The sequence below is a fragment of the Bradyrhizobium sp. UFLA05-125 genome, assembly GCF_059803515.1.
This window is the reverse complement of record NZ_JBANBJ010000011.1, coordinates 1-56,764: the sequence shown is the minus strand read 5'-3', so window position 1 is coordinate 56,764 and position 56,764 is coordinate 1. Positions and strand designations below refer to the sequence as shown.

The window sequence follows — 56,764 nt, the reverse complement described above, 5'->3', positions numbered from 1 at the left end:
TTATGTGCTGCCGGCGCCCTCGGCCGTTTTGCTGACTCTCATCAAGGACTGGGCGGTGCTGTCGCAATCGCTTGTCACCACCTTGCTCACTACGCTCGAAGGTTTTATCGCAGCCAGCCTCGGCGGCATCGCGCTCGCGCTGCTGTTCAACCAGTCGAAATGGGTGGAATATTCGCTGTTTCCCTACGCCGTGATTCTCCAAGTGACGCCGGTGATCGCGATCGCGCCGCTGCTCCTGATCTATCTCGACCAGCAAACCGCCGTCGTGGTCTGCGCCTTCATCGTTGCGTTTTTCCCTGTCCTCTCCAACACCACGCTCGGGTTGAATTCGGTCGACCGCAACCTCGCCGGACTGTTCCAGCTCTATGGCGCCTCGAAGCCGCAAACCCTGCGTTTTCTTAAATTGCCCTCGGCCTTACCCTATGTCCTCGGCGGCCTGCGCATTGCAGGCGGCCTGTCGCTGATCGGCGCCGTTGTCGCCGAGATCGCGGCGGGAACGGCAGGGGCCGGATCGGGCCTTGCCTACCGGATCGCCGAATCCGGCTATCGTCTCAACATACCTCGCATGTTCGCGGCGCTGCTTTTGCTGTCGCTTGCCGGGATTGTCATCTATGGGGTGCTGGCGCTAATTTCCCACCTCGTTTTACGGCGCTGGCATGAAAGCGCCCTTGGAAAGGAAAACTGATGACGGCCGCTCCGATTTCTTCCGAGAAGATCGATCTTCTGATCTATGGGCCGGTGCGGCCGATTCTCGAAAACGGCTTCTCAGACCATTTCGTCGTGCACAAGGCGGAGACGCGGGCCGACCTCGAGCGCCTGACGCCTGCCGTGCGCGAAAGAATCCGCGGTATCGCCGTGACTTACCACACCGTGCGGGCCGACAAGGATTCGCTGTCGCATTTCCCGAAGCTGGAGATCGTGGCGAATTTCGGCGTCGGCTACGATCACGTCGATACGGCGTATGCGCGCGAGCACGATATTGTCGTCACCAATACGCCGGACGTTCTGACGGAAGAGGTTGCCGACGTTGCGATGGGCCTTCTGCTTGCCACCGTGCGCGAATTCATCCCGGCCGACCGCTATGTACGCGCCGGCCTTTGGACGACCCAGAACTATCCGTTGAGCGTCGGCTCGCTGCGCGATCGCAAGGTCGGCATCGTCGGCATGGGCCGGATCGGACAAGCGATCGCGCGCCGGATCGAAGCCTCGCTGGTGCCGGTCGTTTACCACTCGCGCAATCCGTCCAAGGATGTTTCCTACAAGCACTATCCCGATCTGATCGAGATGGCGAAGGCCGTGGACACGCTCATAGTCATCGTGCCAGGCGGCGCCGGCACCAACAAGATGATCAACGCCGAGGTATTGAAGGCGCTCGGTCCGCGCGGCGTGCTGGTCAACGTCGCGCGCGGCTCCGTCGTCGACGAGCCTGCGCTGGTTCAGGCGCTGAAATCCGGCACCATCCTTGCCGCCGGTCTCGACGTGTTCGCTGCCGAGCCGAACGTGCCGGATGAGCTCAAGACAATGCAGAATGTCATTCTGCTGCCACATATCGGATCGGCGTCCGTGGTAACGCGGAACGCGATGGACCAGCTCGTGGTCGACAATCTCAAGACCTGGTTTGCCGGCAAGCCGCCGATCACGCCGGTCCCGGAAACCCCTGTGAAGAGTCGCGGATGACACATCTTCGGGTCGGTGCGTGGGCAATCGTCGCGGCGCTGGTCGCCGTGACCGGTGTTGCGCAGGCGCAGGACACGACGACCCTGAAGAAGGACATGGTCGGGCAGTGGGAGCTGTCCACCACCGAGCGCAGCAAGACCTGCGTGGTGACGCTGAAGGGTGACGCGGCCGGCCAGGCCTCCAAGCTCGAGCTGGAGCCGGCCTGCAAGACCGCGCTGCCTTTCACCAAGGACATCACGGCCTGGAGCATCAAGGGCCTCGACATCGTGCGGCTCCAGGATGCGACCGGCGAATCCGTGATCGACTTCACCGAGGTCGAGGCCGGCCTCTTCGAGGGCCTGCGGCAGGGCGAGGGTGTCTACATCCTGCAAAATCTCGCGGCCGCCCGCTCGATGGCCAAGTCGATGGACCAGATGATCGGCGACTGGTCGATGGTGCGCGGCAATGGCCAGCCGGTCTGCACGCTCGTGCTGACCAACACCGAAGCCGGTCCCGACAATTTCCAGGTCTTCCTCAAGTCGAAATGCGACGCCGAGATCGCGCAGTTCAACCCGACGCAATGGCGGCTCGAGCGCGGCCAGATCATCCTGATGTCGAAGGCCGGCGAAGCCTGGCAGTTCGAGGCCGATGACAACGCACAATGGCGTCGCGTGCCCGATACCGCCGATCCCCTGATCCTGCTCCGGCAATAGGCCAAAAGGAGCCTTCGTTGGCCGGATGCGCCGGGAACCAGCCGGGTGGAATGGCCGTTGGCATCACAGTGATGACTGTGGTGGGATTTTGCGATGGCCAAGCGCGTGCTTGCGATCGGCATTGAACCCGGCAGCGCGGATTACAGCGCGTTCCCGCAGCTCACGCCTGAGCTGGTTCGCAACTACATCGACGCACAGCTCCTGCGTCTCACCGATCTCGGCTATGGGGTCACGAGCTGCCTGATCGATCTCGACGAGACGGCGGAGGTGGCGGTCACGTCAGCCCTGCGCGAGGCGAGCTTTGACTGCGTGGTGATCGGCGCCGGACTGCGCGAGCCGAAGGAGCGCCTGCTCGTGTTCGAAAAGGTGCTCAACCTCGTGCACCAGCTCGCGCCGAATGCTGCAATCTGCTTCAACACCAACCCGGGCGACACGGCCGACGCCGTGCAGCGCTGGATCGCGCCGTGACGGCGGGCCGCCTCACTTCGGCAAGGGCGAACCGTGGTGCTGGGCCACCAGCCATTTGCCGTCGACCTTGACGAAAGCGAGCGTCAGGCGGAAGGGCAGCACGGTGCCGTTGGGAAGCGTGAAGTCGGCAAAGCCCGAGCTGAGCACGACGTCGGGACCGGCCGCGATCGCCTGCTGATCGCCCATCTTGACCTTGATGCCTGCGGGCAGCTTGCTGAAATAGCTGCGCACGCCGTCGGTGCCGGTGAAGAGCTGCGCGGTCGAGCCGAACAGCATCGCGTCCTTGGTGTAGAGCGCGGCAAACTTGTCGGCGTCCCCGGCATTGTAGACCTGCTCCCAGCTCGCGCGCGTCGCCACCGCGTCCTCGTTCGGTCCGGCCTTTGCGGCGGAGATCGTCAGCAGCACCAGGCCGATCAGCATCAGAAATCGACGCATCATGTCGCTATCCCTCATGAATGAAATATCTGGAAATTCCCAGCCGCCGGTTCGGCTCCCGCGCCATCCTACGTTTTGTAGCATGCGCGTTCCTTTGCCGATATGAAATCTGAGACCATGGCGACGCCGCATGGCGCCTCACGCCTGGTGGGGCGTGATTGTTCTGGCCCGAATCCCCAGCCGACGATATGAATGGCCGCGTCACACTGGAGGATTGAGATGCTTCGAGGACTTCGGACGGCAGGACTTGGAATGGCGGCCTGCCTTGCGGTTGCGATGCTGGCCCCGGTACATGAGGCTGCGGCGCAGGACGCCATTGGCGGTGCCATCATCGGCGGTGTCGGCGGAGCGATCCTCGGCGGTGCCGTTGGCGGCAGCCGCGGTGCGGCGGTCGGTGCGATCGTCGGCGCCGGTACCGGCGCAGCCATCGCCTCTGAAGGCGAGCGCCGCCGCTCCGGCTACTACGCCTATCAGCGCGGCTGCTACATGCAGCGCCCCGACGGCGCCTATGTGCGGGTCGATCCCAGATATTGCTACTAGAGCGGCGTCGTCGCTCGATCTGAAGCCGGCGTCTGGTGACGCCGGCTTGGAAACTTGAGTTGTCAGGCAGCACTCAACGTTCGCCTCGCCGCGAGGCGTTCTCGCAATGAACGCAGCCGATCTCCCGCAGGGCGCTTGAGGTGATGCCACCTCGCGAGGGCGCTATGCCCCCACCTTCGCCAGAACGTCCGCGCGCAGAAAGCGCTCGATGAACAGCATAAACAGCACGGATGGTACCAGGAGGATCAGTGCCGTGATCGAGGCGACCTGGTAGTTTCCGCCCATCGCCGCATTGTAGAGCAAGAGCGGCAGCGTCGTGACTTGCGGGACGCCGACGAAGAACGTGCCGGTGAACTCGTCCAGTGATTCCAGGAAGACGAAGATGCCGCTGGCGATGACACCCGGCGCTGCCAGGGGGAGCGTCACCGTGAAGAAGGTGCGCAGCGGCGAGGCGCCGATGTTGCGGGCCGCGAGTTCGAGATCCCTGTCGACTGCCGCGAAAGCCGCGGCCGCGATCCACACGGAATAGACCAGGCCGTGAGCGGCGTGGACCAGCACGACGCCGAGCACCGTGCCGTTGATGCCGAGACCATAGAAGATCCGCGCCACGTTGATGTAAATCGCCACCGAGGGAAAGGCTTGGGGCAGCAGGAATACGATCATGAACAGAGAGCGCACCGGCAGCTTCAGGCGCGCCAGCGCGTAGCCGGCCGGCACGGAGAGCGCGAGAGCGACGACGACCGTCAACACCGCAATCGAGACCGAGGTCCCGAGCGAGGCCATGGCGTCGCCGGTCGGGCGGAAGACCTGCTCCCAGTAGCGGGTGCCGTAGGTGACCGGCAGCTTGTATGGCGTGTACCACCGCTCGGCCACCGACCACAGCGCCAGATTGGTGAGCGGACCGATCAGCGCAAAGGCAAAGGCCGCAAGGACAACGCCGGCCAGCGAAGCGCGCAGCAAGGACGCGAAGCGGCTCACGGCGTGCTCTCCTTCGCCATGCCGTGCCGCAGATAAAGGATCGCAGCACCGGCGCTGATCAGGTAGGTGATGACGCCGAGCGCATTCGCCGTGGCATAATCGCCGTAGGAGTTGATGCGGAAGGCCATGTCGACGGTCAGCATGGTCGGTTGCGAACCGGCCACCATCATCGGCACGGAGAGCACCGAGAGCATCGTCACGAAGGACAGGACGAGCGCAACGAGCAGCGTCGGCATCGCCTGCGGCAGCGCCAGCTCGATCAGAACCCTGAGCCGCGAGGCGCCGAGATTGCGCCCGGCCTCGAGAGTCGCGCGGTCGAGCGAGGCCAGCGCGCCGGCGAGCAGCAGGGCGACGAATGGGGTCTGCTTCCACACGAAGGTGATGATGATCCCGCGCCAGTCGAGATAGCTCACTGCCTGCAACGGCTCCAGCAGGCCGAGCGAGACGAAGGTGTTGTTCATCAGCCCGTTCTTGGCCAGGAAGGTGCGCATGCACTGCGCGGCCACGATGAAGGGAATGAACAGGGGCCATCGGTAAAGGGCGCGGAACGTTCCGACGATCCACGGGTTCTCGCCGAGCGTCAGCGTGCCGGCGATGGCGACTGCCGCCAGCGCCGTCAATAGGCAGGAGGTCAAGACGATGACGATCGTGAAGAGGATGTCGCCGGAATAGAGTTCGAAGGCCTTGCCGAACGCCTGCAAGGAGAATCCGCCCTCAGGACCGGTAAAGGCCGAGACGAGAGAGAAGCAGAGCGGATAGAGGAACAGCGCCGCGACGAGCGCGAGGCCTGGCGCGATCAGCAGCAATGCGAGCTGGCGTTGCGACAGGCTCATGATATGGCGCGGCGTTCCGAACGCTATCCGGCAAGGCTCCCCTCAGTTCGCGACCTTCTTCTCGTAGCCCTCGAGAATGTCGTTGAAATAGGGCGCGATCGGGAAGGGTTTTGCGTTCTTGGACAGGTCTGCAGGGGTGATGTCGGTGAAGAGCTTGTCCCACGCCGCCTTGTCGAGCTTGCCTTCGAGGTTCTTGGCGTCGATGCCCGGATACCAGTTGAACCTCTTGACGATGCCGTCCGCCTGGACCTGCGGGCTGGTGGCGAGCGCGATGAACTCCTCTGCGAGCTTCGGCTGCGCCGCTTTCTCCGGCACGGCGTAGTACATCGGCTGGCCGGGCATGCCGGGCGAGGTGAGCTTGAGCTTCATGTTGGGCGGCAGCTTGCCGTCAGCCTGCCAGGAATAGAACATGTCCACCCAGACCGGGCCCATCGCGATCTCGCCGCGGTTGAGCATGTCGAGCGTGCCGGCATTGCCGGGCGTGATGACGATGTTCTTGTTGAAGTCCTTCAGCTCGCTGAAGGCGGCGTCCCACTTGGCCTTCTCGGCCGGGTCATACGGCCCTTCGATCAGTTTGCCGGCGTCGCCGCCGAAGGCATAGATCCAGCCGGCGACGAAAGCCACGCCGGACATGCCGCCCTTGATGCCATTGTAGCCGAACTGCTTCGGGTTCTTTTTCACCCACTCCTTCAGTTCGGCGAAGTTGTCGGGCGGGTTCTTGAGCATGTCGGCATTGTAGGCGAGCGCCGTCTGCGACTGGAACATCGGGATGACGTAGCCCGAGACGTCGGCGCCGAGCGAGTTCTTGGCGGTCTCGCTGGAAACCAGTTTCGCGGTGTCGACCTTGTCCGTGTATTTCGCGAGCAGCCCTTGCTTCACCATCGTGCCGGCGGCCTTCTGGTGGATCACGACCACGTCGAAATCGGTGGTCGCGGCGCCTTTCTGGGCGTCAAGCTTCTCAAAGATCTTCTGGGAGCCGGCATCGCCGGGGCCGGTGCCGACGGAGATGACCTTCACGCCGGGATGGCTCTTCTCGAACATCGGGCCGAGATAGTCCTTGACGTAGTCGACCATATTCTGGTCGCCGGCCGAAGCGACGTTGAGGGTCTGTGCGGCGAGCGGCGACGCTGTGAGCAGCGCGGTGAGGGAGCAGGTTATGGTGAGAATGCGCATGGGTCTGGTTCCTGGTCAGGCGGCGGTGGCGGCTTCCGCCGCGGGGAAGATGTGGAGGCGTCGTAACGGGATGCGCAGGCCGACGGCGGCGCCCGGTTCATGGCGCGCTGCGTCGTCGACCGTGATCTGCCGCCCGACCGCCTCGACACGATAGCGATAGAGGCCGCCGGGATAGCTGCGCGCGGCGATGCGCCCGGGCACGAGGAGATCCCCCTGCGGCAGCGCATCGGGCGCCTCCAGGCTTGCCACGTCATCGCGGAAATAGGCTACGGCCTCGCCCGTGGGCAGCGCTGTGGCGTCTTCGTGCGCGAGCCGGGCGACCGCGGGACCGGCACTGACGGCGGTCCCGTCCTCGTTGCGCGCGACATGCACGGGCAGGACGTTCTCCGCACCCATGAAATTGGCGATAAAGGCGCTCGCCGGCCGATCGTAGACCTCTTCGGGTGTGCCGACCTGGGCGATCCGGCCCGCCTGCATGATGACGAGCCGGTCGGCCATGGTCATGGCTTCCTCGCGATCATGCGTGACATGGATGGCCGTGACGCCGAGCCGCTGCTGGATCGCGCGGATTTCGTGGCGCATCGTCATCCGGATCTTGGCGTCGAGATTGGACAGGGGCTCGTCGAGCAGCAGGATGCGGGGATCGACCGCCAGCGCCCGGCCAAGCGCGACGCGCTGCCGCTGCCCGCCCGACAGTGCCGTGACCTTGCGCTGCTCGTAGCCGGTGAGGCCCAGCATCGCGAGCAGCGAAGCCACCTTGGCGGCGATCTCGGCTTTGGCGGTGCCCCGCAGCTTCAACCCGTAGCCGATGTTCTGTAGCACGGTCAAATGCGGCCACAGCGCGTAGGATTGAAACACCATCGCCATGTCACGCTTCTCCGGTGGCAGCAGAGCGACGTCACGGTCACCGACCACGATCGAGCCGGAGTGCACCGGCACGAAGCCGCACAACGAGCGCAGAAGGGTGGTCTTGCCGCAGCCGGAAGAGCCCAGGAGAGCGGTGAAGGTGCCGGGGGCAAAGTCGAGGCTGACGCCGTGCAGGACTGGTGTGCCGCCATAGGCGACATGCAGGTCTCGCACCCGGATAGCCGCACCGGCGCACGACACGCCATGCGTTTCAGCCTGCACGATTCGTTCCCTCCACGCCGATGTCATTTTGCCAGAATGGAATTGTCCTTCCATTCCGCGACCGGCTTGGAATAAACGTAGCGATCCGTAGCGTGCTGATGCAACAGATTTGTGAACGCGAGATGTGTGAAGCGATGCCTGCCAACGAGCAATCGACCTGGCTCATGCCAGACACCGACGACGAAGCCTTCCTCCCGTGGTTGATCCTTGATGTTGCGGAGCGCTTTGGCACGCCAGCCGAGGTTGCTGGAAGATGACGCCGGCGGAGCTCGCAACGCGGCGTTATGCCGTCCAGGGCCTTGTCGCCGAGGCTTGGCGCCTGGCGCTGGACTATTTCAACAAGCAGGAAAGCCTCGGCGTCACCATGAAGGGCGCTCAGGACTGGCTGACGGTTGCCGACGGAGCGGTCGAGGATTTTCTGCGACAGCGACTGGCCGTGCTCTTCCCAACCGACACGGTGATCGGCGAGGAGGGCGGCGGCGCAGCAAGCGATGCGGTCTGGATCATCGATCCGATCGATGGCACCGCGAACTTCGCCCGCGGCGACCGCCACTGGTGCATCTCGATCGGATTTTTGCTGAACCATGTTCCGACCATCGGAATCGTGGCCGCACCGGCGCTGGACGAGCTCTATGTCGCTCAGCGCGGACAGGGCGCAACGCTGAACGGGCGGCCGATCACCGTCTCGGCCACCGACGACCTCAAGCGCGCCTATGTCGAACTCGGCTGGTCGAGCCGCATTCCCTTCGAGCACTACCTCGCCGTCCTCCAGCGCGGCTACGCCGCCGGCTGCGCGGTGAAGCGCTCTGGCTCGGGCGCGCTCGGGCTTTGCCACGTGGCGAATGGGCGCACCGACGCCTATCTCGAGCTGCACATCAATGCATGGGACGTTGCGGCGGGCATCGTCATCGCCAGCGAGGCGGGCGCATCGATCAATGATTTCTTCGCTGGCGACGGCATCAGCAAAGGAAACCCGATTCTCTGCTCCACGCCCGCACTTGCTTCCCAGCTACGCGAAATCGTGGGAATTTCCTAAAGCGCGATGAGATTGGGATGAATCATCATCGCGCTTTAGCTTATTGTTTGAGCATGATCTTTTCGGAAAACCGCTTCACACTTTTCCGGATCGTGCTCTAGCAGGATCCCCTCAGGGTGCCTTGTCCGGCTTCTCCGGCATGATCTGGAGCAGCGGCTCGGGTCCGATCGAGATCTGGCCGGCGAATGGCCGGTCATGCGCGGCGATCAGGAGCACGGAAGCCGAAACGCCGGTCGCGAACAGACCCATCGCGATGGCCGCCGCGAGGCGGTTCTCGCAATGGACGAGGCCGATCACCACGAGCGCGCACGCCGCCTGCAAATACAGACACCACCATTTGACGGCATTCACCGCGGCAAGGCTGATGATGATGCGCTGCCGGCGCGCATCGAGCGCCTGCTCCAGCGCGTTGATGAGCTCGCGCTGCACGGTCGCCTGACCCGTGCCCTGCGGCGTTATCGCGACGACGAGCTGCAACGCCTCGGCGAGCGTCGACGGCGTCGCTTTCAGGGAGACCTCCCGCCGCGCCATCATCGGCCACTCCACCGTGGCGGCCTGCCAGACATAGTCGCGCACCAGAGCGCGCAGGCGCACCTCCTGCTCCGCAGGCAGGCCGGCGGCGAGCAGCTCGACGCTCCTCAGGGCGCTGGCCTCGCGGCTCACCGCAGCGCTCGCGCGATCGCTATCGCCCCACACCTGTGCCGCCGTGAAGGCGACGAACAGGCCGAAGATGATGCCGAGCACCGGCAGCATGCCCGGCGAGATCGTCTTGAGCGACTTGGTTCGCGCCTCAGTCGCGAACAGCATCACCGCCGCGAACACAGTCGTGGCCAGAAAATAGGTGAAGCCGAAAATCACCAGCGCCATCCACGGCACCGGCAGGTTGTGCAGCCAGTCGCTCATTTCATCTCATCACTTGCTTGGAAGGTCTTCAGATCAACCGCAAGCCGCGCAGGCTCGCATGCCCGCCTTTGCCTACGATGATATGGTCGTGCACCGCAATCCCCAGCGGCTTTGCGATCTCGATGATCGCCTTGGTCATCTGGATGTCGGCCTGCGAGGGCGAGGGATCGCCGGAGGGATGGTTGTGCATGAAACCAGGGCTTCTGGCATCGTATTGATCAGACGATAGTTTTCGTAAACGCAAACAGAGCGGGGGACGTTGATAGGGGACTGTATGCGGTGATCGTTTTTGTGATCATCACGTTGCCTCACGGACGCTCTCGCAAAGCAGTTTTTTGATCACTTGCGGTCACCGACGCAAGTCGCCTCTGGCCCAACAGCAGACACTCGAAGCTCATCGAGCAAGCTCCGAGATGGGCCAGTAGCGGAAGCAATTTCATTTGTAGCAGCGCATGGGATAGGCCATCATCGGCTCTGCATGACCCGGCTTTTTGAAACAGCGGAAATGAGGATGTCCGAGTAGATCGCGAGTCGGCATTTTGCGCACGAGAATGGGCGCAACGCGATCGACCGGTTGGCGGATCGAACGCTCATGTGCAACATGTCAGGTAATTGTCGTCCGGGAATTGGGCGACGGCGTATGGCGATGCATCGAACAAACCATCCGGAGTGATCCCGATCGTGGACGGCAGCGGACTCTTGTCTATCGATCTCGGTCTGCGCGGCGCGGCGGTCGGGTTGTTCTTGCTGCTCGCGGCCGTGGCGCTGCGGGATCGCCGTGACGGCGTGGTCGCGTGCCTCGGTGCCGCGCTGGCGGTCGCCGCCGCGGCGTCCGTGATCCGTTCGGCGCCGACTTTCCCGAGGGTGTGGCAATGGTGGAGCTTGATTCTGCTCGCGCTGGCCTCCGGTGGCCCGGTGATCTTCTGGCTATGGGCGCGGGCGGCGTTCGATGACGACTTCGTACTCCGGAATTGGCACGGCGCCTTGTGGGCAGCGATGGCCGGTACTGAACTGCTGGTCGCCGGCGGGATCGTCGATTGGCCCGTGCCCGGACAGGGGCTCGACCGCGCGGTGCTGCTTGCCTCTGTTGGCCTGGGTCTACTGGCCGTCGTGCAGACGCTCGCGACCTGGCGGGCGGACATGGTGGAAGGACGACGGCGGCTGCGGCTGGCCGTCCTGATCGGAACGTCCACCTATATCGCCATCATGTCGTTCCTGAATTTTTCTCCGACGGAACTGGCTTCCGGGTCATCGATCGCGAGTGTTGCCGGCGCCTTCGGCGTTTGCACCCTCGCAAGCCTTGCCGCATGGAATCTCTTGCGGGCCGCCGGCGGGCCCGAAGGCGCCAGGTTGCGCACGGCGGCTGAAATCATCGGCGCCGTACCTGCCCAAGTATCAGAAGCGCAAAACAGGCCCGTGATCGAGCCGGCCTTGTTGCGCCGGCTGGAGAAGCTGATGGTGGTCGAAAGGGCCTATCGGCGCGAGGCGCTGACCATCGGCGCGCTGTCCGCCGAACTCGCTGTGCCGGAATACCGGCTGCGGCAACTGATCAATGAGGGGCTCGGTCATCGCAACTTCAATGCGTTCCTCAACCGTTACCGGATCGAGGAGGCCAAGGTGGCCTTGGGCGACCCCGACCAGAAGGAAGTGCCGGTCTTGACGATCGCCATGGACACCGGATTCCAGTCGATTGGGACATTCAACCGCGCCTTCAAGGCCGCCACCGGCCTGACCCCGACCGAATTCCGGCAGCTGGCCATGGCTAGCAATACATCGAGGCCGCCGAAAACGAGCGCCAGTTCGGGAATTGCCAAGCCGATCTGAGAATCTGACCAGTCGAATTTCAGGATTTGGCGAGAGGGAACCACGAATATGGGGCAGATTCAGCGAGGCTTTGTCTCGCTGAGGTCCCCAATGAAAATCATCCAGGCATCATGCACGGCCGCGCTCGCACTCTGTCTAGCGGGTGCGGCGCTTGCTGACGATTTGCAGACCGTCGGCGATCCCAACTTGACAGGCTTTTCGGCGCGGCGACTGGCGCGCATGACCTCCTGGTTCGAGGCGCAGACCAAAAACGGCGATCCCTCCGGTTTTGTCGTGGCGGTCGCCCGCGGCGGCAAACTCGCTTATTTGCAGCCCATCGGCTTTGCGGACCACGACAAGAAAATTCCGATGCGGCCGGATTCGATCTTTCGCATCGGCTCGATGTCGAAACAGATCACCAGCGTCGCCACCATGATCTTGGTCGATGACGGCAAGCTCGAACTTGACGCCCCCGTGGCGCAATATTTGCCGGAGCTCACGGGTATGATGCGGGTCGTCAAGAAGGATCCGGCCACCGGGGATCCGATCATGATGGATCTTGCGCGGCAGGACTTTGAACCGGCGAAGCGCGCGATGACCATCCGCGACCTGCTTCGCAATACGTCCGGTCTCGTCTATGGCATGGGGGATTTCGCCGATGCCGGATTTGGCAATGCGGCGGTACATCTGCTTTACGGCGCGCGAGCACCCTTCCGGCGCGACAAGCCGATCGCTCCTTTCGTCGCCAGTCTTGGCAGCCTGCCACTGCTGCATCAGCCGGGCGAAGTCTGGGAATATTCGCTGGGTTACGATGTTCTCGGTCGCGTCATTGAGGTCGCGTCGGGCCAGACTTTCGACCAGTTTCTGCAAACCCGCCTATTCGCGCCGCTCCGCATGGTCGACACCGGCTTCTCTGTGCCGGAGGACAAACTCAACCGTCTCGTCGCTGTGCCGGGCGCGCAACCCCCGCCGCTTTCTGATGGCGATGTCGGCAAGCCGCAAACGTTCTTTTCCGGCGGCGGAGGAATCGTTTCGACGGTCCCCGACTTCCTGCGCTTCTGCCAGATGCTGCTCAACGGCGGCGAGCTTGACGGCGCGCGAATTTTGGCACCGGAAACGGTCCGGCTGATGATGACGAATTCGATGCCATCCGACATCCACTTCGCCGGACACGAAGCCGGACCGGCCTATGGAACGGGTTGGGGGCTCGGCTTTGCCATTCGCACCAACCCGGATTTCAGCTTTATCCCCGGCGCGGTCGGCAGCTTCAACTGGCAGGGAAGCTGGGGCACGTTTTTCTCGGTCGACCCGGTTCAAAAGCTGATCCTTATCATGATGATGCAGCGGGTGCAGTACAGGGACAACGGTTTCTTTTTCAACGCGATCCGTCGCCTGCCTTATGCGGCGTTGAAAGTTCCTGAAGTCCCCGCGCCGATAGCGCCGGCGCCATTGAGCGCTACCGCTCTCACCGAATATGTCGGACGCTACGTTTTCGGAGGGTCCTCAAGTTCGCTGGACAGACAGATCCTGGTCGCCGACGGTATCGGCTGGACCGGCCTTGAGTCCGTTGTCGCTGAGACCGGCGGCCTGAGAGTGATCAAACCGGTCGACGCAGGTCCTGCCGCGAGGGCTGGCGTCATGGCGGGTGATCTCATCACGGCGATCGGCGACACGTCGACGAGGGGGCTGACGCTGGAAGCGGCGCTTGGCCGGATTGCAGGTCCGGTCAACACGACCGTCAAGCTCAGAATCGTCAGGCAGGGGCAGAACGATCCGCTGTTTGTCGCCTTTGCCCGCGAGGCGGTCCCGCTGCGCAGTGTGCAGCTTCAAACGAGCGTTGCGGACGGCAAGCTCGTCGTGAAAGCAACAGGCAGCTGGTCGATCCTTGATTTCGACAGGGGCGAGACTGTGCCGGTGGCGGCCCGCGCGAAGGACGAATTCCAGGTCGAGAGCGGCGATCATACGAGGATCGCCTTCGTCAGAGACGCCGCCGGCAAGATCAACGGCGCGGTGCTCAATCCCGGACCATGGGAGCAACGCGGCGCACTGGCGCATTAGGATCGCGTCAACAGCTCCTCAGATCAGCCGCATCCCCTTCAGGCTCGCATGGCCATTCTTTCCGACGATGATGTGGTCATGCACGGCGATTCCCATCGGCTTGGCGATGTCGATGATCGCTTTCGTCATCTGGATGTCGGCCTGCGAGGGCGAGGGATCGCCGGAGGGATGGTTGTGCACCAGGATCAACGCGGTCGCCGATAATTCGAGCGCGCGCTTGATGACCTCGCGCGGATAGACCGGGGTGTGGTCGACGGTGCCAGTCTGCTGCACCTCATCCGCAATGAGCTGGTTGCGCTTGTCGAGGAATAGCAGCCGAAACTGCTCCTTGTCGGCGAACGCCATGCTCGAGCGGCAATAGTCGATCACCTCGTTCCAGGACGACAGCGCGTTGCGGCTCTTGACCTCGCCTTTGGTCACGCGACTTGCCGCTGCCGCAATCAGCTTGAGCTGGTTGATCGCGGCCTCGCCCACGCCCTCGACCTCGCGCAGCCGCGCCACCGGCGCGTGGATGACCTCGGCGAACGAGCCAAAGGTCTTGATCAGCGTCTTCGCAAGCGGTTTTGTGTCCCGCCGCGGCAGCGCAGGAAATAGCGCCATCTCCAGCAGTTCATAGTCGCTCAGCGCATCCGCACCGGCGCTGTAAAAACGCTCGCGCAGCCGCTCGCGATGGCCGTGGTAGTGCGGCGAATCTGACGGTTCGGGCTTTGGATCGCTCGACTTGGCGGGCATCGCGCGCGCAGCATCGCCGCGGAACCGCGATTTTGCAACCATCAATTGCGGGACGGCTCGCCGCGGCGGATCGGTTCGTCTTGTCTGACCCGACGTGCGTGCTTCCGCCCTTCTCCTTCGCAGCAATTTGGCGCGATTTGCCGGGCTTTACTCGCGACGAAGGCACACGTGGGTCAAATAGTTGAATGACGATCATCATGGAGCGAGGCCAGCCAAGGCGCTGCGGGACAGGGCAACTGCGACAGCAAAGAGGATACCCACAATCCTCCAACCGAAAAGGAACTTGCAAATGAATATCGCGACGACCATCCAGGCGGCAGAAGAGCTCAAGCCGGATCTGCTCACCGAGACCATTGTATCGAAGCTCGCCAAGCCGGCGACCAGCTCCGATTTCGACCTTCACGGCTCAGTCAATGACGTCCTGAAGGACGTTGGATTATCGGCCGCAGACAGCGGCGGCAAACTCACTTTCTACGGCCGCGACCCGATCATTCCGAGCCCGTTTCGGTTTGGCACGATCGCTGCGATCGCCCTTGCTGCCAAAGCGACGGCCGCCGCGGCGGTTTGGCAATCCCGCACGGGCGAAGGACAGGACATTGCGGTGGATGTCCGCAAGGCGCTCAAGCGTTTCTCGGGCTTTTTCGACCTGAAGTGGGAAACCATCAATGGACGTCCCCCTGCAATGGGCGAAGATCCGCTCAACCCGTTCTTCGCAATCCCGCTGTTTCGCGAAACGAAGGACGGGCGCCACATCGTGGCCCTGAACATCTATCCCAAGCTGAACGCCCGCGCGCTCGATCTGCTCAAGTGCAGCGTAAGCAGTGAAGCCGTGCAACAGGCCATTCGCGGGTGGCGGGCGGATGATCTGGAGAACGCCGGCGCAGAGACCGGGACCGTCTTTGCGAAGGTGCGCAGCTTCGAGGAATTCCGGAAGGAGCCCCAGTACACAGACGTGCTTTCCCGAATGCCGCTGATCAGCGTTGAGAAGATCGGCGATTCCGAACCGATCCCCTTCACGAAGGATGGAAAGAGCCCGCTTGATGGCATTCGCGCCTTCGGAATGGGGCATGTGATCGCCGGAGCTGCCATAGGCAGAGATCTCGCCCAATACGGCGCCGATGTCCTCAACATCTGGCGGCCCGGCGACAGCGAGATCGAGGCCTTTGCGTGGGACGTGCAAGTCGGGATGCGTCAAACCATACTGGATCGATCCAAGGAAGACCGCGCGAAATTCGATGAGCTGCTGAAGGATGCCGACATCTTCTTTGCCAACAAGCGCCCTGGCTATCTTGAGCGCCATGGCCTCGATGCCGAAACGCTCGCCGCGCAGAAGCCTGGTCTGATTCATGCCCAGGTCCTGCTCCACGGCAACAAGGGCCCATGGAAGGATCGTCCCGGCTTCGATGAAATCGGTGCAGCTGTTACGGGCCTGTTCGCCATCGAAGGCACGCTCGCACAACCCAAATCGCCGCCCATCATCCCCATCGTCGATAATGTCGTGGGCTGGCTCGGCACAGTCGGTGTCCTCGCGGCGCTGCGCCGACGAGCCGTCGAAGGCGGCAGCTACCGGGTCACTGTTTCCCTGACGCGAACCGTGCTGTGGCTGTTTTCACTTGGCATCTTCGACAAGGCGTACGCCAAGGCGACTGCCGGATCGTCCGACGAGCACGCGAACGTTCCTCCGGATCTGTTCACGGCGGAGACGCCGCTGGGAACCTATCAGGGGATGACCGACCAGGTGGTCTTGTCGAAGACACCCGGCTCCTTCCGGACGGTGCTTGTGCCGCGCGGCTCAAGCAAGCCCGAATGGCTGGAGCGTTGAGACCATTGCGGTCCCGCGAAGCGGGAAATGCATCGGGGTCTCCCATGAAGGACGTGCTGAACGTGGTCACGTTCGTCATGGGAGCCCTGTGCCTCGCGGTGTTCGTAATCGCCGAGAAGCCAGATGCGCTCAGATTCAGCGGCCTTGCTTCAGTCCCGGCACCAGCGCGGCAAGCCGGTCCTTGATCTGACGGCTGAACATCGGCCCGCCCGCGGGCGGCGGTCCCGGCGGAGGTCCGCCGCGCGAACCGGGTGGCGGCGGTGGCGGGCCGGCGCGCCCGACCGTCGCGTCAACGCGGCGGTCGACGCCGAGCATCAAGCTCGCCACGTAACGGTCTCGCTCCTCCTTCACTGCGCAGAAGGCGCGATGCTCGGGGTCGGAGCGCTCGATCACCATGTCGTTGGCGTTGATGATCGTGCGTTGCCGCGCGCGGTCCTTGTAGGCGGGAACGTTGGTGTAGATGAACTCGTTCAGCGCATCGGGCAGGTAGGTCTGTCCGGTCAGCACGTTCTTCTCGTCGAGGAAAACCTTGAAATGGATATGCGTGGTGCGGCCGTCATACCAGCCGGGATAGATCGTGTTGAACGTGACCCAGCCGGCGTAGTCAGTCGCTTGAGTGCCGCGCAAGAACGTTTGGCCGGTCGCGTCGTTGTGGCTATCGCTCTGGCCCGGAAACGCCGAATAGAGGCCCCTTGCGTCGCAGTGCCAGATGTCGACCCTCGCGCCCCTGATCGCCGTGCAGGGCCCGGCCTCGATCACACGCAGCCGCAGCGTGAGGGGAATGCCTTGCTTACCCTCGGTGATGTCCGTGCGCAGGAGCTTTGGATCGGCGTAGAACGGCCCTTCCTCTGCCTGCGGCGTCAGGATGCAGGTGGGCTCATCCGAGGCCGCGGCGGGCTCGGACGCCGCCTGAGCGGGGGTTTGCAGCAGGCCGGCGGCACTGGCCGATACAAATCCGAGAAAGCCGCGGCGCGTCGACGTGCTCACCAAATCTCTCCTGTTGCTCTGGCGACAGATCGTCATCGGCGAACGGAATGGCAAGATCAGGCTTTGAAGATGGCGATAATCAGCCCGGAGGTTTCTTAGCGTTTCGCGCCGGCAGGGGCACCGTGACGGCAACCACGCCGGCGAGAATGAGCGCCATTCCGGCAACAATGGACCAGGTAAAGCGCTCGCCGAGCCATGCGGTGCCAAGCGCCACCGCGAAGCCTGCGCGCAGGTAACTTCCGCTGGTCGTGCCGAGCGGGCCGATTGTGTGGATCAGGTGGAAATAGATCACCATCGCCAAGGCCGCGCAGACGACCGCGAGCACGATCACCGCGACGATCGCCTGCGCCGGTGGCGGCGCCAGCGTCCAGGGTCGTTCAAGGATGGCGGCCGCGGGCAGCATCAGGATCGCGGCGCAGCTCATGGCCCCGGCTGCCGCGACGATTGCGGGAAGGTTCGAGAACCGCTGGCCCCATAGCGGCGCGAGCGCGTAGCAGAGGCTCGCGCCGAGCACGGCCATCTGGGCCAGCGGCGCCGCGGTGCCGAACCCGGACAGCGCATCGATGCCCATCGTCACGGTGACGCCCGCAAGGCCGAGACCGACGCCGATGATCTTCTGGCCGCTGATCGCCTGTCGCCCGCGCCCCGTCATCAGTGCGATCGCCAGCACGAACATCGGCGGGGTCGCATTGAGCACGCCGGCAAGGCCGCTCGCGATATGCATCTCGCCCCAACTGATCAGGGTGAAGGGAGCTGCGCTTTGCAGCAGCCCTTGCACGACGAAAGCCGCCCACACCGATCCCTGGCTGGGAAGGGCGTGCCCCTGCGCGCGAGCGATCAGGACCAGAAGGATGGCCGCGATCGTCACGCGCGCGGCAACCATCGTGAATGGCGGAATCCCGGGGATCGCGACCTTGATCAGCGTGAACGAGCTGCCCCAGATCAGGGAGAGAAGCAGCAGGAGCCCGATCTCGAACGCGAGTGTGGTCTGTCCTGACGTTGTTTGTTGCGCCTGCGTGTTCATGCGGTCTGCTCCGGGATCTGTCGGCACCATGATCCCGAAGCCGCAGTGCAGGCTGGCTGAATTTGGACCTCATCGCCCGATCGAGTCCGATTTCAGCTACTCGGCGAGCTCTGTCGAAACTATGATTGCACCATGGCGAAGACGTTGGCGCAGCGGCAAACGCTGCCACCTCATCTCGACTGGGAGACCTGCGATCGGGCACGGCTGGCGCGCGCCCGCGCCTTCGACGGCCTGTTCTTTTCCGGCGTTCGTTCGACGCGCATCTACTGCCGGCCGATCTGCCCGGTTCGTCCGGCGCGCTCCAAGAACGTCACCTTCTATGCGACCGCCGCCGCCGCCGAGCGGGCCGGCTTTCGTCCGTGCCTGCGCTGCCGGCCGGAAACGGCGCCCGGCTCGCCGGCCTGGATGGGAACCGCCACCACCGTTGCGCGCGGGATGCGCCTGATCAATGACGGCTTTCTCGATGGGGCGTCGATGACGCAGCTTGCGGAAGCCCTTGGCGTCGGGCCGCGCCATCTTCTGCGCCTGTTCATGCGTCATGCCGGCGCGAGCCCAAGCGAGATTGCAGCAACGCGCCGCGTGCAGGAAGCCAAGCGCCTGATCGATCAGACCGACATGAATTTGGCAGAGATTGCGTTTGCGGCCGGCTTCGGCAGCGTTCGGCGCTTCAACGATGCTTTTGCGGCGACGTACAAGCGGCCGCCGTCGTCATTCCGCCGGTGATAGGTGGCGCGATGGAAGCGGTCGCGACAGGTCAGCCGATCTGCTTCTCGCCGTGCCGCTCGGACAGCGTGAAAATCTCGACACCGGTGGCGGTGACGCCAACGGAGTGCTCGAACTGCGCCGACAGCGAGCGGTCGCGGGTCACTGCAGTCCAGCCGTCGGAGAGGATCTTCACATGCGGCTTGCCGAGATTGATCATCGGCTCGATGGTGAAGAACATGCCGGGCTTGAGCTGCACGCCTTCGCCGGGCCGGCCGATATGGATGATGTTCGGCTCGTCGTGGAACATGCGGCCGAGACCATGGCCGCAGAAATCGCGCACCACGCTCATGCCCTGTGGCTCGACGAAGCTCTGGATGGCGTGGCCGATGTCGCCGGTGGTGGCGCCGGGCTTTACGGCAGCGATGCCGCGCATCATCGCCTCATAGGTCACTTCGATCAGCCGCTCGGCCTTGCGCGCGATCGGGCCGATCGCATACATCCGGCTGGAGTCGCCATACCAGCCGTCGACGATGAAGGTGACGTCGATGTTGACGATGTCGCCTTCCTTCAGCGGCCGGTCCCCGGGCATGCCGTGGCAGACCACGTGATTGAGCGAGGTGCAGGTCGAGTAGCGATAGCCGCGATACATCAGCGTCGCCGGATAGGCGCCATGGCTGAAGGCGAACTCGCGGACGAACTCGTCGATGCGCGAGGTTGGGACGCCCGGGCCGACGATGTCGGTGAGCTCATCGAGACACTTGGCCACCAGCGCGCCTGCCTTGCGCATGCCGGCGAACGCATTCGCGCCATGCAGCTTGATCTGTCCGGTTTTGCGCAAGGAAGTGTCGGTGGCTTCGACGTAGCTCATGAAAGGTATTCTTTTCGGCGGAAGCGTTTGATTTCTGGTCCTAATTTAATGATCGCTGGCCTTCATGCAAGCCAAGCTTGGCGGCCTCGCGGCCAAAAGCGGGCTCAACTCGGGACTTCTACGGTGGTTTCGACCGGCAGCGCGCCGCCGCGGACCCGGATTTCCCGCACAGGGTAAGGAACCCGGATGCCCTCGCGCTTGAAGGCGTCCCACAGCGCCAGCATCACGTCGCTCTTGACGTTGTCCATGCCGTCGGGGTCCGCGATCCAGAAGGTCAGCGAGAACTTCATCCCGGCCTCCGCGAATTCGGTCAGGATGCAGTTCGGTGGCTTGCCCTTTTGCGCGCGCGGATGGGCGGTAGCGGTTTCGGCGGCGAGCTTGCAGACGAGCCGCGGATCGGCGTCGTAATTGGTGCCGAAAGCGATCTTCACCAGCGTGTTTTTGTCGGTGTAGGTCCAGTTGACGACCTTCTGCGTCACCAGATCCTCGTTCGGCACCAGGAATTCGCGGCCGTCGCCGGCGGCAACTGAAATATAGCGGGTCTTCATCGCGCTGATGCGGCCGGTATTGTCACCGATGGTGACGAGGTCGCCTGGCTTCACCGACTTGTCCGCGAGCAGGATGATGCCGGAGATGAAGTTCGCGACGATCTTCTGAAGGCCGATACCGATACCGACGCCGACTGCGCCCGAGAATACCGCGAGCGCCGACAGGTTGATGCCGACGGCGTCGAGCGCGATGATGATCGCTACCGACAACAGCCCGATGCGGATGATCTTGATCAGCAGCACCTGCACGGACGGCGTCAGGTCGGCCGTTGAGTTGATCCGGCTCTCGGCGAAATTGCTGGCGATGTTCGTGAGCCAGAGCGCGATGATCAGGAGCGCGCCGGCCTTGATCAACAAAAGCGGCGTCAGTCGCAATCCACCGAGCACGATCCCGAAGGAATCGAGCAGATCGACCGTCGCGTCCAACTGGCCGATGATGGAAAGGGCCGCGACGAACCACGCCGCGACCGACACCAGCTTGACGATGAAGGCGTTGCGCAACACCGAGGTCACAAGCCGTATCACGAGCCAGGCGAGGCCGAGCTTTGCAGCGACCATCAGGAGATAGCTGCGGCTCGGCCAGGTCGAGTGGTACATCACGAAGCGCTCGACGATGACCAGGAAGGTGAAGACCGCCGTCGAGGTGCTGCCGACCAGCACGCGAATGAAGTGGCGCAGCGGCAGCGGCCAGCGCATCGCGAGCGACGTCATGTCGATGCGGTTGCGGATGGCGGCCTCGGAGGCCCAGGCGATGCCGGCCGCTCCCAGCACCAGGCCGAATTGCAGGTAGAACCAGGGCGAGGTGATCTCGGCGCCGACGCTGCGCGCCGTCGTCTGCAAGAACTCCATGAGGTCTTTGAGGTCCATGTCTCTTTGAGGTCTGTGTCTATCGCGCGGGTTCGTTGGAGGCAGATCGAGAGGATTTGATTCGAGGCAGCGGCAGAATCCCACAAAGGGCGCGGCCGGACCATCGATATACCGGCAGGTCACATGAGTTAAGGCCGCAAAATTAAGGGCAGATTGCCGCGAGTGGCAGAAATGGGTTGGCGGGCAAGTGTGGCGACGATAAGGATGCAGTGCAGGATGATTTCTGGCTTTCACTTCGCCCCGCTTGCGGGGAGAGGTCGGATCGCATCGCAAGATGCGATCCGGGTGAGGGGGAGCTTCCGCGAGTCCATCCGTCACCGTCCTTGCGGAGACTCCCCCTCACCCCACCCTCTCCCCGCGAGCGGGGCGAGGGAGTGCGAGGCCGGTGGCTCCTCAACCTGAATCTCGTCAGCTTTTTGGAGTGACCAGCAGCACCACATGGCGTCCCTCGACTCGGTCAGCATCGCGATCCTGCTCGGCGCCGTTTTGGTGATGGCGGGCATCCTGTCGAGCTTGCTCGCGTTGCGCTTCGGGGCGCCCCTGCTGCTGGTCTTCCTTGGTATCGGCATGCTGGCCGGCGATTCCGGCCCCGGGCAGCTCCAGTTCAACGACGTGCGGACGACCTATCTGGTCGGCTCGGTGGCGCTGGCCCTGATCCTGTTCGACGGCGGCCTGCGCACGCGCTTCCAGAGCATCCGCACGGTGTTGGCCCCGTCCGTGGTGCTCGCGACCGTCGGCGTACTGCTGACCGCGCTGATCACCGCGCCGTTCGCAAAATACGCGCTCGATCTCAACTGGACAGAGTCGCTGCTGGTCGGCGCCGTCGTCGCTTCGACCGATGCTGCTGCGGTGTTCCTGCTGGTGCATACGCAGGGCCTGCGCCTGCGTCCGCGGGTCGGCGCGACGCTGGAGGCGGAATCCGGCACCAACGATCCCTTCGCGATCTTCCTCACCCTCATGCTGGTCGAATACATCTCGCTGGGGTCGAGCTCGCCGGGCCACGTCTTCATGGAGTTCATCCAAGAGGCCGTTCTGGGCGCGATCGTCGGCGTGATCGGCGGGCGGCTGGTGGTGATCGCGCTCAATCAGGTGGCGCTGCCGCAGGGCCTGCATGCGCCGTTCGTGACGACGGCGGCGCTCGTCATCTTCGGCGGCTCGCAGATCATGCACGCCTCGGGGTTCCTCGCGGTCTATCTCGCCGGCATCATCATCGGCAACCGGCCGACCCGTGCACATAATTCCGTGGTGACGTTCCTGGACGCCGCGACCTGGCTCGCACAGATCGTGATGTTCGTGCTGCTCGGCCTGCTCGTCTCGCCGCAGCGGCTCGGCTCCAGCGCCGTGCCCGCGATCGGCGTTGCGCTCGTCCTGATGCTGATTGCGCGGCCGCTCGCGGTGTTCCTGTGCCTTGCACCGTTCCGCTTCAACTGGCGGGAAAAGGTCTTCATCGCCTGGACGGGCTTACGCGGTGCGGTCGCGATCTTCCTGGCGTCGATCCCGATGCTGGTCGGGCTGTCAAAAGCCTATCTCTATTTCGACGTCGCCTTCGTGGTCGTCATCATCTCGCTGCTGTTGCAAGGCTGGACGCTGGCGCCGGCGGCGCGCAAGCTGCATGTCGCGCTGCCGCGCAGCGAACGCGGCCCGCGCCGTGTGGAATTGGACCTGCCCGGGCAGCTGGAGCAGCAGCTCGTCGGCTATGCCGTGCGGCCCAAGAGCCTGTATTTCCGCCGCGGCCTGATCCCGTCCTGGTCGAAGCCGACGCTCGTCATCCGCAACGAGAACATTTTGACGCCCATGGAAGCCGACCCGATCGCGCCCGGCGACTACATCTACCTGCTGGCGCCACCGGAAAAGGCCGAGTCGCTCGACCGTTTCTTCGTCGACATGCAGCCGAGCACCGCGCCCGACCCGCATCTGCTTGGCGACTTCATGGTCTCCGGCGAGCATACGCTGGCTGAGCTCGCCGAGATTTACGGCGTCAAGGTGAGCGAGGACGAGGGCAAGCTGACACTCGCCGATTATTTCGACGTCCATCTCGACCGGGCGCCAAAGGAAGGCGCCGAGCTCGCGCTCGACGAGATCGTGCTGGTCGCCCGCAGCATCTCCGGCGGCCGCGTCAATGTGGTCGGCCTGCGCCTGCCGGAGGACGAGGACAAGCCCGAGCCGCAGACGCGGATGAAGGCGCTGCGCCGCAAGCTCGCGGATCTGTGGATTTCGGTGGCAGGGATTTAGCGCCTATCGGCGCGTGATGCCGACGTGCTTCTCCGGTGTCGTCCTGGCGAAAGCCAGGACCCATAACCACCGTCGGGAGTTTTTGCGAAGACTGAGGGTTACCATCTCCCGCTACGACTTCTCCCTTGGTTAATGGGTCCTGGCTTTCGCCAGGACGACGATGAAGAGCGTGATGGCGTGCGGAACCGGCACCAATTCGCCGCGACTTGCCGAACATTCGCGCACCGCATCGTGATCGGAACACGGAACGCTCGCCGGTGCCCCTTGTTAGCCGCGTGGCAACTTAACAGGAGTGGTTCCATGCGGAAGTTCATCATCCCGATCGTCACGGTCCTTGCGCTTGGCGCGTCGGCGCCTGCCTTGGCCTTTGATTCCGGCGACCAGGTCTCGATGGAGGCCGCGCTCGGCATCGCGACCAACCTTGGCATCAGGACCGTCTCGAACACCGAGTTCCTCGGCGACGAATGGCAAATCCAGGGCCGCGACCGTACCGGTCGCTGGATGGAGGTCTATGTCGACGCCAACACCGGCAACGTGCGCAACGTGGAGCGTGGATGGTAGGCAAGTCGCGATCTCGAGATGACGCGATGAAGTCGCGTCCCTCTCAACTGTCGTCCCGGGGCGCGCGAAGCGCGAGCCCGGGACCCATAACCACAGGATCAGGTTTGGCGATGGCTCGGGGTCGCAACCTTCGTTAGCTGCAAAATCCTGTGGTTATGGGTCCCCGCCTGCGCGGGGACGACAGTGGAGAGTGTTGCGCCAGTGTGTGCGTCTAGCCAGCACAGCTTTTCCCCCTCACGTCAGGACCTTCACCCCGCCGAACGACGTCACGCGGCCCTGGCGCAGCATCACGATTTGCGTGGCGAGCTGGCGCAGCTCGGCTGCGTCGTGGCTGACATAGACCATGGGCACGTTGGCCTCGTCGCGCAGCCGCACGAGGTAGGGCAGGATCTCGAGCTTGCGGCCTTCGTCCAGTGCGCCAAGTGGCTCATCCAGCAGCAGCAGCCGCGGCTTGGATAACAGCGCGCGGCCGAGCGCGACGCGCTGGCGCTCGCCACCGGAGAGTTTTCCGGGACGCCGGTCGAGCAGGGCTCCGATGTCGAGCAGATCGACGATGCGTGCCTGTTGCGCAGGATCATGCGCGAGGTGGTTCATCCGCCGGCCATAGTCGAGGTTCTGCGCGACGTTCAGATGCGGAAACAGCCGCGCATCCTGGAAGACATAGCCGATGCGCCGGCGATAGGCCGGCACGTGGATTCCGGCCGCGGTGTCGTCGACCTTCTCACCATCGATGACGATGGTGCCGCGATCGGGCCGCAACAGGCCCGCGATCATGTTGACCAGCGTGGTCTTGCCGGAGCCCGAGGCGCCGAACAGGCCGGTGACGCGGCCTTCGCTGGCGAAGGATGCTTGAAGCGAGAACTCACCGAGCTGTTTCTCGACGTCGACGCGCAGCATGGTCAGTTCCCGTGCAGCCGTGCGGTCGCCCGCCGCGCGAACCATTCGGCCCCGATCAGCGCACCGAGCGCGAGCACGATCGAGATGATCACGAGCCGGCCGGCTGCCGCATCGCCATCCGGCGTCTGGATCAGCGAATAGATGGCCGACGAGATCGTCTGCGTCTCGCCGGGAATGTTGGAGACGAAGGTGATAGTGGCGCCGAACTCGCCGATCGCCTTGGCAAAGCCGAGTACCATGCCGGCAAGGACACCAGGCAAAGCAAGAGGCAGCGTCACCGTGAAGAAGACTTTCCAGGGCGCGGCACCCAGCGTCTCCGAGGCCTGCTCGAGCCTGCGGTCGACCGCCTCGATCGAGAGCCGGATCGGTCGCACCAGCAGCGGAAACGACATCACGCCGCAGGCGAGCGCGGCGCCGGTCCAGCGAAACGCGAAGACGATGCCGAGATAATCCGCAAGGAAGCCGCCGATGAGGCCGCGCCGGCCGAACGTCAGCAGCAGCAGATAGCCGGTGACGACCGGCGGCAGCACCAGGGGCAGATGCACCAGCGCGTCGAGCAGCGATTTGCCCCAGAAGTCACGCCGCGCGAGCAGCCACGCCAGCGCGATGCCGAACGGCGTCGCGACCAGCGTTGCGATGACCGCGACCCTCAGCGAAAGCAGGATCGCGGTCCATTCGGCCGATGTGATCGCGGACATCAAGTCGCAAGCATCAAGTTGCAGGCATTAAGTTGTGGGGCTGATCAGGAACTTGAAGCCGTACTTCTCGAGGATGGTCTTGGCCGTCGTCGAGCGCAGGAAGGCGAGATAGTCAGAGGTTTCGCCCTTCGCGGTCGTGGTCGCCGCGACCGGATAGATGATCGCGGGATGCGAGTCGGCCGGGAAGGTGCCGACGATCTTGACGCCGGGCTCGACCTTGGCGTCGGTCGAATAGACGATACCAAGTGCGGCCTCACCACGCGCCACCAGCGTCAACGCGGCACGCACGCTCTCGGCCATGGCGAATTTCGGTTCGGCGGCCTGCCATGCACCGAGCTTCTCCAGCGCGGCCTTGGCGTATTTGCCGACCGGCACCGACTTCACGTCGCCGGTCGCGATCTTGCCGTCGCCGGCGAGCTTGGCGAGGTCAAAACCCTGGGCGATCGTGACGTTGTCGATTTTGGAATCCTTCGGCGCGATCAGCACGATGCTGTTGCCGAGCAGGTTGACGCGGGTGGGCTCGTTGATGGTTTTTTTGGAGATCGCGTAGTCCATCCAGTCGGTATCGGCGGAGACGAACACGTCGGCCGGCGCGCCCTGCTCGATCTGTTTTGCCAAAACCGAGCTCGCGGCATAGCTCACCGAAAACTTGACGCCGGTCTTGGCGGTATAGGCCGCGTCGACCTCGTCGAGCGCGTTCTTCATCGAGGCGGCGGCAAAGACGGTGATCGTCTTGTCCTCGGCGACGGCAGGCGAGAGGCTCGCACCCGCGAGGATGACGAAGGCGGTGAAAAGTCCGGCAAAACGAAACATGGATAGCGCTCCGTGCGAGGTCGCGCGCAAAAACGCACGCGCAGATCTGGCGTGAAATGGGTTGGGGTGCGATGGACGGAAGCGCTGTTCCGCTAATCCCCGCAACGGCTTACGGCCGGCAGGGATATCGCACCGCAAACATAGCAGGCTGGGGCTTACGGTAAAGGCGACCGTTTGTCTAACGGATGACGCCTATTCCGCGGGCAGGATCGCGATCGAGACCGAATTCTCCTTCGCGCCGCTGACCTGGAGCAGGAAAGGCTTGGCCGAAAGCTCGTATTTCATGGTCTTGCGGATGCCGTCACAGTCGGTCGCGCCGCTGAAGGCCACGGGCTTGAGGAAATGCCCGTCCTGAACCACGTCGACCCAGGCGCCTGCCGACAGGCTGATGGTGTAGATGCCGGCCTTGGGCGCGGTCTTGAAGCTCGCAAAGCCGGCAAAGGTGCCGTCCTTCGGCGCCCGTTCAGGCGGGGAGGGCAGCTTGGCATCCGCCGGCGCCACGAGGCCCAGCGTGATGGCCGATGACGGCACGGCCGCCTGCTCGCTGCCTGAGGCGAGCTTGGCGCGGTCCGGCGCGGTGAGCGCGGCGCGCTCGTGCTCGATCGGCCATTTGAACTTGTCGCAGCCGCTCGGCTCTTCGGCAGCCAAGGCGGAGGTCGCGCCGAGCGCGAGTGCGGCGAGGAAAGCGAGGATGCGCATGTCAAATCTCATCGTTGGCCGCGCGAAAGACGCGGGGGCGTGCAGTCGGATGTATTGAAGAACGGGACGCGCATCCCGGCATGCCGCCTGCTTACGGCACGGCAGCAGACCGATCTTAGCGCATTCGGGGGGATAGGGACCAGTATTGAGTCGTCATCCCGGACAAGCGTAGCGAGGCGGAGCGCAGATCCGGGATCCCCGCGCGAGCGCGCTTGCGCTGGAGAAGTTTGGCGAAGACTCGTGGTTGCCAACTCGCGCCACACTGCTCCCTGGGGGTATGGGTCCCGGGCTCGCTTCGGGGACGACACCGGTGGATTTGGCGGCAGCGTGCTCGCGAACCTGCTACGGCTTCGCGTCCGGTGCGCGCAGCACGGCTTTGCAGGCGGCGGGCATTTGCGCCAGCGTCATCGGCGGCTTCGGCTTGGGCGGCTCCGGCGGTGCCTTCGGATGCAGCACGCCGTCGCTGAACCAGTAAGCGAGATCGGACGGCTTGCAGCCTTCGTCCTCGGATTGCGACGGCTGGCCCTTGCACTCGCCGGCGCCGGGCGGACAGCGCATGCGGATGTGGAAGTGATAGTCGTGGCCCCACCACGGTCGGATTTTTGACAGCCAGGCGCGGTCGCCCTTGGCCTCGCGGCAGAGCGCCTTCTTGATCGCGGGATTGACGAAGATGCGCTGCACCGCCGGCTCCTGCGCCGCGTCGCGCAGCACCAGCACGTGGCCAGGGGTGAACACTTTCGGATCGATGTCGAGCCGGTCCTCGCGCACCATCATCACCGCGGACATCTCCTCGCGCTCCTCGCGCGAGAGGCGATGGTCCGGCATCGGCGTCAGCCAGATGTCGGCATCCAGACCGATCTGGTGGCTGGCATGGCCCGACAGCGCAGGTCCGCCGCGCGGCTGGCCGATGTCGCCGACCAAAATGCCGGGCCAGCCGGCGTCCTTGTGCGCCTTGGCCGCGAGGCGCTTGATCAGCGCGATCATGTCGGGGTGGCCCCAGTTGCGATTGCGCGACAGCCGCATCACCTGCCAGTTGTCGCCGTTGAGCGGCATCTGCGCCGCGCCGCCGATGCAACCCTTGACGTAGGAGCCGATGACATGCGTCGGCCCCGTCGAAGGCAGCAGTTTGCGCGCGAACAGCTCCTTGGCGCCGATCTTGGGGTCGTTGGGATTGGCGAGCGGCGGCAGCGGTTTTGGGTTAACGCTGCCCTTGTCCTGGGCCAGCGCGCTGCCGGCGTTCAGGAGGATAAGCAGAAGCAGAGGGGGGGCGAGGCGGCAGGGACTCATGCTACGCCTCTTATACACCAATGAGACCTCGGGGTTAACGTGAACCGGAACAACAAAAACTGATACAAACTCGGGGATACCAGAGGTCACCCAAGGACATTGCATGAGCCCCGCGGATTGGAGATTCTGGAGCGCGCTCTTTGCCGCAACGATGTTCTTAAGTTACTCAGCCGACGCCGCTGGCGAGTGTGACAGTCCGCAAGACCCCGAGGCTGCGATCATTGACTGTACGCAGGGCATCAATTCGGGGCAATGGAAAGGCTCTCATCTGGCGGCCTTCTACACCAATCGAGCTGCCGCCTATCACGCCAAGGGTGACAACGACCGCGCCATGGCCGACTTGAATAAGGCGATCCAGCTCGATCCCAAATTGGCCATGGCCCTCAACAATCGCGGCGCGGCCTATAACGAGCAGGGCGACAACGACCGTGCCATCGCCGATTACGATGCGGCGATCCGCATCGATCCCAAATTCGCCATGGCCTTCCAAAATCGAGGTAACGCCTACCACGCCAAGGGCGACCTCGACCGCGCCATCGCCGACTACAATGAGGCGATCCGGCTCGATTCCAAATTCGCCACGGCCTTCCAAAATCGAGGTAGCGCCTACCACGACAGGGGCGACAACGACCGCGCTATCGCCGACTACAGCGAGGCAATCCGGCTCGATCCCAAGCACGGCAAGGCCTTTGTCGGTCGAGGTATTGCCTTCAGCGACGAGGACGACACCGACCGGGCCATCGCCGACTTCAACGAGGCGATTCGTCTTGATCCCAAATCCGCCATGGCCTTCCAAAATCGAGGGAGCGCCTACCACGACAAGGGTGATAACGACCGCGCCATTGCCGACTACAGCGAGGCGATCCGGCTCGATCCCAAGTACGTCAAGGCGTTCGTCAATCGAGGTAACGCCTTCAACGACAAGGGTGACAACGACCGCGCCATCGCCGACTATAGTGAGGCGATCCGTATCGATCCCAAATCCGCCATGGCCTTCCAAAATCGAGGGAGCGCCTACCACGACAAGGGTGATAACGACCGCGCCGTCGCCGACTACAACGAGGCGATCCGGCTCAATCCCAAGTACGTCAAGGCCTTCGTCGGTCTAGGGATGACGTTTCGCGCCAAGGGCGACAACGACCGCGCCATCACCGATTACAGCGAGGCGATACGGCTCGATCCCAAACGCGTCGGCGCCTTCCTCGGTCGCGGTAACGCCTTCAGCCACAAGGGCGACAATGACCGCGCCATCGCGGACTATAGTGAGGCGATCCGGCTCGACCCCAAAGAGGCCAACGCCTTCATCCTTCGAGGCATCGCTTACCACGCCAAGCGTGATGACGTCCGCGCTATGGCCGACTACAATGAGGCCATCCGGCTCGATCCGGGATCCTATCTCGCCTACCTTGTCCGGGGGCGTTCATATTTCTTTGCCGGCTCAGCCGAAAAGGCGCTGGCCGATCTTAGCCGGGCAAGTGCGAACGCGCCGGAGGATGCCTATTCGGCGTTGTGGCTCGATATCGTCAGTCGGCGGAACAATCTCCCGAGCCGTCTGGCGCAAGCCAGCTCCAAGGTCGACATGACTGTCTGGCCGGCGCCGGTCATCAGATTGTTCATGGACCAGATGACGCCTGCTGCTGTCCTTGCTGCCATCGACGATCCGGACGCCGCCAAGAAGAAGGACAAAGTCTGCGAGGTCAATTTCTACAGTGGAGAGCTTGCGCTGACGAAGGGGGTGAAGGATGAAGCAACCCGCTTTTTTCGTGTGGTGGCCAGCGATTGCCCGCAGGACTCCGACGAACGGGACGCCGCCATTGCCGAACTGAAGGCGCTTGGCGCGGTCCCGTGAGCAGGTTTCGCTCGACCTCTCGATTGCAAACGCCGCCGCCGGACGATCCGCCAGCCGTTGCTGCCGCGGGCTGCAAGATGTCGGATCATCTCGAGACCGGCAAGTTCGACGTGCCGGCAGTTTTGTCCGACCACAACGCGAAAGCTGTTGTGCCCAAGTCGCCGGGTGCTGATTAGGATTCACCTCGAAAAATTCAGCCCCGACGGGGCTGACGGCGGCCTCTCTTAACGCCGCAATAACCCTAAGCTGGATTGATCAAAATTCGTGCGATGACGTCAGGGATCGCCATGCCCTGTATAAAAACCGACAAAATTCGGAATCGATTCATAGGGGCGCGCGTTTTTGCGTCATCCTTCCTTCCGGTAGCGACTACCGCATTCGTCTATCGCGACGCGCAAGGCTCAGCCGCTCTTCAATCCGGCACGAAAGTACAATTCGCGAGGGGACGCCGCGCGGCGCGCCCGGCGGGCGGCGCGCCCAGGATTACTTTTTTTTCAGACACTTGTCGGACAACTTGCGACCGCTAGGCGCGAGTGCGACGAGTGAAGTTCAGTTTGGGATCTCGAAAAGCAAGAAAGCGAAAGCGGTCGGCGCTCACCTGGGCAGCCGGACGATCGCGCGAGCCCGCGACCAAGCGCGTGAAGCCTCATGCTGCGCCGGTCGAGACAGATGCGCTCGTGCAGAGCCGTGCGGAAGCCGAAGCTGCGATCGCGGATGCGCGCAAATCGCATGAACGGCTGCGCCAGGCCATCGACCTCCTGCCGCAAGGCATCGTGTTTCTCGACCCCGAGGGCCGCTACGTTCTCTGGAACAAGAAATATTCCGAGATCTACAGCAAGACCGCCGACCTGTTCGCGCAAGGCGCGCGGCTGGAGGATACCCTGCGCATCGGCGTTGCGCGCGGCGACTATCCGGAAGCCACCGGTCATGAAGAGGAATGGATCACCGAGCGGCTTCAAAAGCTCCGTCAGCCCGGCGCGCGTCACGAGCAGAAGCTGGCCGACGGCCGCGTCATCCTGATCGACGAGCGCCTGACCGATGACGGCGGTGTCGTCGGTCTCCGCGTCGACATCACCGAGCTGAAGCAGCGCGAGGCCTCGTTCCGCCTGCTGTTCGACAGCAACCCCGTGCCGATGATCGTCTGCGCGCTGGACGACGAGCGCATCCTCGCCGTCAACGACGCCGCGGTCGCGCATTACGGCCACAGTCGCACCGAATTCGAGAAGTTGACGATCCGCTCGCTGCAGGCCTTCGACAGCGAGCTGCCCTGGACAGGCGGCCGCAGCAGCGAGGAGCAGGCCGCGCGGACCTGGAAGCATGTGAAGGCCGACGGCGCGCTGATTGATCTGGCGATCTATTCGCGCGAACTGACCTACGCCGATCGGCCAGCGGTGCTGCTGGCACTCATGGACATCACCGAACGCAAGCGCGCCGAGGCGCGCCTTGCCTTCATGGCACAGCACGACGGGCTGACCGGGCTGCCGAACCGCAATCTGCTGCGTCAGCAGATGGAAGAGGTGCTGCTGCATACGCGCCGCAGCGCCGAGAAGGTTGCGGTGCTGATGCTGGGCCTCGACAATTTCAAGGCGGTCAACGACACGCTCGGCCACGCGATCGGCGACAAGCTGCTGCGCGCCGTCGCCAAGCGCCTGCGCTCCACCCTGCGCGATGAAGATGCGCTGGCGCGGCTCAATTCGGACGAATTCGTCGTCGTCCAGGGCGGCCTGTCCCGGCCGGAGGATGCGGTGGGGCTGGCAAAACGCCTGCTGGGGGCCATCGCCGATCCCTATCTGCTCGACGGCCATTCCGTGGTGATCGGCGCCTCCATCGGCATCGCCATGGCGCCCGGCGACGGCGATGAGTCCGAGAAGTTGCTCAAGAGCGCCGACATGGCGCTGTCGCGCGCGAAGCTAGATGCACGCGGGACGTTCGCGTTCTTCGAGGCGGCACTGCATGCGAGGGCGCAGAGCCGCCGCAAGATCGAGGTCGAGCTGCGCGATGCGATCCAGAACGACGTGCTACGGCCATTCTATCAGCCGCTGATCGACCTTTCGAGCGGTCGCATCACCGGCTTCGAGGCGCTGGTGCGCTGGCCGCACGCCGAGCGCGGCATGGTCTCGCCGGCCGAGTTCATTCCGGTTGCCGAGGACACCGGACTGATCAACCCGCTCGGCGGCTTGATGCTGCGCCGGGCCTGCGTGGATGCCGCGACCTGGCCGGACGACGTCCGCGTCGCCGTCAATCTGTCGCCGCTGCAATTTCGCAGCGGCAATCTGCTCTCGATCGTCACCGAGGCGCTGAAGCATTCCGGCCTGCCGCCGCTTCGGCTCGAGCTCGAGATCACCGAGACGCTGCTGCTGGAGAAGAGCGCCCAGGTGCTCGCGACGCTGCACGCCTTGCGCGCGCTCGGCGTGCGGATCTCCATGGACGATTTCGGCACCGGCTATTCCAGCCTCAGCTACTTGCGCAGCTTCCCCTTCGACAAGATCAAGATCGATCAGTCGTTCGTGCGCGACCTCGGCGCCAACCGCGAATCGCAGGCGATCATCCGCTCGATCGTCAGTCTCGGCAAAGGCTTAGGAGTCACCATCACCGCCGAGGGTGTCGAGACCGAGGCCGAGCTGAGCTGCCTGCGCGCCGAGGGCTGCCACGAAGGGCAGGGTTTCCTGTTCTCCAGGGCCCGTCCCAATGCCGAGATCGTCAGCCTGCTCGCGGCGCAGCGCGGCGTCGACGCAGCCGGCGAGGAGAACGCCGCGCTGGTGGCCTGATTGAACCTCTGCGCGAGTCCCGGCGTCTGATGATCGAATCGGATGACGGGATCGGCGCTCATGAGCATCACTACCCCAGCCACGACGGACGGCCCGCGCTATGCGCGATTCTCGCGGCGGCTGAAGGCTATCCTGCTCGACTGGATGCTGGCGATGGCCCTGCTGTTCGGCGCCGTGGCGCTGGCGAGCAATCTGCAAAGCGACACGGTGGCGCGCGTTCTTGGCATCGCGGTCGTGCTGATCCTGGTGTTCTACGAGCCGGTGCTGGTCTCGCGCACGGGCGGCACGCTCGGGCACTACTGGACCAACCTGCGCATCGTCGATGATGGCGGCGGCAATCTGAGCTTCAGAAAGGCGTTCGCGCGCTTCGCCGTCAAGAGTTTGCTGAGCTGGTATTCCTTCCTGACCATGATGGCCACGCGCCGTAACCAGGCGGTTCACGATCTCCTGACGCACTCCACCGTCCAGATCCGCGATCTCACCAAGGCGACGTCATCGCAATTCATCACCGAGCGCCGCGAGCTCGATGACGCGGCAATGCCGTCACGCCTGCGCCGCACCCTGGTGACGATGGCCTATCTCGCGCTCGGCGTTTTCGTTTATGTGATGGCGTTTGGCGCCCTGCTGGAACGGGGCTTGCTTTCGAGCGCCTGCCTCGATCGCGACGTCTGCTCGGGCGGCGACCGTATCGTCGGCTTAGCCGTCGGCGCAGTGCTGCTCCTGATGCTCGCCCTGGTCATCGGCCTCGGTTGGCGCGGCCTGCTCCCCGGCGCGCGCAGGGCTTAGAAGGGCCGGATCACAGGCTCAGCCCGCCGACAGGATTGCCCTGCCGACATCCTCATAATGCGTGTCGCGCGCCTGGATTTGCTGGGCGATCGCGTGCATGTCGCGAAAGCGCCGCTCGAAGGGATTGCTGCGGAACACCGCGGAGGCGCCTGCCATGTGATAGGCGGCATCGACCACCTTGGCGGACTGTTGGATGGTCCAGGTTGATGCCAGCCGTACGGCCATGCGATGCGGCTCCCTGAATTCGCCGGTTGCGGTCAGCTCGCGCCACATTGCGCCCGCCGTCGCATAGAGATACGCGCGCGCCGCACGCAAGTCGCCTTCGGTGCGGCCGATCAGGCCTTGCACGGCGGCGCTGTCGCGCATCGCCTTCATCGCGAGCGACTGATGTTTGCCACGCGCCAGCGCGATCGCCGCATCCAGCGCGGCCCGCGCAACACCAAGCGACACTGCGGCAAAGCCGAGGCTGTAGGTCGAGCCGGTGCCGAGCTTGTAGAGCGGCCCCGTTTCGCGTAGTGCGGAGGGCACATCACGAAACGCGGTGAAGCGCTCGGGGATGAGGAGATCGTTGACCTCATAGGAATCGGTCCCGGTGCCGGCGAGGCCGATCGCGTGCCAGACGTCGTGCAGCGTCGCGCTTGCGACCGGAAACAGGATGGTGCGCACCTCCGGCGAGCCATCGGCATTTCTGCGTGGCGCCCCGTCGGTGCCGACGATGCGCACATGCGCGCCCAGCCAGCTCGCCTGCCGCGAGCCGGAGGCAAAATCCCAGCGCGCCGTGACGCGGTAGCCGCCCTCGACCGCGTGCGCCTCGTGCGCAACCGCACCCCAGGCGAGGACGCCGGGCGGCGTGTTGAAGATGTCGTGCGCGGTGCCATGGTCGAGCGACGCTGCGATCATGGCACAGACGCTGCACTGGCCGAGACACCAGGCAACCGACGCGTCGGCCTTCGCGACCTCCTCCAGCATCTGCATGAAAACTTCGGGCGCGGCTTCAGTGCCGCCGAGGCTCTGCGGCAGCAGCGCGCGGTAAAGCCCGTTCTCGATCAGTGCGTCGACGACGGGCGGCGTCAGCCGCCGTGTCCGCTCGATCTCGTCCGCCTCGCGCGCGATCAGCGGCGCAATCAAGCGCGCCCGTTCGACCAGGCCAACCCCGGGAGTGACGTTCATTCGCGTTTCCTCGCCCATTCTGGTGTGAGCGGTCAGAAGCGCGATCGTGGTCTATCCAGCGCGGAGGATCAAGGTGATGTTCCCGTCAGGGTTCCGGCCGATCCCTGAATTTTTTGTCGAACCAGTGCGGGAGCAGCGTGCGGTCACCTCCTCCAAAACGTGCACGCGGGAAGATCTTTTGCGGCAGCCCGCCTCGCTTCATCCTTCCGTCTAATGGCGATCCCAGAGAAGCTGCGCAACACTTGGAGGGTCAGGGGGTGAAGGAGCGCCCCCATGACTGCGATGTCAGATACCGACCGGCCTGCGGAGCAGGCCTCCGAAGCGACCCGTTGGACTCAATTGATTGTCGGCATCATCTGCATGGTGATGATCGCCAACCTCCAATACGGGTGGACGCTTTTCACCATCCCCATCAGCCAAAAGCACGGCTGGAACCTGGCCTCGATCCAGGTGGCGTTCACGCTTTTTGTGCTGTTTGAAACCTGGCTCGTGCCATTCGAGGGCTACCTCGTCGATCGTTTCGGGCCGCGGATTATTGTCTTTGTAGGTGGGTGTCTTACCGGACTCGCCTGGATCATCAATTCCTCCGCGGATTCGCTGACGATGCTGTACAGTGCCCAGATCATCGGCGGTGTGGGCACGGGCGCCGTTTACGGCACCTGCATTGGCAATGCACTCAAATGGTTTCCCGACCGTCGTGGCTTCGCGGCCGGACTAACGGCCGCAGGCTTCGGCATTGGTTCGGCTCTCACGATCATTCCCATTCAAAAGATGATCTCGACCCATGGATACGAGGGCACATTCTTCACTTTCGGCATAGTTCAGGGCCTGGTCGTCGTGGTGCTGTCGTTGTTCCTGTTCGCACCGCGCCATGGACAAACTCCGCAAGTCTCGACCAGCAGGTTCGTCCAGCAAAGTCTTATTCAATACAAGCCGCTACAGGTCCTCAAAGAGCCGACGTTCTGGGTCATGTATGTGATGTTTGCGCTGATGGCGGCGGGCGGGTTGATGGCAACGGCGCAACTCAAGCCCATCGCCAAGGACTTCCATCTCGACACCGTGCCGGTCACGCTCATTGGCATCACTCTGCCTGCGTTGACATTCGCGTTGACGATCGATCGCGTTCTCAACGGACTGACGCGACCCTTCTTTGGCTGGGTTTCCGATTTCCTCGGGCGCGAAAACACCATGTTCATCGCCTTCCTGCTGGAGGGCATCGGCATTTGGGCTCTGTACGTTTATGGGCAGAACCCCCTGGGGTTTGTGCTTCTGAGCGGAGTCGTGTTCTTCGCCTGGGGTGAGATTTACAGCCTCTTTCCAACCACCTGCACCGATTGCTTTGGTGCGGCGTACGCCACCACAAATGCGGGCTTGCTCTACACGGCGAAAGGAACGGCCTCATTGCTGGTGCCGCTCGCCAACGTGCTGGTGATGGAGACCGGAGGCTGGAAAGGCGCCTTCATCATTGCCGCGCTGTTCAATGTTATTGCCGCCCTGATGGCCATCTTCGTTCTCAAGCCGATGCGGCAGGAGTTGGTGGCGCGCCGGAGCGACGAGGCCGCGTGGGTCGCCGGGGCGCAGCCGGAGCATATTCCGCATGCATCACGTCAATCCGGTTGATGCGGTGGTTCTTCTCGACTTGCGGGAGAAGGCGGACTGAGCCTCCATCGCCCGACGCCAACGGCTTAATCGGTACACGGCCCGCTCAAACCGGCTCTTTCCGGCCGGTCAGCCCGAACACGATCAACACGAAGCTGATGCCGCCGACGGCGCCCGCAAGCGGCGCTTTCGCCCCGTTTCGTAATGCGCAAATCCATGCTGTACTCACGTTCCCGGTGAGCAATGGTCGGCGCTGTTCGGAGAGGGAAACGCGACGACGCAATTTCCAACGGAGTGATCGATCGTCATCGTCCGCTAAACCAACGAAGGAGATGCGACAATGAAAAAACTCACGCTGAGTGGTCTCGGTACTTCGGCGTCGATCGTCGTTTTCACGGTTGGTGCCGCGATTTCCGCGCAGGACAAGTACACGGTGCAAGTACCAAATGGGCTCGCGTTCTCCGAGTTTAGAGGATACGAAGATTGGCCAGTGATCGCGATCAGCGAGAACGGCGGCGCGATCGCCGTGATCGTGGGGAATCAGGCAATGATCGATGCTTACAGGGCAGGCGTGCCCGGCAATGGCAAGCCTTTCCCGGACGGTGCCAAGATGGCGAAGATTCACTGGATCCCAAAAAAGCAAGAAACATACCCTGGTCAGCCAACGGTGCCGGGCACCCAGCATGACGTTGATTTCATGGTGAAGGATAGCAAGAGGTTCGCGGATAGTGGCGGATGGGGATGGGGCGCGTTCGACTACGACGCGGCGTCCGATACCTTTAGCCCCTCCACAGAGGCGAGCACTCCGCCGCAGGAACATGACGCGAAGTGCGGGTTCGCGTGCCACACGGTGGTGCAGAGCCGCGATTACGTTTTCACGGAATACGGCAAGAGGTGATTGTTGGGATTGCTCCAGCCCGATTGGTCCGAACCGGTGCTCGTTCCGGATTGAGGCCGAAGCCTGAGGCACGGGCTGCTTATGGGGACGCGGCCCGGTCATTGGCTCGGGCCGCATTTACGCTAGAACGCTGCTACGGCCGGATGATCCTGTCGCGCATCGCAATCATCACGGCCTGCGTGCGGGTTACCGCACCCAACTTCTTGCAACAGTTCTTGATGTGCTCCTTCACCGTCCGCTCGGTTATATTCATTGTCTCTGCAATCTGATCGCTCGTCCGGCCGATGGCCGCCAGCGTCAGCACCTCGCGCTCGCGCTCCGATAGGATGATGTGCGGCAAATCGGGCGTGCCGCGCAACCTCAGCACCCGATCAAACGCGTACAGCGCCATGAAGTGCAGCGCAGGCAGTTCATGCTCTGGCAACTCGACCTCGTGGCCGCCGAACCATACCTGGCCCAACCGGCCAGCGGGTGAGGCAACCGGGACCACGTAGCCATCCTGCAGGCCCCAATCCCGCGCCCGCTGCACCATCTCGACAGTCCTCAATTCAAGCCGCGCGTCATAAGGGGCTTCCTTGACCCATCGAAAGGGTCGAGTCGCCGTCCTGGAATGTCGGACAGCAGGATCGGCATGAACGTAATCGTTGTCGATATAGTGCTTCACCCAACCGTCCGGGAACTCGTCACCAAGGATAATGTCTTCGGTGCGTTCGTTTGCTCTGAGGGTGACGAAGCTGAAGCAGAAATACTCGATGCCGTGCTGCCTGAGCGCTTCGCGCAATGCATCCATGATGCCTGCAGTCGCGGGAATCTGCTGCAGCTCATCGACGAACTCAAATGCACGACTGCGAATGTTCTCCACTGGCTCTCTCTCGGTTGAGTGGCAGTCTCGGAATGCTTCGCTCGGCCCTTGTAACATGGCGGGCGCCTCCCCGCGAAGGCGGTTGCGGACCCCTTGCGGAAGTCGGCAGCCTCTGTACTCTCGACGACATGACGAAAGGAGACGCATCGGCTCTGGCCTCCAAGCTGTCGGTGTTTCCGCGCTTGGGGCTCGCGAGCCTGCCCACACCTCTCGAGCCAATGAGGCGACTTGCTGCGTATTTGGGCGGGCCACGCCTATGGGTCAAGCGTGAGGACGCGACCGGTCTTGGCTTTGGCGGCAACAAGCTGCGCAAACTCGATTACGTCCTTCACGATGCCGTCGCATCCAAGGCTGATGTGCTGGTCTCTGGTGGCGTCGTCCAGTCCAACAGCCAGCGTCAGGTCGCTGCCGCGGCAGCCAAGCTCGGGATGGAGTGCCATCTTGCCGTCTATCACGGTCGTGTGGCTCCGCCGACCCCTGAGTACGAAACTTCGGGAAATGCGCTGCTCAATCGGCTGTTCGGCGCGCATCTCCATGATGTGCCGTGGACAGGAAATCGCAACGCCGCGATTGAGGAACTGGGAAGCCGGCTCAGGGCGGAAGGTCGTCAGCCTTACTTCGTGCCATACGGCGTTTCCAATCCACTCGGCGCGATTGCCTACGCATCGACGATTGTGGAGATCGCGGAGCAGTCGCGGGCACTCGGCATTCGCCCCGCTGCGATCGTGCATTGCACCGGGAGCGCGGGAACACAGGCCGGTCTCGTTGTCGGGGCATCGGTTGCGATGCCCGCGACGCGGATCATCGGTATCGACATCGATGCCGAACCGGAGCGCGTGCGTTCCGACGTTATCACCTACGCAAGAGCCGCAGCCGATTTGATCCGCACCGATTTCGACGAGAACGATGTCGAGGTCGTCGCGGGGCACGCCGGTCCAGCGTATGGCGTGCCGCATGCAGCAACCATCGAGGCCATCAAGCTCGCGGGTTCGCTCGAAGCCCTGCCCCTGGACCCAGTCTACTCCGGGAAGGGATTGGCCGGGCTGATCGCGCTTGTTCGGGCAAGGCGATGGCAACCCGATACGGATGTTGTTTTCATTCATACTGGCGGCGCCCCGGCTCTGTTCGCCTACCAGAGTGTGCTCGGCATTTGATCGGTCCATTCGCTCGTCCGCTCATGTCTCGAGCGGCGGCTGGCGGATGTCGGCCACTCCGCCGCTCTCAGGGGATAAGATAACCTGACCAGTCGCGTCAGTTTACGCGGCGCGTTCCTTGTCTGACTGTTCCTTTGCGGCGGTCGCGGCTTCGTCCAACTCCTTTTGGTAATTGCCCGCGAACCTCTCAATACTATCGGCCCACATCCTCAGCATTGAGACCTGAAAGTTCATGATTGGCTTCAAGGCATTCATGCCGATTGCTGTTGCTGAGGTGATGCGGCTCTGTGAGTCGCGCGCGAAACGGTTTGCGTTAGCGGTCTGATCTGCCATGCTGTTCGCTCCTTCGCTCTGGTGTTATGCGCTAAAGCCGCGTGTCTGCTGTGCACTGCGTGACTCCAGACAATCGGCCAACACGCGATCTGCTGCGAGCCTCGCAGCTCGGTCGTCATGCAGTGCGTCCAGGTTCTTCAAGTAGGCGACTGCCGCAATCTGCAAGAGATCAAAATCATATTGACCTGCATCCCGCAGATTGGTGACGTAGCTATAGAGAGTGGAACGCCTGTTGTCGTTCTCGCTGACACCGCTGTGGAGCAGCAAGTAGTTCCGCCAAGCGAACGCACACGCGCCTTCCGTGGCCTGATAAGTCATGCGCACCTCCCTAAAGGCCAGAGAAAGACTGACGCTCCTTTTCGTTCCGCGGAACTCTCAGATGTAACGTTGTTCCGTTGCCGCGCCGCGAGGTGTTTTGCACGCGGTCGATGTTGATGCTGAGGGATCCGCCGAAAGTGGCCCAGAGGAGGACGATGTCTTTCGGCCGGTTGCTGTCTGCGCTGGCAACTGGCTGTACCCGCTACAGTCCCTTGAAATTCGATCGGCTCCGGCTATTTGAGCGATGTGGAACAGGGATCAGCCATGACAAGCAATCGAGTTAGGCCTGCACGTGTCGACGAGGCCGCGGAGCTTACCGAAATCTCGGTGCGCGCAACGAAGCACGACGGTTACGACGATGACGCCATTGCGCGCTTCATGCCTGGACTCAAGATCAACCTTCCGCTTGTTGCAGCAGGGCTGGTGTTTGTGGCTGAGGGTGAAGCCGGGACTCGGCAGGGCTGGGTGGCTGCAAGACCGACGGGAATTGGAGGCTATATTCTACTGGAGGGCATTTATGTTGATCCAGCCTTTTCGCGGAGGGGCGTTGGCACCCGGCTTTTCGCGACTGCTGTGGAGCTTTCGAGAAAGATGGCAGGAAGCGTCATCCTGATTAACGCGAACCCGAATGCCGCCGGTTTCTACGCCCGTCTTGGCGCCAACAAGATTGGCGCTACACCGTTCGTATTTTCTCCCGACGTGCAACTATCGATGTTTGCATTTGAAATCCCGAGAAGAATTTAATCTGGTCAACGCCGAAACTAGCAGCGGCGCGAGCGCTCGCGCCACGTTCGATCAAGCCAAATCCGGAAAGTTGGGTGATCCGCGCCCATTCTTGTCGTGACCTGTGAGGGCGGGATGGCGGTCTATCCGCGGCGACGCGTTAGTGTCGAGCCCGGCATTTCCCCTACGGCACAGAAGCGGACATCAACCGGTCGTCGACCCCGCTGAGTCTGCCGAAAATGACCCGGAACGGACATCGCGTGTTAAGTGGGGAGACGGAGCCTTCGTCGCTTACGCCAACGGCTTTTTCGGCATGCGGCCTATCAGGCCGGCGCCTTCCGGCCGATCAGTCCGAACACGATCATCGCGATGCTGATGCCGCCGACGGTGCCGGAGACTTCGCCGACCGTGCGCATCAGCGCGACAGGGTTGTTGGACCAGGGCGTCATGTCCCGCATGGACAGAAAGAACAGGACGGCGAGGGCCAGGAGCACCACGCCCACGGCAATCAATCGCCAGTTTCGTTTCCGCATGACAGACTCTCCCCTATGCCGCCCCTGGGCGGACGCGGCAGATCACTCAGCAGAAGATAGTGTCGTTGATTTCCGTCCGGGTTCGATCAGCCCGCGAATAAAGCTGGGCTCCACGATCCAGCTTCGATGCGGCGACTAACGCCGAACGCTATTTGCCGTCGGTTTCCCGCCAGAGCGTCCAGATCCAGCCGGCGAAGGTCGCGACCAGCACGGGATAGGCGTAGGTCGGCAACGGTGTGGACGTTGGCGCTAGCGGCTCACCCCAGAAAATTCTCGCCGCTGTGACGATGAACAGGACCGCGCTCACGATGCCAAGGATTCGGATTGGCATGGCAAACAGCTTTGGGACGCTGATGAGGAGAAGCGCCGTCCCCCAAAGAGCGCTGCCGGCGGCAAACGCGCCGATGCTGCCCGCCAGGCCCGCCGCAGGGCCTGACAGCATGATGACACCCTCGCCGATGGCAAAAACCAGAAAGCCGCCGGCGACGACATCATGTCCTGCCCGAAAGTATTTTGTCGCCAGCAGTGCTGCTGCCATCACAAGCCCCGAGCCGTCGATCGCCCACAGAATCCCCTGCACGTTCTGTTGCGTGACCATAGCCCCCGCCATGCCCAGGGCACCACCAAGCGCAAGGCCTATGGCCGCGATAACGTTGATCGAGCGCTGCATCGTCTCCCCCAGCGGGACTCCACCCGACCCACGAGCGGCGATGATGCCATCATGCCGGTGATTTGCCCGACGTGTCAAATGGATTTCGTAAAATCGGAAGACATCATATCGGCCGTTGCCGGCTACGCCGACTGCGTCATAGACCTCATGGTGAGGAGCGCGAAGCGCGTCTCCGGACGATGCTGCGCATCGCCGAGCGAACTATGAAGGCCCGCATCTTCCCCGCGGCCATCCTTCGAGACGCCCGCTCTCGCGGGCTCCTCAGGATGAGGGGGAGAGCACCCATAACGCAGGTAGGGCTACTTTGCATGGGGTTGTTTTAGAGCTTTTTGTTGTCGGGCCGCGGAGGCCTCAGGCCGGACCCGGTCTCATCCGCCTCAGCTATCGACCTTCAGCGCGGCAATGAAAGCTTCCTGCGGGATGTCGACCTTGCCGAACTGCCGCATCTTCTTCTTGCCTTCCTTCTGCTTCTCCAGAAGTTTCCGCTTACGCGTGATGTCGCCGCCGTAGCACTTTGCGGTGACGTCCTTGCGCAGCGCGCGGACGGTTTCGCGGGCGATCACCTTGCCGCCGATCGCCGCCTGGATCGGGATCTGGAACATGTGCGGCGGGATCAGCTCCTTCATCTTCTCGACCATGGCGCGGCCGCGGCCCTCCGCGCGGGTGCGATGCACCAGCATCGAGAGCGCATCGACCGGCTCGGCATTGACCAGGATCTGCATCTTGACGAGATCGGCCGGCTTGTAGTCGGTGAGGTGATAGTCGAACGAGGCGTAGCCCTTGGAGACCGATTTCAGGCGGTCGTAGAAGTCGAACACGACCTCGTTGAGCGGCAAATCGTACTTCACCATGGCGCGGGAGCCGACATAGGTGAGCTCCTTCTGCGAGCCACGGCGGTCCTGGCAGAGCTTCAGCACGCTGCCGAGATATTCGTCGGGCGTGAGGATCGTGGCCTCGATCCAGGGCTCGTCGATCTCGGCGATCTTGACCACGTCCGGCATGTCGACGGGATTGTGGATCTCGATCTCGGCGCCGTCGGTCAGCTTCATCTTGTAGATGACGCTCGGCGCGGTCGCGATCAAATTGAGATCGAACTCGCGCGACAGCCGTTCCTGGATGATCTCGAGGTGCAACAGCCCGAGGAAGCCGCAGCGGAAGCCGAAGCCGAGCGCGGCCGAGGTCTCCATCTCGAAGGAGAAGCTGGCGTCGTTGAGGCGCAGCTTGCCCATCGCGGCGCGCAGGGTCTCGAAGTCGTCGGCATCGACCGGGAACAGGCCGCAGAACACGACCGGAATTGCCGGCTTGAAGCCCGGCAGCATCTCGGCGACCGGCTTCTTGTCGTCGGTGATGGTGTCGCCGACGCGGGTGTCGGCGACTTCCTTGATCGCGGCGGTGATGAAGCCGATCTCGCCGGGGCCGAGCTCGTCGACCTGCTGCATCTTCGGCGTGAAGAAACCGACGCGCTCGATGTCATAGGCTGCGCCCGTGCCCATCATGCGCACGCGGCTGCCCTTCTTCATGACGCCGTCGACGACACGGATCAGCACGACGACGCCGAGATAGACGTCGTACCAGCTATCCACCAGCAGCGCCTTCAGGGTGGCGTCGCGGTCGCCCTTGGGCGCCGGCAGGCGGGTGACGATGGCCTCCAGCACATCGGGCACGCCGAGGCCGGTCTTGGCCGAGATCATCACCGCGTCCGACGCGTCGATGCCGATGACGTCCTCGATCTGCTGCTTGATCTTTTCCGGCTCGGCGGCCGGAAGGTCGACCTTGTTCAGGACCGGGACGATCTCGTGATTGTTGTCGAGTGCCTGATAGACGTTGGCGAGCGTCTGCGCTTCCACGCCCTGGCTGGCGTCGACCACGAGCAGGGAACCCTCGCAGGCCGCCAGCGACCGCGAGACTTCATAGGCGAAGTCGACATGGCCGGGCGTGTCCATCAGGTTGAAGATGTAGTCCTTGCCGTCCTTGGCGCGGTACGAGAGCCGGACGGTCTGCGCCTTGATCGTGATGCCGCGCTCGCGCTCGATGTCCATGGAATCGAGCACCTGCTCCTTGCCGGCCATTTCGCGCTCGGACAGGCCGCCCGTCATCTGGATCAGGCGGTCGGCCAGCGTCGATTTGCCATGGTCGATATGGGCGACGATGGAGAAATTGCGGATGTTGGAAATGGGGGCGGTCGTCATGGGGCGCGGGATACCACTCACATCCCCGTGCGGCAACCATATTACTGTATTTTCAGGGCCTTTCTTCACGCCAAGCTGATTCCACGGCGGCTCAAAAAGCGCTACGCAACGAACCATGTCGACGACTTCGATCCTGCCCGCCGGAACGCACGCGAAAAGCGCTTTGAACCCCAGGCGGCTCGTGGCCCGGCTGGTTGCCAGTGCCACCGATCCCAAAACCCGTCTGTGGCTGGTGATCCAGCTCGCCGTCCTTCATGCAGTGATCTGGACCTTCATCCTGATCAATCTGAAGGCCGCGCAGGACGTTCATATGGACGTCGCAGAAGCCTATGCCTGGGGCCAGAAATTCCTGCTCGGCTACGGCAAGCACCCGCCGCTATCGGGCTGGATCGCCGGCCTCTGGTTCATGGTCTTCCCGCCGAAGGATTGGGCGACCTATGCGCTCGCGATGGTGACCGTCAGCGCCGGCATGGTGATCTGCTGGCTAATCGCGCTGCGCGTGGTTGACGCCCGGCGCGCGTTCCTCGTCCTGGTGATGACCGCGCTCTACCCGATCTTCAATTTCAAGGGTTTCAAGTACAACCCGGATTTGTTGCAGCTCGTCACGCTACCGCTTCTCGTGCTCGCCTATCTCAATGCGTTCGAGAAGCGGAGCTGGCAATCCGGCGTCCTGCTCGGACTCGCCGGTGCGCTCGCGCTGATGACGAAATACTGGGTGCTGACCATGATCGGCGCCATCGGCCTCGCCGCGCTGATCCATCCGGACCGCGTCAGATTTCTGGCCTCGCCGGCGCCCTGGGTTGCGATCGCAACGCTCCTCGTCGCGATGATCCCGCATGGCATCTGGCTGGCTGGCGTGCATTTCGTGCCGCTGACCTATGCCGGCGACACCTATAGCCTCACCGATCGCGCCCAGATCAACGAGCTCGTGCGCGGCTATGCCCTGCACAATTTTGCGCTGCTCGCTCTCCCGGTGGCGCTGGCGGCGCTCGCGATGGCGCTGGTGCCGCCGTGGTGGAGATTGCTCCTGCAGGATCCCCTGGCGATCGTCACCCGCGCCTGGGCGCGCGGTGACAATCCAGGCGTCGACGTCTCGCAGGCGCTGAACATCTGGATCATCCAGATCATCGTCGCGGCCGGGCCGCCGCTGGGCGCGCTCGCCTTCGGCATCTACATGAAGACCGATTGGGGGATCTCGCTGTTCTTCCTGGTGCCGTTGGCGCTGGTGTCGATCCCGGCGCTGCGCGTGCAGCGCGCGAGCCTGTTCAACGTCACAGCGATCTGGCTCGTGCTGTCGCTGGCAACGCTGGCCGCCTCGCCCTGGATCGCCGCACGCGAGATGGCAGCGAATGCCGGCAACACCGCGACCTATGGCGCGCGCTCGGAGCTTGCGCGCGAATTGACGCAGGCCTGGCGCACCCGCTTCGGCTCGCGCTGGCCAATCGTCGCCGGCACCATGGAAACGATTCAGCCGATGGCGTTCTACAGCCCCGATCATCCGAGCCCGTTCACGCCGAACGAAGCCTGGAGCTCCGGCCTGACCTCGGCGGAGGACGTCAAGCGCCTCGGTTTCATCGGCGTGTTCGATCCGACCGACGGCCGCGCGAACGATTTCGACAAATGGGTCAAGGAGACCGCGCCGAACGCCGAGCGGATCGTGATGACGACGCGCCGTTTCGCCCACGGCAAGGCAGGCCCTGCGATGACGTGGAACGTCTACATCGCGCCGCCAGGAGGGTAACTCTTCTCGCGCCGCAAGCTGTCGAGTGGGCAAAGGCGCGCAGCGCCGCGCCCACCACTTCTGTCGAAAAATTGGAGACATGGTGGGCAGGCTTCGCTTTGCCCACCCTACGCAGCTTCACCCGGCCACGCGACTTGCCTTACGTCCCTTCCTCGTTGAACTTGCTTTCAACGAGTTCGGTGATCGCGGTGAGCGCGGCTTCGGCGTCATCGCCCTTGGCTGAAACTGTGATCGTCGTGCCGGGCCCAGCGGCCAGCATCATCAATCCCATGATCGAAGTGCCGCCGACGGTCTCGCCGCCGCGCGTCACCCAGACCTGCGCGTTGAAGCGCTCGACCGCTTGCACGAATTTTGCGGACGCGCGCGCGTGCAGACCGCGCTTGTTGATGATCAGCAGCTCTTTGGAGATCGCCCCTTCGGGCACGCCCGCTCCCGCAGGAAGACTGGCCTCACTTCCGAGTGGCGCGTCGTCGCTCATTTGCCGGCGAGCACGCGGCTGGCGATGGTGACGTATTTGCGGCCCGCTTCCTGGGCCATCGCGATTGCGTCGGGCAGCGCGCGCTCCTCGCGCACCTTGGCGAGCTTTACCAGCATCGGAAGATTGATGCCTGCGAGCACTTCGACCTTGGGTCGGCTCATGCAGGAAATTGCAAGGTTGGACGGCGTGCCGCCGAACATGTCGGTGAGGATCGCAACGCCGTCGCCGGAATCGACGCGATTAACCGCTTCGATAATGTCGCTTCGACAGAGATCGGAATCATCCTCGGCGCCGATCGTAATCGCTTCGATTTGCTTTTGTGGGCCCATGACATGCTCAAGCGCTGCCTTGAACTCGTCGGCAAGGCGCCCGTGGGTCACAAGTACTAGACCAATCATCGGAAAACTCCTCGCGGGCGCTTTTGGTGCGCCGCACGAACGCGCCACTTTGACCATCCAGAGCCCCCGCGCAAGAGGGGATGTTGCGTATCTCCCTGAATCTAGACGGATGGATGAGGGGAGGTGCGCCGAGCTATTCGGTCGCGATAGTGGGGTTCATATGGTTACCATTTCCCTTCAAACAATCGCCCGAAGGGTTAACGGAAGATGAACTCTTGGTAGTGGTCAAGGCAGCGACAACCAGGGAGAGGGGCTGGTAACCGGCTCCGACCGGGATTCGCGGTAATTCGACACCGGAAATGGTGATTTTCAGGGCTTCCGGTGGCGGCAGGCGCTCCGCGTCGGGCGCGGCGAGATCGACCACGAGGCCGACGGTCGCATGCTCCACGAAGTCGCAGCGGCGGATGCCGAGGCCCCGGACCTCGATCAGGCCGGCCAGGACGGCGGCAGGGCGGACTACAATTTCGTTGCCGACTGTCGCCAGATGGACACGGTCATCGCCCACCAAAACGGCCTCTTCGACCACCCCGGCGCGGCCTGCCATGATCAAATCGAAGGCAAGGCGCGACTTACCCGCGCCCGAGGGCCCCCGGATCAGCACAGCTACATTTCCTATTCTGACCGCGGAAGCATGGACGCTGGCGCTGTCCTCGCTCATAGCGCCGGCAGCCTCACCACGAAGCGCGCGCCGGCGACGGTGGGCACGCCGTCGGCGTCAGGGGGACCAGCGCGATTCTCCGCCCAGATGCGTCCGCCATGGGCCTCGATGATCTGCTTGGAGATCGACAAGCCGAGGCCGGAGTTCTGGCCGAAGCCCTGATGCGGACGATCGGTGTAGAAGCGCTCGAAGATGCGCTCCAACGCGTCCTCGCGGATGCCGGGGCCGTCATCGTCGACCACGATCTCGATCTCGGTCCGCACGCGGCGACAGGTCATGCGAACCTTGTTGCCGGGCTCGGAGAAGGACTGCGCGTTCGACAAGAGATTGGCGATCACCTGCCCGAGTCGCGAATCGTGGCCGGTCACGGACAGGCCGTCGCTCGGGCCGCGGCCCTCGAAGCGGGCTTCGACCGCGACGTCGTGGCCGAGCTTGGTCTCGTTGGCGACCGAGGTGAGCGTCGTCAGCAGGCGCTTCAGATCGACGGGGATCGCATCCTGCCGCTGCAATTCGGCGTCGAGCCGGCTCGCGTCCGAAATGTCCGAGATCAGGCGGTCGAGCCGTTTCACGTCGTGCTCGATCACTTCCAACAGGCGCGCGCGGCTGGTGTCGTTGCGCGCCAGCGGCAAAGTCTCGACTGCCGAGCGCAACGAGGTCAGCGGGTTCTTCAGCTCGTGTGCGACGTCGGCGGCGAACATCTCGATCGCCTCGATGCGGCGATAAAGCGCATTGGTCATGTCGCGAAGCGCGCCGGAGAGATGGCCGATCTCGTCACGGCGGCGGGTAAAGTCGGGGATCTCGATGCGGGACTTGGTACGGCGGCGGACGCGCTCGGCGCTGTCGGCGAGGCGCCGCACGGGACCTGCGATCGTGCTTGCGAGCAGCAGCGACAGCATGATCATGACGGCGGCGGCGACGCCGCCGACTTTCAGGATCGCCAGCCGCTCGGCCGTGACCATCTGGTCGATGTCGTCGCCCTGGGTGGACAGCATCAGCGCACCATGGATGGCGCGCGAGCGCAGCACGGGCACCGCGACCGAGACGATCACCTCGCCGCGCGCATTGACCCGCACCATCGACCGCTTCTGGCCCTTCAGCGCATCGGCGACCTCGTCATAGCCGTTGCCGTTCTCCGGGCCGAGTTCGCGATAAAGCGGCAGGTCGCCGCGGTTGAGCCAGGTGCGCACCGAGGTCATGCCGCGTTCGAGGATGCCGGGCTTCTCGGATGGCGGTGGCAGGTCGTAGCGCAGCACGTTCTCGAGGTTACGGCTATCGAGCAGGAGGATGCCGTTGGGATCGTAGATCCGCGCGCGCGTCTTGGTCGGCGAGATTAGTGTCCGCAGCACCGGCGCCACGCGCTCCGGATTGATCGGGAAATCCAGCGGCGAATAGTCGTCCGAACCGCCATAGCTGTCGCCGAGCTTGAGGTCGAGCAGCCGGTCGGGGTCGATCGTGATGGCGTTGGTCTGCACCGTCGCGGAAGCCGCGATCGCGCCCGCGATGATTTCGCCCTGCACCAACAGGCTCTGCGCGCGCGCATCGATCAGGCCGGCGCGGAACTGCGACAGGTAAAGGATGCTCGCGACCAGCGCGACGAGTCCGGCGAGGTTCAGCGAGACGATGCGGCGGGTGAGGCTCGAGAAGGAGAGCGCGAAGAAGAACTGCCCGGCGCGCTTGAGCCAATTCAGCGGCCGCCAGCCTTGCGCGACCTGCTTCTCCTCAGCCGAATGGTCCTGAACGCCCGCGGACGCGACGTCCTCGGCGTTCAGGCTGGAATCAGGCTGCGTCCGGTCAAGCAATGCTTACGCCCGCGTTAGGACTGTGTGCGTTTGGTCCCCGCATCTTAGCCGAGACCGACAACCCCGTCAGTCCGCAATGTCCCCGAAAGAGGCGCGCTCGCCTCAGGCTTCCTTGAAGCGGTAGCCGACGCCGTAAAGCGTCTCGATCATCTCGAACTCGTTGTCGACCACCTTGAATTTCTTGCGCAGCCGCTTGATGTGGCTGTCGATGGTGCGATCGTCGACATAGACCTGGTCGTCATAGGCCGCGTCCATCAGCGCGTTGCGGCTCTTCACCACGCCAGGCCGGGTCGCCAGCGCCTGGAGGATCAGGAATTCAGTGACCGTCAGCGTCACCGGCTCGTTCTTCCAGGTGCAGGTGTGCCGTTCGGGATCCATGCGCAGAAGACCGCGATCGAGCGCCTTGGCGTCGTTCTCCTTCGGCGCGGCGGTCGGATCCTTTGGCGCGGAGCGGCGCAGCACCGCCTTGACGCGCTCGACCAGCAGCCGCTGCGAGAACGGTTTGCGTATGAAATCGTCGGCACCCATCTTGAGGCCGAACAGCTCGTCGATCTCCTCGTCCTTGGAGGTGAGGAAGATCACCGGCAGATCGGATTTCTGGCGTAGCCGCCGCAGCGTCTCCATGCCGTCCATGCGCGGCATCTTGATGTCGAGGATGGCAAGATCGGGCTGCGTGGTGCGGAAGCCGTCCAGCGCGGAGGCGCCGTCGGTGTACGTCATGATGCGGTAGCCTTCGGCTTCCAGCGCGATCGAGACGGATGTGAGAATGTTGCGGTCGTCGTCGACCAAAGCGATTGTGGGCATGAGCCTCTGCTTTCCGTTGGGGTCGTGATCTAAAACGGCGAGCAATTCAGAGATGCGCCGTATACATGGGCCCCCAACCCGGGGTTCGAACCTTGTCACCGAGCAATGCAAGCTGGGCTGAAGTGTGACCAAAGTTCCTCGAAACGCAGCGAAGCAGCCGCGATCCGACCCATAACCAAGCCCCGTTTAACCCCGAAAAGGCCGGCCTTGCAACCCGTAAAAGCCGGAAAACCGAAGAGAATCAGATGCAACCGACCTCCGATTTCGACCCCGGACAGCTCGCCAAATCGCTGTTGCGGCGCTCCCGGCAGGGGGCGCTCGCGACCCTGATGCCCGGCAACGGCGATCCCTATTGCTCCCTGGTCAATCTGGCGAGCCACCCCGACGGCTCGCCGATCCTGCTGATCTCGCGGCTCGCCGTGCATACCAAGAACATCCTCGCCGACGGGAGGGTCTCGTTGATGCTGGACGAGCGCGCCCCTGGCGATCCGCTGGAAGGGGCCCGGATCATGCTGTCGGGACGGGCAGAGCTGGGAACGGAAGGCGAGCTGGAGCTCCTGCGACGGCGCTACCTTGCCGCCCATCCGTCCGCAGAAGACTTTGTTTCGTTTCAGGATTTTTCCTTCTTCCGGATCAGGCCGTCCGGAACCCATCTGGTTGCGGGATTCGGCCGTATCGTCGATCTGAAGCCTGAGCGGTTCCTCACGGACCTCGCCGGCGCCGATGAGCTGCTTGAAGCCGAGGAGGGCGCGGTCGCGCACATGAATGCCGACCATCGCGACGCCATGGCTTTGTATGCGACAAAATTGCTCGATGCAGCCGAGGCCGACTGGCGCTGCACTGGCTGTGATCCCGAGGGCCTCGACATGCAGTCGGAACAGGTCGTGCTGCGGCTCGAGTTTCCGGAGCGGGTGACTGATGGCAACGCGCTGCGCAAGATCCTGGTGAAGCTGGCGGGCGAGGCGCGGGCCAAGGGCGGTTAGCAACGCCCGGCTTGAACGGCGGCGTCGCTCGCCGCGACCCATGGTCAAGCAATATGGCCTGGGTCGGCAACGAGAGTTTTCATGACGCGATATGTACGTTTGGCGCTGGCAGCCGGGCTTGCGCTCGCGCTCGGCGCATCCTTCTCCACATTTGCCACGGCCCAGAATCTCGCCACGCAAAGCGCCAGGATCAACGAGCTCAGCCGAGCCGGCAAATATGCGGAGGCGCTGCCGCTGGCACAGGCCATGGTGGCAAGCCTCGAGAAAGGCAACAACAGCCGCGATCTCGCGGGTGCGCTGAACAACCTTGCCCAAATCAATGCCGCGCAGGGTCACGACGATCAGGCCGAGCCGCTTTACAAGCGCGCCGTCGCGCTGATGGAAAAATCCCTTGGCCTCGACGCGGTGGAGATCGCGCCCGAGCTGAACAACCTCGCAGCGCTCTATCAGCGCCAGCAACGCTTCGCCGACGCCGAGCCGCTGTTCAAGCGTGCGCTCACCATCCGCGAAAGGACACTGCCGCGCGAACATCCCGATGTCGGCCAGTCCCTCAACAATCTCGCCACGCTCTACGTGAAGCAGGAGCGCTATGCCGACGCCGAGCCCTTGTTCCAGCGCGCGCTTGCCATCTACCAGAAGGCCGGAGGCCCAGAGCATCCCGCTGTGGCGACGCTGCTGAACAATATCGGCCAGCTCGATCGCAACCTCAACCGTGATGCGGACGCCGAAGCGCCGATCAAGCGCTCGCTCGCGATCCGCGAAAAGGTGCTGGGCGCCGATCATCCCGATGTTGCGCGCTCGCTCAACAACCTCGCAGGGCTCTACGAGCACGAGCAGCGCTACGCCGATTCCGGGCCCCTCTATCGCCGCGCGCTGTCGATCCGCGAGCGCGCGCTCGGGCCCGATCATCCTGACGTCGTGACGTCGATCGGAAATCTTGCGTACTTCCTGCAAGTGTCGGGAAAGACCGCCGATGCATTGCCGCTTGCAGAAAAGACGCTGGCCAACAATGGCGCGCAGCTCCGCGTCGTGCTGCCGGTCCTTTTTGCCGCGCGGCAGCAGCAATTGCTGCCTGACGACAAGGCGCTGGACGAAGCGCTTGCCGCCATCCAGCGCGGCACGCAATCCTCTGCCGCGTCGGCCGTGAACAAGCTCGCGGTGCGGCTCGCCGCCGGCAGCGACCGGCTCGCCGAGCTGGTGCGGCGAGATCAGGATCTCGCCGCAGATGCCGACACGCTCGACAAGGCGATCGTTGCCGCAGTGTCAAAGCAGCCCGTGCAGCGCGATGCGGCCGGCGAGCAGCGCAACCGGCAGCGCCTTGCGGCGATCGCAAGCGAGCGCGCGAGCTTGCAGAAAACGCTTGCCGTCGAATTCCCGGATTACGCCTCGCTCTCCAATCCGTTGCCGCTGGCGGTAAAGGAGATCCAGGCGCTCTTGTCGGCCGATGAAGCGATGGCGCTCTATGCCATCGTCGACAAGGAGAGCTACGTCATCGCGATCACGCGCGAAGGCGTCGATTGGAAACGGATTGCGCTCGGTACTGACGCGCTTGCGCAAAAGGTCTCGGCGTTCCGTAAGGGGCTCGACGTCGGCAAGGTGCGCGATTCCTCCGGCAAGTCGGGGCTGTTCGATCTCGCGCTTGCCAACGAGCTCTATGTCACGCTGCTCGGCCCCGTCGAGATGCTTACAAAGGACAAGCGCAGCCTGCTGGTGGTCCCCTCCGGCGCGCTGACGGCACTGCCGTTTCATCTGCTCGTCACCGAGAAGCCGCGAGCTGCGATCCCGGAGACGCTCGAAGGCTATCGCAGCGCTGCGTGGCTGTTGCGGCGCCAGGCGGTCTCGGTGTTGCCCTCGGTGGTCAGCCTGAAGTCGCTGCGTGCCTTTGCGCGCAGGGATCAGAACATCAAGCCAATGACCGGCTTTGGCGATCCCCTGTTCAATCCTGCGCAGGAGGCGCCCGCGGACCGGCGCGCGACGAAGACTGCGGCGCGCAGCATTGCGACGCTTGCCTATACCGATTTCTGGCGCGGTGCTGGCGTCGATCGCGCGCGGCTTGCACAGGCGTTGCCGCAACTGCCTGATACGGCGGACGAGCTCAGCGCCGTGGCGAAGGACGTCGGTGCCGCCGCCGCCGATGTCCATCTCGGTCGCGATGCCAGCGAGACGACGCTGAAGCGGGCAGCGCTTGCCCAATACAGCATCATCTATTTCGCCACCCACGGCCTCGTCGCCGGTGACGTCAAGGGATTGGGCGAGCCTTCGCTTGCGCTCTCGATGCCGGATCAGCCGACCGACTTCGACGATGGTCTCCTCACGGCAAGCGAAGTCGCGCAGCTCAAGCTCAATGCGGACTGGGTCGTGCTGTCGGCGTGCAACACCATCGCTGGCGACAAGCCGGGTGCGGAAGCGCTGTCGGGATTGGCGCGAGCGTTCTTCTATGCCGGCGCGCGCGCACTTCTGGTCTCGCATTGGGCGGTTGATTCCGAAGCCGCCACCCGGCTGACCACATCGACTTTCGATTTGCTCAAAAACGAACCAGGACTCGGCCGAGCCGAAGCGTTGCGGCGCGCGATGTTGGCCTACCTCGATGACACCTCCTCACCGCGCAATGCCTATCCCGCGATCTGGGCGCCCTTCGCGCTGATCGGAGAAGGTGCGGTACGATAGAAACAGCACTGGAAATACAGTGGCAGATTGTGCGTTGCAAAATCTCCGACAACGCTGATTTGCCCATTTGGTTGCGCGATCATCGGTCGTTTTCGACGCGCGCGCTTCAGAGCGGGCACGCGCGACTTTTGGCCCAGCCCTTGAATAAACCAAATCCTACGGGATCAGCTTGGCAACGTCAGCGTTCATCAGTATTACGTCGTCCAGCCGAGGCCGGACGGCCTATTATTCACGGTGGCCGCGATGGATGGCGCTCAAAGATGATCGCGCCAGTAATGCGGGTTCTAGGAGGATTTTTCGTGCAAGAGACGGGCGTGCGCAACGGTGCCTTCGGCGCCGACAAATTCGGCTTAAAGAATCTCAAGCGGGTTCATTGGAACCTCGGCGCGCCGCAACTTTGTCAGTACTCGCTCTCCGCCGGAGAAGCGGTGCTCTCCGCCGATGGCGCGCTCTGCGCGGATACCGGTGAGTTCACGGGCCGCAGCCCGAAAGACAAGTTCACGGTGCGCGACGCCACCACCGACAAGAAGATGTGGTGGGCCGGCAATCAGTCGATCACCGCCGAGCAGTTCGAGACGCTCTATCAGGATTTCCTCAAGCACGCCGAAGGCAAGAGCCTGTTCGCGCAGGACCTCTATGGCGGCGCCGATCCGGCCTACCGGATCAAGACGCGCGTCTTCACCGAGCTCGCCTGGCACTCACTGTTCATCCGCACGCTCCTGATCCGCCCGGAGGCGATCGAGCTGTCGACCTTCGTGCCCGAGCTCACCATCATCGATATGCCGAGCTTCCGCGCCGATCCGAAACGTCACGGCTGCAAGTCGGAGAACGTCGTCGCGATCGACTTCGCCCGCAAGATCGTGCTGATCGGCGGCTCCTATTATGCCGGCGAGATGAAGAAGTCGGTCTTCACCACGCTGAATTATTACCTGCCCGAGCGCGGCGTGATGCCGATGCACTGCTCGGCCAATGTCGGATCGAAGGGTGACACCGCGATCTTCTTCGGCCTGTCCGGCACCGGCAAGACCACGCTGTCGGCCGACCCGAACCGCACGCTGATCGGTGACGATGAGCACGGCTGGGGCCCCAACGGCGTGTTCAATTTCGAAGGCGGCTGCTACGCCAAGTGCATCAAGCTGTCGCAGGAAGCCGAGCCCGAGATTTATGCCGCCTCGACGCGCTTCGGCGCGGTGCTCGAGAACTGCGTGCTCGACGAGGACACCCGCGTCGTCGATTTCGACAACGGCTCCAAGACCGAGAACACCCGCTCGGCCTATCCGCTCGACTTCATCCCCAACGCCTCGCGCACCGGCCGCGCGCCGCAGCCGAAGAACGTGGTGATGCTCGCCGCCGACGCTTTCGGCGTGCTGCCGCCGATCGCAAAGCTCTCGCCGGCGCAGGCCATGTACCACTTCCTGTCCGGCTACACTGCGAAGGTCGCGGGCACCGAGCGCGGTCTCGGCAATGAGCCGCAGCCGGAATTCTCGACCTGCTTCGGCTCGCCGTTCCTGCCGCTCGATCCATCCGTCTACGGCAACATGCTGCGCGACCTGATCGCCCAGCACAATGTCGACTGCTGGCTGGTCAATACGGGGTGGACCGGCGGCAAGTACGGCATCGGCTCGCGCATGCCGATCAAGGTGACGCGCGCACTGCTCACCGCCGCGCTCGACGGATCGCTTCGCAACGTCGAATTCCGCACCGACAAGTATTTCGGCTTCGCGGTCCCGACCGCGCTGCCGGGCGTGCCGAGCGAGATCCTCAACCCGGTCAACACCTGGAGGGACAAGGATGAGTTCGACAAGACCGCCCGCGCGCTGGTCGGCATGTTCCAGAAGAACTTTGCCAAGTTCGAAGCCCAGGTCGACGCAGAGGTGCGCGCCGCAGCGCCTGACGTGAAGCTCGCGGCGGAGTAACTTCGTTCCGTTTGAAATCCAAAAGGGCGGCCGAGAGGCCGCCCTTTTTGTTTGGGGACTGTATATCGCAAAAGCACCTACGCCTTGAAATACGCGATCTGAGTGGTGGTCGCGAGAAGGCGGCCGTTGGGCGACCACAGCTCGCCGGTCTGGTCGCCATAGCTCTTATGGAAGATCTTGGCGTCGGCCGTCGCGAGCACGCGCGTGATGTCTTCCGCGGCGAGCTCCGCCGCGTCCGTGTGAAAATATGTCGTCAGCGACACCGTGCCGAACGGCACGAGTTCGCGCCGCGCGTGGAAGATGCGGCCGAAGAACGCATCCGACATCGCCATCACCGACAGCATGTCGAGCTTGCGCGGCGTGCTGTCACTGATCCACACCTTCGAATAGGTGCTGGCTAGTTCTTCCTTCCCGGCGCCGATTCGCATCTCGCCCTCGACGAAGCGGAATTCGTACTGGTTGGCCCAGGACGCCTTGATCTTGGGAAAGGGCAGCGTCTCTTCGAACGGCGTCGCGTCGGGAAACTGAGCCACTTGATGCGACCAGGAGGAACGGCGTTCGGCAAAGACGGCGGTGGCAAGCGTTGCGACCTCGCCGCCATCTTGTGACAGCTCGACGCACCAATGCTGGCTGGAGCGATTGGCCTTCACCAGTCGCACGTCGAGATCGAACGCACCCTTCGCGATCGGCGCGCAGTAGTTGACGGTCACCGAAAGCGGATCGCCGGCAGCCTGCGGATGGTCGATCAGCGCGCGCAAGATCGTCGCAGCGGTGGCGCCGCCGAACGGGCCGACGAAGGCCCAGTAGTCGTCACTGGTATGTCCCTGCCAGCAACTGTCGCCGGCGCTGACGCGCGTCGCTTCGTCGAAAAGGTGCGGAAGTTTGGCGTGCATTCCTGGTCCTCGATACCTGCCGCACCGTCATTGCTGTGCATGTTCATTAATTCGGTGATCGAATCCAGCCCGGCAGGGAGGGTTCGATGCGCGACAATAGCTTCGATCGGA

54 protein-coding genes and 1 pseudogene (1 of these 55 cut by a window edge) are annotated in these 56,764 nt (G+C 63.5%); 25 read left to right on the top strand and 30 right to left on the bottom strand.

Features of this window, described 5'->3' with window-relative positions; translation table 11 throughout:
• The 4 genes from SO156_RS13530 to SO156_RS13515 form a co-directional block, all read left to right on the top strand.
• Positions 1-685: the 3' portion of an ABC transporter permease gene (locus tag SO156_RS13530; RefSeq protein WP_498535109.1), read on the top strand. It extends 137 nt beyond the left edge of the window; 685 of the gene's 822 nt are visible here — the last part of the coding sequence; its start codon lies beyond the left edge, outside the window; the stop codon is at positions 683-685.
• Positions 685-1,677 carry a 2-hydroxyacid dehydrogenase gene (locus SO156_RS13525; RefSeq protein ID WP_498535108.1) on the top strand — a complete coding sequence of 331 codons (993 nt, stop codon included), beginning with the start codon at positions 685-687 and terminating at the stop codon, positions 1,675-1,677. The genes SO156_RS13530 and SO156_RS13525 overlap by 1 nt, the downstream gene beginning before the upstream one ends.
• Positions 1,674-2,369 (top strand): AprI/Inh family metalloprotease inhibitor, encoded by a 696-nt coding sequence (locus SO156_RS13520; RefSeq protein WP_498535107.1) that lies wholly within the window; start codon positions 1,674-1,676, stop codon positions 2,367-2,369. The genes SO156_RS13525 and SO156_RS13520 overlap by 4 nt, the downstream gene beginning before the upstream one ends.
• A gap of 93 nt (positions 2,370-2,462) precedes the next feature.
• Entirely contained in the window at positions 2,463-2,837 is a 375-nt protein-coding gene (locus SO156_RS13515; RefSeq protein ID WP_498535106.1) for a hypothetical protein, read from the top strand.
• Positions 2,838-2,849: 12 nt separating this feature from the next.
• Here the strand turns inward: SO156_RS13515 and SO156_RS13510 are convergent, their stop codons facing one another.
• The gene (locus SO156_RS13510; RefSeq protein WP_498535105.1) at positions 2,850-3,275 is read right to left on the bottom strand and encodes an SgcJ/EcaC family oxidoreductase; all 426 of its coding nucleotides are present in this window, start codon (positions 3,273-3,275) and stop codon (positions 2,850-2,852) included.
• A gap of 216 nt (positions 3,276-3,491) precedes the next feature.
• Between SO156_RS13510 and SO156_RS13505 the strand changes: the two genes are divergently transcribed.
• The gene (locus SO156_RS13505; RefSeq protein WP_458148000.1) at positions 3,492-3,812 is read left to right on the top strand and encodes a YMGG-like glycine zipper-containing protein; all 321 of its coding nucleotides are present in this window, start codon (positions 3,492-3,494) and stop codon (positions 3,810-3,812) included.
• Between the two features lie 162 nt (positions 3,813-3,974).
• On the opposite strand, the gene SO156_RS13500 is transcribed toward SO156_RS13505, so the two are convergent.
• The 4 genes from SO156_RS13500 to SO156_RS13485 are packed head-to-tail and all read right to left on the bottom strand — an operon-like array spanning position 3,975 to position 7,924.
• A complete protein-coding gene (locus SO156_RS13500) occupies positions 3,975-4,790 on the bottom strand; it encodes an ABC transporter permease (protein WP_498535104.1) in 816 nt (271 codons plus the stop codon).
• Positions 4,787-5,617 carry an ABC transporter permease gene (locus tag SO156_RS13495; RefSeq protein WP_498535170.1) on the bottom strand — a complete coding sequence of 277 codons (831 nt, stop codon included), beginning with the start codon at positions 5,615-5,617 and terminating at the stop codon, positions 4,787-4,789. Before SO156_RS13495 ends, SO156_RS13500 begins: the two co-directional genes overlap by 4 nt.
• 48 nt (positions 5,618-5,665) lie before the next feature.
• A complete protein-coding gene (locus SO156_RS13490) occupies positions 5,666-6,796 on the bottom strand; it encodes an ABC transporter substrate-binding protein (RefSeq protein ID WP_498535103.1) in 1,131 nt (376 codons plus the stop codon).
• Positions 6,797-6,811: 15 nt separating this feature from the next.
• On the bottom strand, positions 6,812-7,924 hold the full coding sequence (locus SO156_RS13485; RefSeq protein WP_498535102.1) for an ABC transporter ATP-binding protein: 1,113 nt from the start codon (positions 7,922-7,924) through the stop codon (positions 6,812-6,814).
• Between the two features lie 92 nt (positions 7,925-8,016).
• Here SO156_RS13485 and SO156_RS13480 point away from each other — a divergent pair, with 92 nt between their 5' ends.
• Together SO156_RS13480 and SO156_RS13475 are read left to right on the top strand one after the other, a co-directional pair.
• Positions 8,017-8,181 carry a hypothetical protein gene (locus SO156_RS13480; RefSeq protein ID WP_498535101.1) on the top strand — a complete coding sequence of 55 codons (165 nt, stop codon included), beginning with the start codon at positions 8,017-8,019 and terminating at the stop codon, positions 8,179-8,181.
• Positions 8,178-8,960, top strand: coding sequence for an inositol monophosphatase family protein (locus SO156_RS13475; protein ID WP_498535100.1), 783 nt, complete (start codon positions 8,178-8,180; stop codon positions 8,958-8,960). The genes SO156_RS13480 and SO156_RS13475 overlap by 4 nt, the downstream gene beginning before the upstream one ends.
• A gap of 111 nt (positions 8,961-9,071) precedes the next feature.
• Here SO156_RS13475 and SO156_RS13470 read toward each other — a convergent pair whose 3' ends face one another.
• Positions 9,072-9,863 (bottom strand): bestrophin-like domain, encoded by a 792-nt coding sequence (locus SO156_RS13470; protein ID WP_498535099.1) that lies wholly within the window; start codon positions 9,861-9,863, stop codon positions 9,072-9,074.
• Between the two features lie 28 nt (positions 9,864-9,891).
• Positions 9,892-10,053: pseudogene (locus SO156_RS13465) on the bottom strand (JAB domain-containing protein); the annotation flags it as partial.
• A 554-nt stretch (positions 10,054-10,607) separates the two neighbouring features.
• On the opposite strand from SO156_RS13465, the gene SO156_RS13460 reads away from it, so the two are divergent.
• Positions 10,608-11,687: a helix-turn-helix domain-containing protein gene (locus SO156_RS13460; RefSeq protein ID WP_498535098.1), complete on the top strand. Its 1,080-nt coding sequence runs from the start codon at positions 10,608-10,610 to the stop codon at positions 11,685-11,687.
• 90 nt (positions 11,688-11,777) lie between these two features.
• Positions 11,778-13,724, top strand: coding sequence for a serine hydrolase (locus SO156_RS13455; protein WP_498535097.1), 1,947 nt, complete (start codon positions 11,778-11,780; stop codon positions 13,722-13,724).
• A gap of 18 nt (positions 13,725-13,742) precedes the next feature.
• Here the strand turns inward: SO156_RS13455 and radC are convergent, their stop codons facing one another.
• Positions 13,743-14,456, bottom strand: a complete 714-nt coding sequence (gene radC, locus SO156_RS13450; RefSeq protein ID WP_498535169.1) for a RadC family protein — start codon at positions 14,454-14,456, stop codon at positions 13,743-13,745.
• A 601-nt stretch (positions 14,457-15,057) separates the two neighbouring features.
• On the opposite strand from radC, the gene SO156_RS13445 reads away from it, so the two are divergent.
• On the top strand, positions 15,058-16,278 hold the full coding sequence (locus tag SO156_RS13445) for a CoA transferase (RefSeq protein WP_498535096.1): 1,221 nt from the start codon (positions 15,058-15,060) through the stop codon (positions 16,276-16,278).
• Between the two features lie 135 nt (positions 16,279-16,413).
• On the opposite strand, the gene SO156_RS13440 is transcribed toward SO156_RS13445, so the two are convergent.
• Complete coding sequence (locus SO156_RS13440) at positions 16,414-17,265, bottom strand: intradiol ring-cleavage dioxygenase (RefSeq protein WP_498535095.1); 852 nt, start codon at positions 17,263-17,265, stop codon at positions 16,414-16,416.
• Positions 17,266-17,344: 79 nt separating this feature from the next.
• Complete coding sequence (locus SO156_RS13435; protein ID WP_498535094.1) at positions 17,345-18,289, bottom strand: DMT family transporter; 945 nt, start codon at positions 18,287-18,289, stop codon at positions 17,345-17,347.
• A 132-nt stretch (positions 18,290-18,421) separates the two neighbouring features.
• On the opposite strand from SO156_RS13435, the gene SO156_RS13430 reads away from it, so the two are divergent.
• Positions 18,422-19,012 (top strand): bifunctional transcriptional activator/DNA repair enzyme AdaA, encoded by a 591-nt coding sequence (locus tag SO156_RS13430; RefSeq protein WP_498535093.1) that lies wholly within the window; start codon positions 18,422-18,424, stop codon positions 19,010-19,012.
• 31 nt (positions 19,013-19,043) lie between these two features.
• Here SO156_RS13430 and map read toward each other — a convergent pair whose 3' ends face one another.
• Both map and SO156_RS13420 read right to left on the bottom strand, forming a co-directional pair.
• Positions 19,044-19,862 (bottom strand): type I methionyl aminopeptidase, encoded by an 819-nt coding sequence (map, locus tag SO156_RS13425; protein ID WP_458147986.1) that lies wholly within the window; start codon positions 19,860-19,862, stop codon positions 19,044-19,046.
• Between the two features lie 104 nt (positions 19,863-19,966).
• On the bottom strand, positions 19,967-21,277 hold the full coding sequence (locus SO156_RS13420; protein WP_458147985.1) for a mechanosensitive ion channel family protein: 1,311 nt from the start codon (positions 21,275-21,277) through the stop codon (positions 19,967-19,969).
• A gap of 438 nt (positions 21,278-21,715) precedes the next feature.
• On the opposite strand from SO156_RS13420, the gene SO156_RS13415 reads away from it, so the two are divergent.
• Both SO156_RS13415 and SO156_RS13410 read left to right on the top strand, forming a co-directional pair.
• Positions 21,716-23,509, top strand: coding sequence for a potassium/proton antiporter (locus SO156_RS13415; protein ID WP_458147984.1), 1,794 nt, complete (start codon positions 21,716-21,718; stop codon positions 23,507-23,509).
• 300 nt (positions 23,510-23,809) lie between these two features.
• Positions 23,810-24,070 (top strand): PepSY domain-containing protein, encoded by a 261-nt coding sequence (locus tag SO156_RS13410; RefSeq protein ID WP_498535092.1) that lies wholly within the window; start codon positions 23,810-23,812, stop codon positions 24,068-24,070.
• Positions 24,071-24,304: 234 nt separating this feature from the next.
• On the opposite strand, the gene modC is transcribed toward SO156_RS13410, so the two are convergent.
• The 5 genes from modC to mepA all read right to left on the bottom strand — a co-directional run bounded on the left by modC (position 24,305) and on the right by mepA (position 28,464).
• Positions 24,305-24,967: a molybdenum ABC transporter ATP-binding protein gene (gene modC / locus SO156_RS13405; protein WP_498535091.1), complete on the bottom strand. Its 663-nt coding sequence runs from the start codon at positions 24,965-24,967 to the stop codon at positions 24,305-24,307.
• A 2-nt stretch (positions 24,968-24,969) separates the two neighbouring features.
• On the bottom strand, positions 24,970-25,665 hold the full coding sequence (gene modB, locus SO156_RS13400; RefSeq protein WP_458147981.1) for a molybdate ABC transporter permease subunit: 696 nt from the start codon (positions 25,663-25,665) through the stop codon (positions 24,970-24,972).
• A 27-nt stretch (positions 25,666-25,692) separates the two neighbouring features.
• A complete protein-coding gene (gene modA, locus SO156_RS13395) occupies positions 25,693-26,478 on the bottom strand; it encodes a molybdate ABC transporter substrate-binding protein (protein ID WP_458147980.1) in 786 nt (261 codons plus the stop codon).
• Positions 26,479-26,670: 192 nt separating this feature from the next.
• The gene (locus SO156_RS13390; RefSeq protein WP_458147979.1) at positions 26,671-27,177 is read right to left on the bottom strand and encodes a hypothetical protein; all 507 of its coding nucleotides are present in this window, start codon (positions 27,175-27,177) and stop codon (positions 26,671-26,673) included.
• 342 nt (positions 27,178-27,519) lie between these two features.
• Positions 27,520-28,464, bottom strand: coding sequence for a penicillin-insensitive murein endopeptidase (mepA, locus tag SO156_RS13385; protein ID WP_498535090.1), 945 nt, complete (start codon positions 28,462-28,464; stop codon positions 27,520-27,522).
• Positions 28,465-28,567: 103 nt separating this feature from the next.
• Here mepA and SO156_RS13380 point away from each other — a divergent pair, with 103 nt between their 5' ends.
• The 4 genes from SO156_RS13380 (at position 28,568) to SO156_RS13365 (ending at position 33,867) form a co-directional block, all read left to right on the top strand.
• Complete coding sequence (locus SO156_RS13380) at positions 28,568-30,313, top strand: tetratricopeptide repeat protein (RefSeq protein WP_498535089.1); 1,746 nt, start codon at positions 28,568-28,570, stop codon at positions 30,311-30,313.
• Positions 30,310-30,489, top strand: a complete 180-nt coding sequence (locus SO156_RS13375) for a hypothetical protein (RefSeq protein WP_498535088.1) — start codon at positions 30,310-30,312, stop codon at positions 30,487-30,489. Before SO156_RS13380 ends, SO156_RS13375 begins: the two co-directional genes overlap by 4 nt.
• Positions 30,490-30,951: 462 nt before the next feature.
• Positions 30,952-33,081, top strand: a complete 2,130-nt coding sequence (locus SO156_RS13370; protein ID WP_498535087.1) for a sensor domain-containing protein — start codon at positions 30,952-30,954, stop codon at positions 33,079-33,081.
• 60 nt (positions 33,082-33,141) lie between these two features.
• Positions 33,142-33,867: an RDD family protein gene (locus tag SO156_RS13365; RefSeq protein ID WP_498535086.1), complete on the top strand. Its 726-nt coding sequence runs from the start codon at positions 33,142-33,144 to the stop codon at positions 33,865-33,867.
• Positions 33,868-33,885: 18 nt separating this feature from the next.
• Here SO156_RS13365 and SO156_RS13360 read toward each other — a convergent pair whose 3' ends face one another.
• Positions 33,886-35,037 (bottom strand): acyl-CoA dehydrogenase family protein, encoded by a 1,152-nt coding sequence (locus SO156_RS13360; RefSeq protein WP_458147974.1) that lies wholly within the window; start codon positions 35,035-35,037, stop codon positions 33,886-33,888.
• 282 nt (positions 35,038-35,319) lie between these two features.
• Here SO156_RS13360 and oxlT point away from each other — a divergent pair, with 282 nt between their 5' ends.
• Positions 35,320-36,657 (top strand): oxalate/formate MFS antiporter, encoded by a 1,338-nt coding sequence (gene oxlT, locus SO156_RS13355; RefSeq protein WP_498535168.1) that lies wholly within the window; start codon positions 35,320-35,322, stop codon positions 36,655-36,657.
• A gap of 319 nt (positions 36,658-36,976) precedes the next feature.
• Positions 36,977-37,534: a cytochrome P460 family protein gene (locus tag SO156_RS13350; RefSeq protein WP_498535085.1), complete on the top strand. Its 558-nt coding sequence runs from the start codon at positions 36,977-36,979 to the stop codon at positions 37,532-37,534.
• Positions 37,535-37,667: 133 nt separating this feature from the next.
• Here the strand turns inward: SO156_RS13350 and SO156_RS13345 are convergent, their stop codons facing one another.
• A complete protein-coding gene (locus SO156_RS13345; protein ID WP_498535084.1) occupies positions 37,668-38,396 on the bottom strand; it encodes a helix-turn-helix transcriptional regulator in 729 nt (242 codons plus the stop codon).
• 32 nt (positions 38,397-38,428) lie between these two features.
• Between SO156_RS13345 and SO156_RS13340 the strand changes: the two genes are divergently transcribed.
• Positions 38,429-39,550: a D-cysteine desulfhydrase family protein gene (locus tag SO156_RS13340; protein WP_498535083.1), complete on the top strand. Its 1,122-nt coding sequence runs from the start codon at positions 38,429-38,431 to the stop codon at positions 39,548-39,550.
• Positions 39,551-39,652: 102 nt separating this feature from the next.
• Here the strand turns inward: SO156_RS13340 and SO156_RS13335 are convergent, their stop codons facing one another.
• Positions 39,653-39,883: a hypothetical protein gene (locus tag SO156_RS13335; protein ID WP_498535082.1), complete on the bottom strand. Its 231-nt coding sequence runs from the start codon at positions 39,881-39,883 to the stop codon at positions 39,653-39,655.
• 24 nt (positions 39,884-39,907) lie between these two features.
• Complete coding sequence (locus SO156_RS13330) at positions 39,908-40,201, bottom strand: hypothetical protein (protein WP_498535081.1); 294 nt, start codon at positions 40,199-40,201, stop codon at positions 39,908-39,910.
• 264 nt (positions 40,202-40,465) lie between these two features.
• On the opposite strand from SO156_RS13330, the gene SO156_RS13325 reads away from it, so the two are divergent.
• On the top strand, positions 40,466-40,945 hold the full coding sequence (locus SO156_RS13325; RefSeq protein WP_498535080.1) for a GNAT family N-acetyltransferase: 480 nt from the start codon (positions 40,466-40,468) through the stop codon (positions 40,943-40,945).
• A 302-nt stretch (positions 40,946-41,247) separates the two neighbouring features.
• Here the strand turns inward: SO156_RS13325 and SO156_RS13320 are convergent, their stop codons facing one another.
• The 3 genes from SO156_RS13320 to lepA form a co-directional block, all read right to left on the bottom strand.
• Positions 41,248-41,457 carry a hypothetical protein gene (locus SO156_RS13320; protein WP_498535079.1) on the bottom strand — a complete coding sequence of 70 codons (210 nt, stop codon included), beginning with the start codon at positions 41,455-41,457 and terminating at the stop codon, positions 41,248-41,250.
• 148 nt (positions 41,458-41,605) lie between these two features.
• Positions 41,606-42,127: a hypothetical protein gene (locus SO156_RS13315; RefSeq protein WP_498535078.1), complete on the bottom strand. Its 522-nt coding sequence runs from the start codon at positions 42,125-42,127 to the stop codon at positions 41,606-41,608.
• 377 nt (positions 42,128-42,504) lie between these two features.
• Entirely contained in the window at positions 42,505-44,316 is a 1,812-nt protein-coding gene (gene lepA, locus SO156_RS13310; RefSeq protein WP_498535077.1) for a translation elongation factor 4, read from the bottom strand.
• Positions 44,317-44,431: 115 nt separating this feature from the next.
• On the opposite strand from lepA, the gene SO156_RS13305 reads away from it, so the two are divergent.
• A complete protein-coding gene (locus SO156_RS13305; RefSeq protein WP_498535076.1) occupies positions 44,432-46,057 on the top strand; it encodes a glycosyltransferase family 39 protein in 1,626 nt (541 codons plus the stop codon).
• Between the two features lie 139 nt (positions 46,058-46,196).
• On the opposite strand, the gene SO156_RS13300 is transcribed toward SO156_RS13305, so the two are convergent.
• From SO156_RS13300 to SO156_RS13280, 5 genes are all read right to left on the bottom strand, one after another.
• Positions 46,197-46,535, bottom strand: a complete 339-nt coding sequence (locus SO156_RS13300; protein ID WP_498535075.1) for an HPr family phosphocarrier protein — start codon at positions 46,533-46,535, stop codon at positions 46,197-46,199.
• The gene (locus SO156_RS13295) at positions 46,532-46,933 is read right to left on the bottom strand and encodes a PTS sugar transporter subunit IIA (protein ID WP_011090868.1); all 402 of its coding nucleotides are present in this window, start codon (positions 46,931-46,933) and stop codon (positions 46,532-46,534) included. The genes SO156_RS13300 and SO156_RS13295 overlap by 4 nt, the downstream gene beginning before the upstream one ends.
• 133 nt (positions 46,934-47,066) lie before the next feature.
• Positions 47,067-47,591 carry an HPr kinase/phosphorylase gene (locus tag SO156_RS13290; RefSeq protein ID WP_498535074.1) on the bottom strand — a complete coding sequence of 175 codons (525 nt, stop codon included), beginning with the start codon at positions 47,589-47,591 and terminating at the stop codon, positions 47,067-47,069.
• A complete protein-coding gene (locus tag SO156_RS13285) occupies positions 47,588-49,390 on the bottom strand; it encodes a sensor histidine kinase (protein ID WP_458149903.1) in 1,803 nt (600 codons plus the stop codon). The genes SO156_RS13290 and SO156_RS13285 overlap by 4 nt, the downstream gene beginning before the upstream one ends.
• 102 nt (positions 49,391-49,492) lie before the next feature.
• On the bottom strand, positions 49,493-50,194 hold the full coding sequence (locus SO156_RS13280) for a response regulator transcription factor (protein ID WP_027520846.1): 702 nt from the start codon (positions 50,192-50,194) through the stop codon (positions 49,493-49,495).
• Between the two features lie 245 nt (positions 50,195-50,439).
• Here SO156_RS13280 and SO156_RS13275 point away from each other — a divergent pair, with 245 nt between their 5' ends.
• From SO156_RS13275 to SO156_RS13265, 3 genes are all read left to right on the top strand, one after another.
• On the top strand, positions 50,440-51,177 hold the full coding sequence (locus SO156_RS13275) for a HugZ family pyridoxamine 5'-phosphate oxidase (protein ID WP_458149904.1): 738 nt from the start codon (positions 50,440-50,442) through the stop codon (positions 51,175-51,177).
• 81 nt (positions 51,178-51,258) lie between these two features.
• On the top strand, positions 51,259-53,844 hold the full coding sequence (locus SO156_RS13270) for a CHAT domain-containing tetratricopeptide repeat protein (protein ID WP_498535073.1): 2,586 nt from the start codon (positions 51,259-51,261) through the stop codon (positions 53,842-53,844).
• 299 nt (positions 53,845-54,143) lie between these two features.
• Positions 54,144-55,760, top strand: a complete 1,617-nt coding sequence (locus tag SO156_RS13265; RefSeq protein ID WP_498535072.1) for a phosphoenolpyruvate carboxykinase — start codon at positions 54,144-54,146, stop codon at positions 55,758-55,760.
• Between the two features lie 77 nt (positions 55,761-55,837).
• On the opposite strand, the gene SO156_RS13260 is transcribed toward SO156_RS13265, so the two are convergent.
• Positions 55,838-56,653, bottom strand: coding sequence for an acyl-CoA thioesterase (locus SO156_RS13260; protein ID WP_498535071.1), 816 nt, complete (start codon positions 56,651-56,653; stop codon positions 55,838-55,840).
• Positions 56,654-56,764: the final 111 nt, after the last annotated feature.

Bases quoted from the DNA above. Each gene is read 5' to 3' on its own strand.
- SO156_RS13525 (WP_498535108.1), top strand. From the start codon at position 685: ATGACGGCCGCTCCGATTTCTTCCGAGAAGATCGATCTTCTGATCTAT.
- SO156_RS13520 (WP_498535107.1), top strand. From the start codon at position 1,674: ATGACACATCTTCGGGTCGGTGCGTGGGCAATCGTCGCGGCGCTGGTC.
- SO156_RS13515 (WP_498535106.1), top strand. From the start codon at position 2,463: ATGGCCAAGCGCGTGCTTGCGATCGGCATTGAACCCGGCAGCGCGGAT.
- SO156_RS13510 (WP_498535105.1), bottom strand. From the start codon at position 3,275: ATGATGCGTCGATTTCTGATGCTGATCGGCCTGGTGCTGCTGACGATC.
- SO156_RS13505 (WP_458148000.1), top strand. From the start codon at position 3,492: ATGCTTCGAGGACTTCGGACGGCAGGACTTGGAATGGCGGCCTGCCTT.
- SO156_RS13490 (WP_498535103.1), bottom strand. From the start codon at position 6,796: ATGCGCATTCTCACCATAACCTGCTCCCTCACCGCGCTGCTCACAGCG.
- SO156_RS13475 (WP_498535100.1), top strand. From the start codon at position 8,178: ATGACGCCGGCGGAGCTCGCAACGCGGCGTTATGCCGTCCAGGGCCTT.
- SO156_RS13470 (WP_498535099.1), bottom strand. From the start codon at position 9,863: ATGAGCGACTGGCTGCACAACCTGCCGGTGCCGTGGATGGCGCTGGTG.
- SO156_RS13455 (WP_498535097.1), top strand. From the start codon at position 11,778: ATGAAAATCATCCAGGCATCATGCACGGCCGCGCTCGCACTCTGTCTA.
- radC (WP_498535169.1), bottom strand. From the start codon at position 14,456: ATGCCCGCCAAGTCGAGCGATCCAAAGCCCGAACCGTCAGATTCGCCG.
- SO156_RS13435 (WP_498535094.1), bottom strand. From the start codon at position 18,289: ATGAACACGCAGGCGCAACAAACAACGTCAGGACAGACCACACTCGCG.
- SO156_RS13430 (WP_498535093.1), top strand. From the start codon at position 18,422: ATGGCGAAGACGTTGGCGCAGCGGCAAACGCTGCCACCTCATCTCGAC.
- map (WP_458147986.1), bottom strand. From the start codon at position 19,862: ATGAGCTACGTCGAAGCCACCGACACTTCCTTGCGCAAAACCGGACAG.
- SO156_RS13420 (WP_458147985.1), bottom strand. From the start codon at position 21,277: ATGGACCTCAAAGACCTCATGGAGTTCTTGCAGACGACGGCGCGCAGC.
- SO156_RS13415 (WP_458147984.1), top strand. From the start codon at position 21,716: ATGGCGTCCCTCGACTCGGTCAGCATCGCGATCCTGCTCGGCGCCGTT.
- SO156_RS13410 (WP_498535092.1), top strand. From the start codon at position 23,810: ATGCGGAAGTTCATCATCCCGATCGTCACGGTCCTTGCGCTTGGCGCG.
- modC (WP_498535091.1), bottom strand. From the start codon at position 24,967: ATGCTGCGCGTCGACGTCGAGAAACAGCTCGGTGAGTTCTCGCTTCAA.
- modB (WP_458147981.1), bottom strand. From the start codon at position 25,665: ATGTCCGCGATCACATCGGCCGAATGGACCGCGATCCTGCTTTCGCTG.
- modA (WP_458147980.1), bottom strand. From the start codon at position 26,478: ATGTTTCGTTTTGCCGGACTTTTCACCGCCTTCGTCATCCTCGCGGGT.
- SO156_RS13390 (WP_458147979.1), bottom strand. From the start codon at position 27,177: ATGCGCATCCTCGCTTTCCTCGCCGCACTCGCGCTCGGCGCGACCTCC.
- mepA (WP_498535090.1), bottom strand. From the start codon at position 28,464: ATGAGTCCCTGCCGCCTCGCCCCCCCTCTGCTTCTGCTTATCCTCCTG.
- SO156_RS13380 (WP_498535089.1), top strand. From the start codon at position 28,568: ATGAGCCCCGCGGATTGGAGATTCTGGAGCGCGCTCTTTGCCGCAACG.
- SO156_RS13365 (WP_498535086.1), top strand. From the start codon at position 33,142: ATGAGCATCACTACCCCAGCCACGACGGACGGCCCGCGCTATGCGCGA.
- SO156_RS13360 (WP_458147974.1), bottom strand. From the start codon at position 35,037: ATGAACGTCACTCCCGGGGTTGGCCTGGTCGAACGGGCGCGCTTGATT.
- oxlT (WP_498535168.1), top strand. From the start codon at position 35,320: ATGTCAGATACCGACCGGCCTGCGGAGCAGGCCTCCGAAGCGACCCGT.
- SO156_RS13350 (WP_498535085.1), top strand. From the start codon at position 36,977: ATGAAAAAACTCACGCTGAGTGGTCTCGGTACTTCGGCGTCGATCGTC.
- SO156_RS13340 (WP_498535083.1), top strand. From the start codon at position 38,429: ATGCTTCGCTCGGCCCTTGTAACATGGCGGGCGCCTCCCCGCGAAGGC.
- SO156_RS13335 (WP_498535082.1), bottom strand. From the start codon at position 39,883: ATGGCAGATCAGACCGCTAACGCAAACCGTTTCGCGCGCGACTCACAG.
- SO156_RS13330 (WP_498535081.1), bottom strand. From the start codon at position 40,201: ATGACTTATCAGGCCACGGAAGGCGCGTGTGCGTTCGCTTGGCGGAAC.
- SO156_RS13325 (WP_498535080.1), top strand. From the start codon at position 40,466: ATGACAAGCAATCGAGTTAGGCCTGCACGTGTCGACGAGGCCGCGGAG.
- SO156_RS13320 (WP_498535079.1), bottom strand. From the start codon at position 41,457: ATGCGGAAACGAAACTGGCGATTGATTGCCGTGGGCGTGGTGCTCCTG.
- SO156_RS13315 (WP_498535078.1), bottom strand. From the start codon at position 42,127: ATGCAGCGCTCGATCAACGTTATCGCGGCCATAGGCCTTGCGCTTGGT.
- lepA (WP_498535077.1), bottom strand. From the start codon at position 44,316: ATGACGACCGCCCCCATTTCCAACATCCGCAATTTCTCCATCGTCGCC.
- SO156_RS13305 (WP_498535076.1), top strand. From the start codon at position 44,432: ATGTCGACGACTTCGATCCTGCCCGCCGGAACGCACGCGAAAAGCGCT.
- SO156_RS13300 (WP_498535075.1), bottom strand. From the start codon at position 46,535: ATGAGCGACGACGCGCCACTCGGAAGTGAGGCCAGTCTTCCTGCGGGA.
- SO156_RS13295 (WP_011090868.1), bottom strand. From the start codon at position 46,933: ATGATTGGTCTAGTACTTGTGACCCACGGGCGCCTTGCCGACGAGTTC.
- SO156_RS13290 (WP_498535074.1), bottom strand. From the start codon at position 47,591: ATGAGCGAGGACAGCGCCAGCGTCCATGCTTCCGCGGTCAGAATAGGA.
- SO156_RS13280 (WP_027520846.1), bottom strand. From the start codon at position 50,194: ATGCCCACAATCGCTTTGGTCGACGACGACCGCAACATTCTCACATCC.
- SO156_RS13275 (WP_458149904.1), top strand. From the start codon at position 50,440: ATGCAACCGACCTCCGATTTCGACCCCGGACAGCTCGCCAAATCGCTG.
- SO156_RS13270 (WP_498535073.1), top strand. From the start codon at position 51,259: ATGACGCGATATGTACGTTTGGCGCTGGCAGCCGGGCTTGCGCTCGCG.
- SO156_RS13260 (WP_498535071.1), bottom strand. From the start codon at position 56,653: ATGCACGCCAAACTTCCGCACCTTTTCGACGAAGCGACGCGCGTCAGC.